This window comes from Ensifer sp. SSB1 (genome assembly GCF_016652895.1).
GTDB lineage: Bacteria > Pseudomonadota > Alphaproteobacteria > Rhizobiales > Rhizobiaceae > Ensifer.
This window is the reverse complement of sequence record NZ_JAEPRP010000007.1, coordinates 1-55,944: the sequence shown is the minus strand read 5'-3', so window position 1 is coordinate 55,944 and position 55,944 is coordinate 1. Positions and strand designations below refer to the sequence as shown.

The window sequence follows — 55,944 nt, the reverse complement described above, 5'->3', positions numbered from 1 at the left end:
TCTTTTCCAGCCCCATCATGACCCGCAGCAGCGTACTCTTGCCGCCGCCGCTCGGGCCGATGACGACAACGCGCTCGCCGGGCTTCATTTCGATGTCGAGGCCTTTCAGCACCTGGATGTGCGGGCCATAGCTCTTGTGCAGTGACTTGACGTTGACGAGCGGAGCGACTGTGGCAGTCATGGCATCCTCGTGATCCGGCGTTTCTAGTGGGAGCCGAGGCATTCGCGCCTCGGCCTTAAACGTCACTTCGTCGATTTCAGGACGTCGTCGACGGCCTTGCGGATCAGCCCGTCGATGTGACCGGTCGCGACCTTTTCCTCGAGGAAGATATTGACGACCTCCACGTCGGCTGCCGAAAGCTGATGCGGCAGACCAAAAGCCACGCCCTGCTTGGCGAGCGCCGGTTTCGGATTGAGGGCAACAGCCCAGTCGGGGTTGGACTGGGTGAAGAGCTGGTTCGTGTCCGAGGCATCGACGAGGATATCGGCGCGCCGCGAGACGACAGCGAGGCGGGTCTCATCGTTGCCGGGCAACCGAAGGATCGTCGCGTTCTTCACTGCCGCAGAGATCGCCTTGTCCTGGGCGGTACCGGACATCACGGCGAGCGTCACGTCCGCCTTGTCGATGTCGGCGACGGACGCCGCCCCAGTCGGGACCTTCGGATTGTCTTTGTTGTAGGCGAGCGAGATCTGGTACTCCATCGCCGGCACCGAGAACTGGACCGCCATGGCGCGGGCGGCCGTGCGGTTGAGCGCGAGCGATACGTCCCATTTGCCGGCCTGAAGACCGGCGACGATGTTGTCCCAGGTCGTATCGACGAATTCCGGCTTGACCTTCAGTGTTTCAGCGAACTCGCGGCAAAGGTCGGCGAAGAAACCGGAGTATTCCCCGCTCGCCGGATCGCGCATGACGTACGGCGGAGCAACGGCTGCGCCGCAGCGCAGCACACCCGCCTTCTGCACGCCCTGCCAATAGCCGCTTTCGGCAGATTGGGCGTGTGCGGCTGTCACTGAAACGCCGGTCATCAGGGCAAGCGCAGGCAATGCCCGCAGCGCGGGCGCAAGCAACGTCGAAAGCATCATTGTTTCCTCTGTCTTGTAGTGCGCGGTGCCGCGCGGTTCCTCTCGTCGGACGTGCCGATTTTCTTATTTTTTGTGTCGTCTCCGTGTCGACATGATAATTAATGTCGTCTCAGTGTCGACAAAGTCAAGCGAAAATTTTACATTGTCTCCGACTGCCCGTTCTGGCCATATGGTCCGGAAACATGGGAAAGGGTGCCAAGTGTCTGAAGAAGTGGAAACCAAGCGAGCCAAGGGGACCGGCTGGAAAAGCGTCTACGAGACGCTCAGAACAGAGATCCTGGCGCTAACGCTTGCCCCCGGTCAGCTGCTTGACGAGAACAGCCTGGCGGAACGGTTCGACATGTCGCGCTCTCCGGTTCGCGAGGCGCTGATCCGGCTCGCCGGCGAGGAGCTGGTCGTGACGCTCTCCAACCGCAGCACCATCGTTGCGCCGATCGAAGTGGCGACCTTCCCGAAATATGTCGACGCCCTCGACATTGCCCAGAGGATGAACACCCGCCTTGCCGCGCAATTGCGGACGGATGCCGATCTGAAGGCAATTTCCAAGCGGCAGAAGGAGTTCGAAGCGGCCGTCAAGGGAGCAAACCATCTGCAGATGTCGGAGGCGAACAAGCAGTTCCATATGGCAATCGCCGCAGCGGGAAAGAACGCCTATCTCGCATCCTTCTACGAACGCCTTCTCAACCAGGGACAAAGAATGCTGCACCTGCATTTCGAGTATCTGGAGCGCACCCATGAAGGCTACTTGCTCACCGACGAACACAATCAGATGCTGGAGGCGATCCGCATGCGCAACGCCGACCTCGCAGATGAGCTTGCTCACGCCCATACGCGGCAGTTTCAGGACAACTTCATGAACTTCATGCGCGAGAACTACACCACAGATGTGTCGCTCGCGCCGCGCAAGGCGGCGGAATAGAGATGCATATCGGCTTCGTCGGGACCGGAACGATTACCGAAGCGATGGTCACGGGGATCGTCGGTGCGGAACTTGCCGTTTCGGAGATCAAGGTGTCGCCCCGAAACCGGGAGATTGCAGAACGGCTCGCCGAGCGTTTCGCGATCGTGAAGATAGCCGCGGACAATCAGGAAGTGGTTGCAACTGCAGACGTGGCGTTCCTGGCGGTCCGTCCGCAGATCGCGGAAGCGGTCATCCGCGAGCTTGAGTTCCGTAAGGGCCAGACGGTCGTGAGCGTCATTGCGGCAACCGATCGCACCAAGCTGATGCGCTGGATCAACGAAGAGGTCGAGCTGACCCAGGCGATCCCGCTGCCTTTCGTTGCCGAACGCCAAGGTGTGACATCGATCTACCCGCCCAGTCCGCGGATCGCGTCCATCTTTGCCGCCCTCGGCACTGCCGTCGAATGCGAAACGCAGGAGGAGTACGACCTGCTTGCCGTTGCCAGTTCGCTGATGGGGACCTATTTCGGCATCCTCGACCGAGCGACCGGCTGGCTGGCCGAGAAAGGGATTTCACGCGAAAAGGGCCGCGCCTATCTGGCGCCGCTCTTCCTGAGCCTGGCACAGACGGCGGTCCGGAAGGACGACAAGCCCCTGGAGGCCCTCAGGCGCGTGTTTTCGACGGCGGGCGGCCTGAACGAACAGGTCTTCAACGACTTTGACCGGGATGGCGGGAGCGCAGCACTGATGAACGCCCTGGACAACGTGTTGCGGCGCGTCAAGGGATAACCCCGGCAACGGCGACATGAGCCACCGAGCTTTGAAGGGAACCTGCTCCCATCCATCGGCCACGACACCTTGGAACTCAGGCCGGCCCCAGCATGATAAAGGTCTCGCTCTTCGCGACACCGTCGGTCGCGCGAACCGTGGAGATGAGCTCGTTCAATTCCGACATGGTCGAGACCTCAATCTCCGCGATCATGTCCCAGACACCGTTGGTGTTGGAAACGGAAGTAACGCCCGGTACCCGCTTCACAGCAGCGATCGCGTGCTTCGGTGACCCGCTCATCTCGATCAGGATAAACGCCCTGATCAAGTCCTTGCTGATTTCGTTCTTCAAGCGGACCGTGAAGCCCTTGATGTCGCCATCCGCAACCAGCCGATCCAGCCTTTTTTGAGCCGTTGCTCGCGCCACCCCCAGAATCTGCGCGAGCTGCGGAACGGACGCTCGGCCGTTGATACGCAGCTCCGCAATCAGGCGCCTGTCGAGATCGTCCATGGCCGCTCCCTATTTCGTTATATCAATTACTATTTCGTCACATATTGGAAAATTCAAGCACTTTGCGTTCTTTTTTGTTCATCGCGATCGTACTACGACTTTCAGCCATCGATAGACAGCCGACCGGAACAATAGCGGGACCACTCAATCACCCGGCTTGACTGTCAGTCGATCAATCCAGGGAATTTGGAAAATCGCCTCGTAGACAACGCGTCGATCCGGCTGACGGATCGCATCGGGAGATGAATATATGAAACTGAACAAAGCCCTTTCCGCAGCCCTCATCGCGGCCGCGTTCCTCCTTCCACTCTCATCCGCCCAGGCCGATGATCTGCAAGAGATCGAAAAGGCAGGAAAGCTCTCCGTCGCCCTCTCCGGCGTGTTCCCTCCGTTCAGTTTCGTGGATGAAAACAACAAGGTCGTCGGCTTCGACGTGGACGTCGCCTCGGAAATCGCCCGTCGCCTGAAGGTCGAGCCGACTATCGTCACGACCGCATGGGACGGCATCATCGCCGGCCTGGTCACCGGCCGCTACGATACGATCATCGGCTCCATGAGCATCACCGACGAACGAAAGAAAGCCGTCGACTTCGTCGGACCATACTACCGCTCGGGCTTGGCGTTCTTCGTGCGCAAGGGAGCCGGCGTGACGCGCGTCGACGAACTCAAAGGAAAAACGGTCGGCGTGACGCTCGGAGAGACCGCCGAAAAATGGGTGCGTGAGCAGAACGCCTACGAAGTCCGCACCTACAAGGGACTGCCTGAAATGCTCCTGGACGTCGCTGCGGGCCGCGTGGATGCGATCGTAGCCGACGACGTTCCAGTCTTCGTGGCGATTGCCAAGAGCAACGCCCCCGTCGAGCAGGTCAAGAACGACGAGCTGCCGCGCTACGACGCCGGCATCGCCATTCGCAAAAGCAACCCGGAGCTCGCAGCTGCAATGCAGAAGGCTCTCGACGGCATGATGGCCGACGGCACCTACGAAACGATCGCCAAGAAGTGGATCGGTCAGGACATCCGCTAGCTCAATCGGCCGGGATGTCAAACAGCATCCCGGCCTTCCCCGACGGTTAGGCGCACGTTCGGCTGCGGCCTTGACATCGCCATTACCTCGAATTTCGCAGCTCCAGGGCCCTGCCACGCGGAGGCGCATGTTTCATGCGGCCTGAACGATGGCGGAGCATTGCCCGCGAGCCAGGTCCGGAGACCCGGAATGGATTTTCAATTGATCGGGCGAATAGCGCCCTTCATCGCAGAAGCATCGTTGGTGGCGATCGGCCTGACCGTCTGTTCGCTGGCGATCGGGCTCTTGGTCGCGGCTGTCGTCGCCACCGGGCGCTTTTCGAAGATCGGACCGATCCGGTGGCTTGCGACCTTCTACGTCAGCGTCATGCGGGGCACGCCCCTGATCGTGCAGCTGTTCATCGTCTTCTTCGGGGGGCCGCAATTCGGGCTGGAGTTTACACCGTTCGTCGCCGGTGTCGTGACGATGGGCTTCAACATTGGCGCCTACATGTCCGAAGGGATCAAGGGAGCCATCCTCGCCGTCGACAAGGGACAGGCCGAAGCAGCGCGATCGCTCGGTTTCGGCCGTTTCGATACGTTGCGGCTGTTCATCTTACCTCAGGCCGCGCCGCTGATGGTGCGTTCCCTGGGCATCAACACAGTCATCCTGTCGAAAAGCACCGCATTGGTGTCGACGATCGGCGTGGTGGAACTGACGTATTCCGCACAGCGGTTCGTGACCTCCACCTATAAGCCGTTCGAGGTCTTTGCTGTCGCCGGCGTGGCCTACCTGGCGATTATCGCCGTCGTCTCCCTTGCCGCCCGCGGGGTCGAGCGTGCCTTCGACGCAAGCGGAAGGGCAGTCGCATGACACTCGATTTTAGCGTCGTACCGCCCTACTGGAGCCTCCTGCTGGTCGGCTTGGCCTGGACCATCATCATCACCGTTCTCGCAGGCACCATCAGTGTCGTGCTTGGCGTGATTGTTGCAATCGCAACGCTCTACGGTCCAAAGCTCGTCAGCCTGCCCGTTCGCGGCGTCACGTTTCTCTTCATGGGAACGCCGCTGCTGCTGCAGCTCTACCTGCTCTACTATGGCCTGTCGCAGGTGGGCCTGATGCTGCCGGCCTTCTGGACCGGTCTCATCGGACTTGGCTTGCACTACGCCGCCTACAATGCCGATATTTTCCAGGCATCGTTGCAAGCCGTGGATGCCGGACAAACGGAGGCCGCCCGATCGCTCGGGTTCAGCCGGGGCTCAACCTTGCGTCACTTCATCGTACCGCAAGCCATCCTGACCGCGCTGCCCCAGGTCGGCAACAACAGCATCATCCTGCTGAAGGATACGGCCGTTCTTTCCGTGCTCGGCATCGCAGAGCTGGTTCTCAACGCTCAACGCGCCATCAGCGAGACCTATCGTCCCTTCGAGTTCTATTTCACGGCGGCTGTTCTCTACTACATCGTCAACCTGGCGATGGAGTTCGTACTGAGCAAGGCCGCCCGCAAAGCGGAAGCCATCCGATGACAGAACACAATCCCATGATCGAGCTGCGGCAGATCCGCAAATCCTACGGCACCCATGAAGTGCTCAAGGGTATCGACTTGCAGGTGGCGCGTGGCAAAATCGTCTCCATCATCGGGCCGAGCGGCTCTGGAAAGAGCACGCTGCTGCGATCGATCAATATGCTGGAGGAGACATCCTCCGGCGAAATTTGGCTCGATGGTCAACAGGTCAACCGGCCTCTCAAGGGCCGCGCATTCGAAAACCACATCAACCATATCCGACAGGAGATGGGCATGGTGTTCCAGCAGTTTAATCTTTTTCCGCATCTGACCGTCCTTCAGAACATCATGATCGGACCAATGCGGCTCAAGGGTCTGACCAAGGACGCCGCACTTGAACGAGCAAATGCACTGCTGGCCAAGGTCGGTCTTGCCGAAAAAGGGCACGCATATCCGGCGCGGCTATCGGGCGGGCAGAAGCAGCGGGTTGCCATCGCCCGCGCGCTGGCGATGCAGCCGAAGGTCATGCTGTTCGACGAGGCCACCTCCGCCCTCGATCCCGAGCTTGTCGAAGAGGTCAACCAAGTCATGAAGCAGCTGGCTGCGGAACACATGACCATGCTGATCGTGACCCACGAAATGCGGTTCGCTGCCGAGGTGTCGGATCACGTGATGTTCATGGATGGTGGCGTGGTGGTCGAGCAAGGAGCGCCGGAGCGCGTGTTCTCCGATCCCGCCGAGGCCCGCACCCGCGCGTTCCTGCGCAAATACCTGTCGAATTGAAGAATGAAAGAAGCAAAAATGACAAGCGCACGAAAAGAGACTGGCGCCCCATCTGACACGCGCATTGATCAGAACCGGGTGACGGATCTGGCATTGCGGCTTACGTCCTGGTCCAGCGAAACCGGTACGCCGGGCGAAGCGTCGTTCGCCGATCGTCTACACGATCTCTTGCGCGAACTTCCCTATTTCCGCGAACATCCCGAAGATTTGCGGCTTCTGGACAGTCATGGCGATCCGCTGACGCGCAACGTCGTCGCGCTTGTGCGCGGTACAGGCAGACGGACACTCGTGATGGCCGGTCATTTCGACACCGTTTCCATCGACAACTACCATGAACTCAAGCCGCTGGCGTGCGACAGCCGTCAATTGAAGGGTGCGCTGATCGAAAGCCTTTCGAAGCGTAGCGACCGCTCCGAACAGGAAGAGCGGGCACTGCAGGATCTTTTAAGCGGAGACTTCCTCCCCGGCCGTGGCCTGCTCGATATGAAGAGCGGGATCGCCGTCGCCATCGCCTGCCTGGAGAATTTCGCAGCGAACCCGGACCGCCAGGGCAATTTGATGATGGTCGCCACGCCGGACGAAGAACGCGAAAGCCGCGGCATGCGGTCCTTTCGGGATGCATTGCCGGGTCTCGTAAAGGATTTCGGCGTCGAGATCGCGGCTGCCATCAACCTCGACGTTACCTCCGACCAGGGTGACGGCCGCGAAGGTCGAGCGGTCTATGCCGGCACGATCGGCAAACTCTTGCCCTTTGCGCTCGTGATCGGCTGCAGCTCTCATGCCAGTTATCCCTTCGAGGGCGTCAGCGCGCAAGCCATGGCCGCAGGGATATTGGCGCGCCTCGAGGGCAACGCATCACTGGCAGATCGTGACCAAATCGATGTCTCGCCGCCACCGATCTGCCTCGAGGCAAAGGACCTCAGGGACGGGTACGAAGTCACCACGCCGGAGCGCTTCTGGATTGCTTTCAATTGGCTGTACCATGCCATGACAGCGGATGAATTGTTTGACCGGTTCAAGCGCGAGGTGCTCATCGGCGCGACCGAGGCGGTGGATCGCTTTGCTAGTCAATCCTGCGAATTCGGCAGACTCGTCGGCCGAAGCGCCGGGGCGACACCTGCAAAGCCGCGCCTCCTGAGCTTTCACGAGTTGAGAGCGCTGGCAGCGCAGACCTGCGGAGCGGATTTCGGCTCTCTTTATGCGGCTCAGGAGCAGGCGCTTTCAGGCGTGGACAATCCGCTGGTGCTTACACGACGACTGACCGAATGGCTGGTCGGGATCGCCCGCCTGTCCGGCCCGGCGATCGTCGTCGGCTTTTCGGGGCTGCACTATCCATCGAGCCGCCTGCGCCTCAGCGAGGCAAACGACCGTTCGCTTCATCAGGCCATCGAGATGGCCCGCACCGGCCTCGACAACGACCCCGAGCGCAGCCTCGTGTGGAAACCCCATTTCCAGGGCATATCGGATATGAGCTTCCTCGGCCTTTCGGCGAGTGGAAGTCAGGTCGTTTCAGACAACACGCCCATCTCGCGATTGATCGACCACCCACCGGAAGATGCGGTGTGTTTCCCGGCCGTCAACCTCGGCCCATGGGGGCGCGAATTCCACCAGAAGTTCGAGCGCGTGCACCAAGCCTACGCGTTTGGGGTCTTGCCGGCCCTCGTATCTGAAATCGCCAGAACATTTCTCGCCGACGACAACAGCGCGGGCTAATCTGCCGAACCCCGCCAGCCCTGACGACCCGAAATATCCAATGACAGGAAGCAAGCCAATGAGCACCCAGTCCAGTCTCAACACAGTACCCTTCGTCAGCGTCGATCACATGATGCGCCTTGTCCTGAAGATCGGTATCGAGACGTTTCTCACGGAACTTGCCGCGGTGATCGAAGAGGATTTTCGCCGCTGGGAACAGTTCGACAAGACGCCCCGTATTGCATCGCATTCCGAAGAGGGTGTGATCGAGCTGATGCCGACAAGTGACGGAACGCTCTATGGCTTCAAGTACGTCAACGGTCATCCCAAGAATACGAAAGAAGGACGCCAGACCGTTACCGCCTTCGGTGTGCTTTCGGACGTCGGAAATGGCTATCCGATGCTGCTTTCGGAAATGACCATTCTGACCGCTCTGCGCACGGCCGCCATGTCGGCTGTGGCTGCAAGACACCTTGCGCGGCCGAACTCGAATACCATGGCCATTATCGGCAACGGCGCGCAAAGCGAATTTCAGGCGCTTGCCTTCAAGGCGATCGTGGGCGTGACGGATTTGCGCCTCTACGACCTCGATCCAACCGCCACCGAGCGGTGCGCAAGAAATCTGGCCGGCAAAGGTTTTTCGATCACGACCTGCGCGTCCTCCCAAGAGGCGGTGGAAGGTTCAGACATCATCACGACCGTCACCGCCGACAAGCAGTACGCGACCATCCTGTCCGACAACATGGTTGGACCGGGGGTTCACATCAATGCCGTCGGCGGCGACTGCCCTGGCAAGACGGAACTGCACAAGGACATCCTGCTGCGCTCGGACATCTTCGTCGAATATCCGCCGCAGACGCGGATCGAGGGTGAGATCCAGCAGCTCGACGCAGATTACCCTGTGAAAGAGCTTTGGGAGGTCATTGCGGGCAAACGCCAGGGTCGGCAGTCCGACAGGACCATCACGCTGTTCGACAGCGTCGGGTTTGCGATCGAGGATTTCTCGGCATTGCGTTATGTCCGCAGCAAGCTGGAGGAAACGGGGCTCTACACCGATCTCGACTTGCTCGCCGATCCCGATGAACCACGGGATCTCTATGGCATGCTCCTGCGATGCGAGGCGAAGCTACACAGCGCATGACGCCTCCACGTCTTCCCGCGATGGCAGCATTCGAAGGCCGTGCCTTGGTTAGGCACAAAGGGTGGGGCGTTTAGGCACCGCGCTAGCCTCTCGGTTCGCAAACACATCGCTGTTTTCCGGCATCGCTCATTCCGGCAGACCTGCCTTGAGATAACCTGCGATAAAGTGCTGGCGGTGAGCGTCGTCGCGGAGCGGTTGCGTTCGCCCCCACTGACGCGCGGAAAAGCTGGGAAACTCGGCGAGAAATTGCTGTCCCACGTCACATGCTTCCGTGAGGCGACCGAATTGCGCGAGTGCTGCAGCGAGGTTGCGTTTTGAACCGGGGCCACCCGCCTGAGGGTGGCTCAGAGTTTCGACGGCATCCTGGTACCGACCTGCCGCATACTGAGCCCAGCCAAGATATGAATAGTGGTCTCCGGGCGGACGCCGGTTCAGTCGAAAGCTGTTCTGCGCGCATTCGATCGCTTCTGTGGCGTAGCCCGCGACATCGGCCGCCAGAATGACCGCGAGCCTCCTTTCGGGTCCTGGAGAAGCCAAAATTGATTGGGCATCGTCCGGCATCCAAGGATCGTACGCCGCGCGAAGATCACCTTCAAGCAAGGACACGGTAGCGGACGTGTGACGCCTGGTTCAGTGCGCCGGCTCCGATGGACGATCGCGCAGGAGAAACACTTTGACCTCCCCGTCGAGATCCCCGAATGGACCGGAACGGGTTGCCGATTTCGTGTCCAAGCCCTCCATGGTCGGCAGTTCCGGCATCATGCCGTCGCCGGTTCGTTGCCGGCTTACGGTCATGAGCGAGAACGGCCTGCTGAATTCCTCTTCGACGATTGAGCCCAGCCACAGGGGCGAGGTTCTTCCATCGCGAACCTGGAGGTCGGCGAACCACAGCCGCAATACCACGCGTGATGGGGGTTTGGCTTCGCCCGGCACTCGGATCAGGGTCAAGGCGGGAAGTTGCCCGAAAGCAAGGTGCGGCACCACGGGCAGATCCGCGGGTGACGCACCGCCCGAAAGCCAGCCTAGCGTCTGCAACGACGCCCAGGGCGGCGGGACACGCCACCCGGCCGCAAGCAACCGTCCTTCGATGGCATGCAGGTCACCGGCCCACTGGATGGTGAATGGCTCCTCGGTCTCACCGGTCAGTTCAATTCGTTGCGATGGAAGCTGCCGCCAACCGCCCGACCACCAATCTTCGCCAGCCATCGCCGGCATCTCGGTTTTCTTGGCGTAAAGGGCCGTGTCGCGCGCATGATGACGATAGACATTGGTACCGCCCGCAAGAGCGAGTGCCAGGCCGGCAACGAGCGCCAGTCCCAGCGCGCCAATGCGCGGAACGTCTCTGCGCAGGTAAAAGATGGCAACCACCGCCAGCCACACCGTGCCGAAAGCGAGCCCTCCGATCACGTCCGAGAACCAGTGCACGCCGAGATAGAGCCGTGAGAAGGCAATCGAAATCGCGAACGTGAGCGCGGCAAGTCCCACCGGGAAGCGCCAGTTCGGCTTGAGTTCTCGGGCAATCAGGAACGCCAGGAACCCATAGAGAACGAGATTGACCGTGCTGTGGCCGCTTGGAAAGGAGAAGGCGCTCCAGCCGGTGTAGGACGCCTCCGACGGGCGGGCGCGGTGCAGCGTAACCTTCACGACCGTGTTCAGGACTGACGCCCCGCCGACCGCCGCCATCCAAAATGTAGCGGCGCGCCAGGCGCGCCTCCACACCAGCCACAGAAACACGAGCGTGGTTACGGCCAGCACGACGCCCGTATCGCCCAGTTCCGTGATCGCGAGCATGATGACGTCGCCCGGCGGGCTGCGCAGTTCCTGCAAGGCGGAATAGATTGCGGTATCGGCCCGAACCAGCGGGTCGCCGTTGACCACGTCTTCCAGCACGCCGAAGAACAACCAGGCCGACGCAACCAGCATCAGCAGCAGTAGCGATATTCCTCGCGTTTCGGGGCGCAACGGATCGAGAAACTCAAGCGCGAAACGCCCCCAGCGGGAGTGGCTCGCCGCCGCACGTTCCAGAAACTTTTGCTGCATGTTCGCGATTAAGGGCACGCCACGACGCACGGCAAGCCGGACGAGCCAGCTTACCAGCCAGACGAGGACGACGAAGAGGATGACCAGGATGGCGAGCGGTTTGGCGGCAGAACCGAAACGGCTGAAGGCCGCACCGACGAAAACAGCCGGCAGAATATGCGATGGCGCCCATACGAGCGCGGACAGAACATTGGCAAAGTAGAACCGCCGCGCCGACATCTGCGACATGCCGGCAAGCACCGGAACGATCGCGCGGACCCCGGGTGTGAAACGCGCGATGAAGACGCTTTTGTCGCCATGTCGTGCGAAGAATGTCTCGCTGCGGGCCACGAGGTCCTGATGCCGATTGAGCGGCCACCGCTCGAGAATCGCCCTGTGATAGTGGTGCCCGATCCAGAAAGAGAGACCGTCGCCGACGATTGCTCCCGTCGCGGCCGCCACGAGGAGCGGCCAAAGCTGCACGATCCCGCTTGGCACCAGGGCACTGATTGCAAGAATCCCGGCCGTTCCCGGAATGAAGGCGCCGAAAAATGGAATCGATTCCGACAGCGCCAGCAACAGCACGGCCGCATAGGCAACGCCCGGATGGGCTGCAATAAACCCTGTGACAGCGGACAGGAACGAGGTGACCATAGCGACCTAAAAGATCCCCGTAATGATCCGGTCGACGCGCGTTCCCTCCCGATAGAACGCGCGGACCAACACGGCGGCGAGGACCCCCGTGAGCACGCCGCCGAGAATGTCACCTACATAGTGGATACCCAGATAGACCCTGGAGAATGCAACCAGCAAAGCTGCGGCAAGGAACCATTGGCCCCGCGTGCGCATGCCGTAGAGCAGGAAGGTCGCTGCGATCGCAAAGACCGCCGTCGTATGATCAGAAGGGAACGACGGGTCGGCACTGCGTTCGATCAGCAGGTGGGTGATACCGGCGTCATAAGGCCGGATACGGTGGACGAACAACAGAATGATCTGATTGATGGCAAGGCCAAGGAGGAAGGAAAAGCCCGCTGCGACGTGCCTGTTATGCGTCCTGGTGGATCCGTACCACCATTGCGCGGCAACGGCGACTACAAGCAACGGCACGCCGATGGCAGATATCCAGATGCACAGGAAATCCGCCGCCGCGGCAGTTCCGGCCAGATCGTTGATCGCGCGGGTCGCCGCAGCGTCAATTCCATACAACTGCATCAACGCCCCTCATTCCTAGTCCGCGCCCGGGACCCTTGATACGGCAAGTGGCTGTCGCCGGTGCAAGCTCAAGTCGACACGGTTTCCTTCAATCTTGTTTCCAAGATGGCAAGGAAAGCCGCCGCTTCTTCGGCACGAACCACCTCATTGGGCAGCAAGCCTTGGTAAAGCGACGGGTTACAATCTCGCCGTTGAAGCCGCGCGATTGCAAGCTCCAACTCGAGGCACCTATTCAGGCTCTCGCCTAGCCGACAGCACGATCGCGCACGCAGGAATTGCAATACTCTCGAAGCCTCCCCACATTGCTTCCTGGGGGCACTCTCCAAAACTCGAACGATCCGCAGCGGGCACTTTGCTCGCGAACACGAACGACAGTCGGACGACAGTCGGACGACAAAAGGATGGGGAATATGGCACCAAGCGGCAAGGACAGTCCGGCAGCGAAGAGCAAGGATCTGTGGCGTCGGCGCGGGTTTCGGTTCGTTGCAATCGCTTTGACGGCCCTGCTTATCCTTGTGGTGCTGCCGTTTGCGGTCATTCTCTATCCGACGCTGAAGCCCTATCCGGAGACCGAGCTTCCAGCTGCGACCTCGCAACTCGAACGAAACAGACAGGATATCGCGCATCTGCGGCGTCTGATCGAGGTCGATCGAAGCTTCACACCCGCGTCCAAGGCAGCATTTACGCATGCCCTCGATTCGTTGGAGCAGCGGGCCGGCGATCTCGATCGGCCCGGTCTGGCGATGGCCGCCGCGAAGGCGGTCGCGCTCGCCGACAATGGTCATACCAACGTCGTCGGGCTCGTCGGCGGCTACAGTTTTGGTGCCGTTCCCATTCGTCTTGGCTGGTTCGCCGACGGCCTGTTTGTGATCGCGGCGGCGAGCGATCAATCGCGCCTTCTCGGTGGAAAGATCCTTGCGGTGAACGGAAGAACGACGGACGCCCTGGTGGAGGCGCTGCGCCCGCATGTTGGTGGCCCCGTCAATCTCGCCCGGGAATTTGTGCCCAACTTCGCGATTTCGCCCGAGCTTCTTCTTGCCGCCGATCTCGCAGATAGCACAGAAGGTAGTACCTACCGTGTTGGCCTCCTGGATGGGCGTGTGGAAGATGTCGCACTTGTCGCGAACCCTGGCGCGCAAGAACCATTGACCGGCAATCTTTGGCCGCGGCGCGATTTGAGCCCGATCTCGCAAGCCGACCGGGGCGCCGGATGGCGACACATGCTCGATGGCGTCACGCTCCCGCCCTATCTCAAGCAGCTCGACGCCAATTCCTGGCACGAGTATCCCTTGCCCGACCTTCTCTATATCCAGATCAATCGCATCAGGGACGACACCCCGGAGGGATTGTCCGGATCGCTCGCCAAGATACTCGATGAAGCCGAGCAAAAGCCCATACGCAACGCCGTTGTCGACCTGCGGTTCAACAGCGGCGGCAATTACGAATTGACGGCTGAATTCTCACGGCGGCTTCCGGAAATCCTTCCGCCGGAAGGGCGGCTCTTCGTACTGACCAGCGCAAACACCTTCTCCGCCGCCATCAGCACTGCGGCGCGACTGAAGTATTTCGGTGGAACGCAAACCATTCTGCTCGGCGAGCCGATGGGCGACCGGCTGCAGTTTTGGGGCGAAGGCGGCCGCACGGTTCTGCCGAATTCACGGATCACCATCCGCTATACCACGGCCTATCATGATTGGGAGCACGGCTGCAGCCTGTCGCAACTCAGGACCTGTTTCCTGCTAAATTACTTCTACGACGTACCGGCAGGCTCCCTGCAACCAGCCATGTTGAGATCAGCGACCTTCGCCGACTATGCCGCCGGCAAGGACCCTGCGATGTCCGCGGTCATGCAGGTTCTCATGGTCGGCAATGCCGATTGAGAAGCACCAAGCCTTGCTATCGGAAAGGGCTGCATGTCTGGAGCTTCTAGAGGCATCGACGGCATAAAACGCGATGAGTACGCTGTCCGCACACCTCCCACATGCCGGCGCGTCCCGCGCGATCAGGTGGATACGGTTTCCTTCAATCTCGCTTCCAGCATGGCAAGGAACGCCCGCAGCTTTTTCGGCACGAACCGGCTCTTCGGATAGAAAGCCTTGATCACGCGACGGGATACGATCTCGCCGTCGAATATCGACACGAGCTCTCCGGTCCGGATTTCCCTGGCAACGCTGTAGAACGGCAGGCGCGCAATACCCGCCCCCTGCACGGCCGCAAGCACGATCGCGCTTTCGAAATTGGAGTGAAACGCTCCGTCCACTTCAACCACCACTTCTTCCACGTCCACTCGCGCACTCCAATGCCTGGGATTGGGCTTCTGAGTCGTATGAATCAGGCAGTTGTGATGGCGAAGATCGTCGGGTTTTACAGGGCGCTGATGCTTTTCCAGGTAGGAAGGGGCAGCGCAGATGACATAGGGGGCCGGCCCAAGCTTTCGTTCAAACAGGCCCGTGTGAAACGAATCGTCGTCATCGAAATCCCGGCTTCCGATCACGACGTCGACACCACGCTCCATCAGGTTGACCGAGCTTGCGGAAACCGTGAGCTCGACCTTCACGGTCGGATAAAGTGCATTGAAGTCGATGATAGCCGGCGCAACCAGGGCCTGACCGACGCCGGGTGTCGAATGGACGCGCAACGTGCCGATCAGCTCGCTACCAAGACCGCTGGCATCGGCTTTCGCTGCCTCGATCTCCGACAGGATGCGCACGCAATGATCGAAGAACACGCTGCCCGCATCTGTCAGGAAGACGTTGTGCGTCGATCGATTGAGCAACGTCAGTTTCAAGGCATTTTCGAGCTGCGTGACGTGCTTGCTCATATAGGACGGCGACTTGCCAAACAGCTTGGCCGCCGTGGTGAAACTGCCATGCTGCACCACGCGCGCGAAAACGACGATATCGTTCAGATCAAGTCCGTCGAAGCTCGATCGGGTTGCATCGGAAGAACTGGCCATCGCCAAGCTATTGGCACATGCCGGCCCTTCCGGCAACTCAGGAGAAAAGGAGTGATTTGATGACAACGGGAATTACGCCCGGCGGGGTCATGAACTCACCCAGATCGACAAAATCAAGGTCTTTCAGCCGAACGCCATCAACAGAAATCAGGTGCGTGTGGATACCGAGTTCGCGATCAAGAATTCGTCCGATCGTCTGCCCGACATCGCCGTCGATCATCAAGACGAGAGGCTCCCCGCGCTTTCCGTCGGGAGCTGCGACGGCCTTGATTGCCTTTGCCATAGCCAGGAGCCGCGAATAGTCCGGTGATCCCGTCCAGGAGAAGGCAAGGGCCACGGTCGCCTTGGTGTCACGGTCCTGTCGATCGGCACTCTGACGGAAAGCCGCGGCGATCTCGTCCGCGTCTATGACTTCGGGAAGCTCCCGCCCGAGGTGAACGACCGGAATATTGTGGCGCGGGAGGACGTCCGCACCGTTCATGTAGAGTGTCTTTCCGCTCACCTGCACGGTGAATTGCGAAGCGCCAATGACGGTTGCGCGGATGCGCTGGCCGGCATCGACGATCGGAACCTCGATGCGCGGCGTCAACTGAGCAATGATCTCACCAGCGAGCAAACGGGCTATGTCGCCGTGATCTTTGTCTTCGTAGCCGAAGATATACTCCGACACGCCGCCGGAAAAAGTAATGTAGGTCGGCTCGACTCGCCGCTCGAGCGGCTCCGTGAGAAGGAACCTCCTCCCCATATCGTCAAGTGGCGCGCCCAGTACTTCATCCACCACCAGCGCTGCCAGACGCTGAGCGATCGCTGCGCGGTTGCCGGGGTCCGCCATGGTGTCGGGGTCCGCACTGAACCCCAACTCCTCGGCAACCGCGCGTGCGGAATCGTCGATCCGCGACCAGATCCCATCCTTGTCGTGCGCCAGGAGCCGGCCGCCGACTGCAAAGGCCGCGACGCTGATGATCTCGCCGTCGTCGATCAGCGCGAGCTTCGTCGTGCCGCCGCCTATGTCGACATGAAGGCCGCAAGCTCCTCGCTTCTTCGATAAGGTAGTGGCGCCCGAACCGTGTGCCGCCAACATCGATTCGAGCTTGTGGCCGGCCGTTGCGCACACAAATCGTCCGGATTCACTTGCAAAGATTTCATCGATCGCGCGCGCGTTCTTCTTCTTGATCGCCTCTCCGGTCAGAATTACCGCGCCCGTATCGATATGACTGCGGCGATAGCCGGCGTCTTCATAGCAATGCAGGAAGAAGTGGCGCAATTCACGCGCATCGATCGTGCCATCCGGCAAGAATGGTGTCAGCAGGATCGGCGAACGCCAGACTACCTTCCGATCGATAACCGTAAAGCTGCTGGAGAGCCCTTCCGTGTCTCGCCGCAGGACAACCCGCGCAAACAGCAGGTGCGAGGTCGAACTGCCGATATCGATGCCGACCGTCAGGAGTTCGACGGTTTCCTGCTTCCAGAGCCAATCGGCGATCTCCTGGCGCTCGGTTTCCGAGATATCTTCGTGTTCATGTTCGAAATCGAGGTCGTGCAATGATCCTTGGCCTCCGTTTATCCCCGTGCGTGTGGCCGCTCAGCTCGCAGGCCCGGCAAGGATCGGCGTCTGGATAACCCCAGTCAAGCTTTCCTCCGGGAGGGCCATAACTGCCTCTTCATCGAACAGATCGCCCATCGCGGAAGGCACGCCCGTCTTCCGCAACTCCTCCAGGAACTTGCGGTGAACGCGCGGATCCTGATCCTCGTACTCGATCTGGCGTCCACCGTCTTTCACCGACGTGGCGCCCCCGCCTTCAGCGCTCTTGCGGCGCAGCGAGATGAAAGGATACCGCCGGCTGCCGAGGCTGCAGGCAACGTAGCGCGCCGGCTGATCGCAGGTATTGAAATGCTGGTGATACATCCAGAACGGCGGGGTGTACATGAAGCCATGCCGCCAGGGGATTTCCTTGAATTCGGAATCGCCCTCGTACCACATCAGCGAATAGCCTTCGCCATCGACGGCGTGAACGTGGGTGCCGGCTGCGTGCCGATGAGCCTTCTTGTAACGGCCGACAGGCATCTGCGAGACGTGCGAATGCATCGTCCCATCCGCAAGAACGAAGTTGACGTTGAGCGATCCCTTGCCGCGGCCCTCGAACTCGTAGAGCTTGAAGCTTGTCAGATCGTGGACGAAGTTCGTTTCCCAGATATTCTGAACCTTGCGCGCAGAATCCAGACCGTAGGAATAGAGCGAACCGTCGCCTTCGAAGTGTTTTTCACCGCCAAGGCGATCTTCGAAGACGAAGTCATTGGCGAAGACGAAGTCGAGGTTGTGATAGAGATTGATCGTCAGCGGTGCATCGTTGGTGCAGGAGAGCCTGACCGTCTCCTGACCGGAACCGTTGTGGAACTGGTATTTGCAGTTGAGCGGGATCGCAAAGAGCGCCTTCGGCCCCCACTCGAAAGTGCGCTTCTGCCCATCCGGCAACCACACCGTTGTTGAGCCGTAACCCGACAGTACATAAAAGAACGCTTCGTAAAGGTGCTTCACCGGGCGGGTCTTCTGGCCCGGCAGGACTTCGATGACGTAGTTGGCCATGAAGTCGCCCATCCCATGCGTATGGGCAAAACACCCACGTGCCTCGTAGCGATCCCATTCGCCGGTTTCGAGAGCAAGCAGATCGTGGCCGAGGTCGAGATGGATCGGGATGCCTTCGCCTCGAGACCAGTCCTTGTATGGGTCGACGAGGAACTTCCGGTTGCCCGGGTCAGGTGTCACCGCTGGCTCGCCGTTGAACGGGGATTTGCTCTGGCTATTCATCTCATCGTCTTTCGTTGATCTTCAAACTCGGCGTGTAGCCGGACTATGGTATCTGGAATTCCGCGACGGTAGCGTGTTTTCGGAAAAGGCATTTTCCCGGGAGGACAAGCCCCGGCGCTAGCCCAGGCCGCCCTCGCCGGCGGAAAGCGGACGCACGGTGCGGCCAAGATAGGTCGCCTCCGGTCCATAGAGCAGAGCCTTTACGTCAGATGCCTTCAACGTCTTGACCAGCTGATCGACCTGCGCCGAAAGCGGGAGCATCAGCCCCGCTTTTTGCGCAAGATCCATGGTCACGTCCATGTCCTTCTCCTGCCAGGTGAAGCGGGTCGTATCCCACCGGGCAAGCGTCCCGTTGGCACCGGGACAGGCCAGCAGGATTTCGCGCATGCGTTGCGCATCGATCCCGTAACGTTTGGCAATCAAAAGAGCTTCGAAGTTCGCCACGCAATGAATCCAGTGCAGCAAATTGTTGCAGGACTTGGCGACTTGCCCGGCACCGAGCGGACCGACATGCACCACGTCCCGACTGTAACTGGACAGCACGGGGCGTACGCTCTCCACATCTGACGCTTCGCCGCCGCATAGCGACAACAGCGTTCCGTCGCGTGCGCCGGAGGCACCGTAGACCACGGGCGCATCGACGAGACGCTGCCCGCGCTCCTCGATACGCGGTTTCAGACCAAGCATGGTCTCCGGACTGATGGTCGCAGCAACGACGATGGTGGCGCCGACCGCCTCCGAAAGCCCATCGCAGACGTCTATCACTTGCTGATCGTTGGCAACGACAAGCAGGAACATCTCCGCGGATCGGGCCGCGTCGGCCAGGCTTTCCTTCGGCTGGAGTCCCAGTTCGCCGGCCTGCCGCAGCCGCTCCGCGTCGACGTCGAAGGCCGAAACGTCAAAGCCCTTTCGGAGCATGTGGCCGCCCATGGCAAGCCCCATTTCGCCCGACCCGATGACTGCTACTCTCATTTCCACCTCGAAAACGTCATGGCCCGCCTGGACGCAATCCTCCCTGCGGCCGACGTGGCCTCCAACAGGCCGAAAAGCGGGCAACCAAGAGGCTGCCCGCTCTTTTTGGTCAGGATCAGTCCTTCTTCAGCGTATCTTGGAGAATGCTGACGATCTCCGGAGACTGGTCGAGGGCAGCCTTGACCACGTTTGCGACGTCGTCACCGACCTTCGGGTCGATCGGCAGGCCCAGTTGCTTGGCCTTTTCGAGGAACTCCGGATCGGCGACCGCCTTGGCATAGGCGTCACGCAGGGCCTTCAGGCGGTCCTCAGGAATGCCGGCCGGGCCGGCCGTCAGACGCGAGATGTTGCTCTGCGATGCCACAAGCGCGATCACCTTCTGCGCATCAGCGTTGTCGACCAGAGAGGACAGTTGCGGCACGTCCGTTTCCGATCCGCCGATCTGGGCGATGATCTTCGCATTGCCTTCATCGACGAACTGCTGGAAGGACGAACGCGAGGCGATAATGCCCTGTACTTCGCCTCGGCGCATGGCGAGCTGGTCGTCGCTGCCGTTGTAGCCCGAGATGATCTCGACCGGCAGACCGAGCGCCTTGACGAGCATGGTCGTTTCGACCGTCGAAGCGCTTCCGACACCGGCAGAGGCAAACTTTACCGGCTCCTTGCTGTTCTTGAGCTGCTCGTAGCTTTCAATGCCCGAAGCCTTGGTGACGACGATGACACGCGGATCCGAAGCGACCTTGCCGATCCAGGACATCTTGCCGAGGTCGAACTTGATGCCCGGATCGCCCGCCAGCTGGCCATAGATGAGGCCTGTATTGAACGTGCCGAAGGTGAGGCCGTCCGCTTCGGAGGCATAGACGTAGTTGGTGCCGATCAGATGGCCGGCGCCGGGCATGTTCTGAACCACGAAGGTCGAGCCCGGCAGGTTCTTCTGCATGAACTGGGCGACGAGGCGCGCGTTGGTGTCGTAGCCACCACCCGGAGCCGTGGCGACGATATAGTTCACCGTCTTGCCGTTGAAAAACTCGGCGCCCTCCTGCGCCAGTGCCGGAGTTGCCATGACGGCGGCCATGGTCGCAACAGCGACGACGGCCTTATGGATGCGGTTCATATTCATTGGGTTCCCTCCTTGTTGTAGTTATGTTTAAGAGCGAGCCTCAACCCTCGCTCAAAGCTTCCTTCAGTGCCTCGATGACATCGGGTTTCTGATCGAGTGCCTTTTCGACCAGAGCGCCGACATCGTTTCCGACAAGCGGATCGACGGGCAGGCCCAGCGTGCGCGCCTTTTCGATGAATTCCGGGTCAGACGTGGCGGCGACATAAGCATCTCGCAGCGCCTTCAGACGATCGTCCGGCATGTCCGCCGGGCCCGCCGTCAGCCGCGAAATCCCGCTTTGCGATTCAATCAGGGCCACGACTTGCCGCGCCGTGTCACCGTCAATCATCGACGACAGCTGCGGAACATCCGTATCGCTGCCTCCGATCTGCGCGACGAAGCGACCCTTTCCTTCGTCCACGAATTGCTGGAACTCCGAGCGAGAGCCGATCACGCCCTGGACTTCACCGCGCATCATTGCGAGCTGGTCTTCGTTGCCATTGTAACCCGACACGACCTGGATCGGCAGCTTCAGCGCCTTCACGAACAATGTAGCCTCGATCATCGAGGCACTGCCCTTGCCCGCGGTGGCAAACTTGATCGGCTGATCGAGTGAGCGAAGCTGCTCGAAGCTTTCGATGCCGGACTCCTTCGTGACGATGATCACCCGAGGATCGGAGGCAACCTTGCCGATCCAGGACATTTTCGTCAGATCGAACTTGATGTTCGGATCACCGCTGAGCTGGCCGTAGATCAGGCCGGTATTGAAGGTACCGAACGTCAGGCCGTCTGGTTCTGATGCGTAGATGTAGTTGGTGCCGATCAGATGCCCGGCGCCCGGCATGTTCTGAACGACGAAGGTCGAGCCCGGCAAATGCTTCTGCATGTACTGGGCAACCAGCCTGCCATTGGTGTCGTAGACGCCGCCGGGCGATGTCGCGACGATATAGGTGATCGTCTTGCCGTCGAAGAAACCGGCACCGTCCTCCGCGCCAGCCACGTTCATCCCCGCAACAAGAAACCCCGTGGAAATGGCCACTGCCGAAACCCGTCGATTGATGTGCATTTCGTCCTCCCGAATTCACAGCCGTTCGCCAAACCAGTAGCAGGCTTGCCGCGCAGGCGGCGCCTTTCACCGTTGGCCGAACCAACCTGTGCCGTCACAATTCCCGTTTTTGCTTTTCCGGGCGCCCGCCCAGCGGGCGCCCTTTTCGCTGCGGCATTCAGGCCATGCCGATACCGATCGACCTCAGGAGCCAGGGCGTGAAGAAGCCGCTGAACAGCTGGATGTGCAGCAGCGCGCCGAACATCAGGTAGAGAAAGGCCGTCGCGCCGACAGCAAGTGAGATGGTCATCTTCCACGACGCCTCGGCCTGCAATCGCAGGAACGTCAGCAGAAGGATCGGCACGCTCACATAGAAGCCGAGGACCACGATGCCCACCACGAAGGTTACGAAGTAGGTCAACATGGTGAGTTCCTGCCGCACGGTGTGCGGACCGAACTCGGGCAGCTCCGGCTCGGGGCCCGGGACATGGGCAACACCTGCGCGCGGGGCACCGTGGAAGGCACTCTTCGGCGAATGGAAAAGGTCGATCGCCAGCTGGATGAGACAGAGCCCAATTGCCGGAATACCCACGATCAGCGGCATGAAGCGGGCCTTTGCCGGGAACTCCATCGACAGTCCCACCATTACGCAGAAGAAGGCGAGCATGCCGACGGTGAGCCAGGTGCTGAATGTAAAGCGTCTCATGTGTTGACCTCCACGCCCGGATGCGAGCTGCTTGGCCGGAAGTTGCGATAGAAGGCGTAGGCCATCAGGGCGACGATCATGCTGATCAATACGAGCGACATCGGGCGCAGGAAGAAGGAGTATCCCCACAACTGCAGAGCCTGATGGAGCGAGGCCTCCGCCTGTCCGCCGAGAACCAGACCGATCACGAAGGGTGAACGTGGCCAGCCGGCACGCTGGAAGCCGTAGCCGACCGCGCTGAAGAGAACGAGGAGCACCAGGTTCTGCCACTGCACGTCGCTGACGAAACAGCCGATCGTGACGAAGATCAGGATGAACGGAGCGAGCATGCGCCCGTTCACGAAGGTCAGCACGGCAATCCAGCGGCAGGCGAACAGCAGGATGCCAACGGCGATCAGGTTGCCGACCACCAGCGCCCAGATCAGCGTCCAAACCAGGTCGAGGTGCTTGGTGACCATCATCGCGCCCGGCTGGATGCCGAGAATAAGGAAGGCGCCGAGCAGAACCGCCATGCCGGAACTTCCCGGAATGCCGAAGAAGAGGGTGGGAAGAAGCGAGCCGCCTTCCTTGCCATTGCTGGCGGTTTCAGGGGCGATAACGCCTTCGATCGCGCCCTTGCCGAACCGCTCCGGCGTTTTCGAGCTTTGGACGGCGTGACCGTATCAAAGCCAGGCCGCGGTCGAGCCGCCAAGCCCCGGGATCATGCCGATAATAGCGCCGATAATCGACGTGCGGATGACGAGCCACCAATGGCGGGGCACTTCCATGACGCCCGAAAACAGCTGACGGTATGAGAACGCCTTGTCCATCGGCACTGCCGAGATCGCACCGCCCTTGGTGGCGAGCGCCAGCATTTCCGGCACGGCAAACATGGCGAGAACGGCGGTGACCAGGCTGACACCGTCCCAGAGGAACAGCATGTCACCGGCGTAACGAGCGGTGCCGGTGATCGGATCCATGCCGACGGTCGACAGCATCAGACCGTAGAACCCGACAATCAGGCCCTTCACGATCTTGCTGCCACTGGCCAGGAAGGCGATGAAGCTGATGCCGAGCAGGGCGATCAGGAAGAATTCCGCGGGGCTGAACATCAAGATGACCGGTTCGAGCACCGGGATCATCACGGCAAAAACAACTGCGCCGATGATGCCGCCAACGCCGGACGCGGTGATACTGGCACCGAGCGCCCGCGCCGCCTGCCCTTGCTTGGCAAGCGGATACCCGTCGAGCGTCGTCGCAGCGTCGTCGCCGTCGCCCGGAATGCCGAACATGATACTGGAGATCTGGCCGCTGGTTCCGTTGACGGCATGCATCGTCAAGAGGAAAACCGCACCGGCCACCATGTCCATGCCATAGACGAATGGAATAGCCATGGCGATGGAAAGCTTCCCACCGATGCCGGGCGTCACGCCGACGAGCAGGCCGAAGACGACCGCAATCAGCATGAGACCCATGATGTGGGGCGTGCTCACAAGATTGTAGAGCGCCCCGAACATAGTCTCGATCATTTCTGGTTCCACCTCCCGTAGGACGGGATGACATCGCCAAGGCGATGAGTCCCGTCGGGCAATCGCTTGCGATCTCCTCCCGCAAGCTGGGTGATTGCCGTCATTTTGCGTCGGCTGCTTGCCGTTCGCTTTTGTCAATTAGTGCCACCGGCCCAATCTTTGTCCAAAGCAAAAAATTATGCTTAGTCCAGCAGTTTTTGCGCGGGCAGCGTTTGGCAGCCCTTGAGACGGCGATCGGTCAGCGTCACGATTTGTCCAATTTTCTCTATGTATTTCATGAGCTTATAGGTTGGCTTGCGGCGGATGCGTCGGCAAGCCGCGCATGGTTGGAGCTGCGTTTCCAACCCAGGCTCGTTTTCTTATCGACCGCAACCCCGGCAAGCCGGCGCGCCGCGCTAAGTTTTTCTTACTTCGAGGCTAAGCCGAAATGGCGTGGACTTCGCGGCGGCTCGCCTCTTAGCATCTGCTCCAGCGCCGACAGCAGTTTGCCGCGCTTTCCCGGGCCGTGATCACGCCCATCATAAGGTATCAGGCCGACCCGCATCGTTCCCGGAGGAGAGATGGACAAGCCCGTAGGAGAATGCGCGCCAGTCGCGGTTCAACCTGTCCCGGTTCTAGACCTGCTCTCGTCCTTCCTCCGGCTCGGCGCTTCGTCGTTTGGCGGCGGAATGACGGGCTGGACACATCGTGAAATCGTCGAGCGCCGGCGCTGGCTGACGGACCAGGAGTTCCTGCAGACACTGACGATCGCGCAGATCATGCCAGGCGCCAATCCGGTCAACCTCGCCGTCTACATCGGCTTGAAGCTTTCCGGGTTGCGGGGAGCGGCCGCGGCGCTGTGCGGCATGATCATGCCCGCCTTCCTTGCGATCCTGGCCTTAAGCTTTACCTATCAACAGCTGCGCAGCTATCCGGAGGCACAGGCAGTTCTGCGCGGGCTTGCCTGCGTCGGCATCGCCTCGAGCCTGACCATGGGCATAAAGACGGCGCGCCGGCTGAAGCCCCACGTTTTGCCGATCGGCATCGCGATTGCGGTGTTCCTGACAGTCGGCGTCTTGCGCTGGCCTCTCGTCCTGATCGTCGCAGGCGCTATCCCCATCAGTGTCGCCGCCACTTTCTGGCTTGAACGGCGGAGGTCGCATCATGGATGACGGCAAGCTCCTCAATCTCATCATGATGTGCATCCCGCTGTCCCTCGTTTCCTTTGGCGGCGGCCAAACCATCATCGCGAGCCTCCAGCATCAGACCGTCGACGCACAGCACATGCTGAGCGCTGCCCGCTTCACCGATCTTTACGCAATATCGCGAGCGGCACCCGGGCCGGGGACGATGATCGTCTCGCTCATAGGCTGGGAAGTGAGCGGCATTCTGGGCGCGGTGCTCGCGACACTTGCGATCTTTCTGCCGTCATCGATCCTCATTTGCGCCGTCGGAAGCTACTGGCAGCGACACCGAGGCCGTCCCTGGGCAATCGCGGCGGAAAAAGGTCTGGCTCCGGTGGCGGTCGGATTGATCTTTGCGGGTGTCTTCGCCGTAGGCCGCTCCGCGCAGTTCTCGGCGGTCGAATTGGCAACCACTCTTGCGGCCGGCATCGTCCTCCTGCGGACAAAGCTCGGCCCCTACCCGCTGCTGGCAGCGGCCGGTGCCCTCTACTTCATCTTGAGCCTCGCCGGACAGGTCTGAGGCGCACGCATCGTTCGCTGAACACCCCCAGGCTTCTCCTTACAACGGATAATTTTGGCGCGGCGCGATTGACCGCACTCCGATTCACAGTATGATACTTAAAAAAGAACGCTGTTCCATATAAAGGAACACTCTTCTATTTCGGGAGGAAAGGAAGATGGCGCACCCGCTGGTGCTGAAAACGGCGCTTGGAAAGCACGATCACGTCAAGCCACTGAAGGACGGACGCGTCCGCTCGAACCGAGTGGAGTTGGTGTTCGAAGACTTCGAGCCCTTGCCCAAGGCTTTCCGCACGATGGTTCGCGGTGGTGACCTCGACGTTTCGGAAATGGCGATCGTCACGCACCTGCTGGCGCATCACTATGGAAAACCGATCACCGGTCTCGCGATCCCGCTTTGGAGCCGTCTGCCCCACACCAATCTCGTCTGTCCCGCCGCATCGTCAATTGCAGGTCCGCGGAATCTGGCGGGAACCCGGGTCGGCGTGCGGGCATATGCTCAGACCTCCGGCGTTTGGGTCCGCGGTTTCCTCCAGCATGAATATGGCGTCGATCTCGACGGCATCACCTGGGTCACCATGGAAGACGCCCATCTCGGCGAATACCAGGATCCTGCGAACACCGAGCGCAACCGCAGCGAAATGGCGCTTCGCCCCTTGATGCTCTCGGGCGCGCTCGCAGCCATCATGGGTGAGCGCGACGTCGATCCCGCAGGCATTCGCACCGTGATCCCGGACGCGGAGGCGACCGCAGAAGCCTGGATTGCGCGCACCGGTATCGTGCCCATCAATCACACTGTTGCCGTCAAGACGGCGCTCATCGAGGAGCATCCCTGGCTCCCCGGCGAACTGACGGAAATGTTCGAGGAGGCACGCCGCCTGGCTGTCGCCGATGGCGCTGCACCGCCGCCCGCCTACGGGCTTGAGGCAAACAGGGATTCGCTGCAGCTCGCCTTTGCCTATTCCGCCGAGCAAGGCATCACGCCGCGCACCTATGACGCCCGCGAGCTCTACCCCGCGATCTGACGTTCGGCTCCGCGCCCCATGAAATGGCATTCAAGGATATCGCCATGATCATCGACATTCACGGACACTACACGACCGAGCCGCAAGCTCTGCACCTGTTCCGCGACCGGCAGCTCGCTGGCCTCGCGGATCCGATGCGCCGTCCGCTCACCACCGATCTCGGCATCACCGACGAGATGCTACTGAAGTCCGTTGAGCCGCAATTGGCATTCCAGAGGGAACGCGGCAGCGACCTGACGATTTTCTCTCCGCGCGCCGCCGGCATGGCCCATCATGTCGGCACGGAAGCCGTCAGCATGCAGTGGTCGCAAATGTCCAATGATTTGATCCACCGTATCTGCACGCTCCTGCCGGACAACTTTGCAGCGGTCGGACAGTTGCCCCAGCATCCCGGCGCGCCGCCGAAGAACTGTATCCCTGAACTCGAGCGTATCGTCACCGAACTCGGGTTCGTCGGCGTCAACCTCAACCCCGACCCATCCGGTGGCTATTGGACCGACCCACCGCTCACCGACCGCCAATGGTATCCGCTCTACGAAAAGCTCTGTGAACTCGACGTTCCGGCCATGATCCATGTGACGTCGTCCTGCAATCCTTGTTTCCATCACACGGGGGCGCATTACATCAACGGCGACACGACGGCCTTCATGCAGTTGATACAGGGCGACCTGTTCAAGGACTTCCCGACGCTGAGGTTCGTGATCCCGCATGGCGGCGGGGCGGTACCGTTCCATTGGGGGCGCTACCGCGGTCTGGCGCAGGAAATGAAGAAGCCGCTCCTTACGGATCACCTGCTCAACAACGTCTTCTTCGACACATGCGTCTACCACTATCCGGGCATCGAGCTGATGGCCAAGGTCATCCCGATCGACAACATTCTGTTCGCGTCCGAAATGCTCGGCGCGGTCAAGGGCATCGATCCGCAGACAGGCCACCACTACGACGACACCAAGCGCTACATCGACCAGCTGACGACGCTCGACGAAGAAAGCCGCTACAAGGTCTTTGAAGGCAACGCACGGCGCGTCTATCCGCGCCTCGATGCGCAGCTCACCAAACGCGGGCGCCCAGGCTGGGCCGGACGTTAGCCATGGTCGCCGCGTCTTTTTCGTCAGCAGCAGGACATGTCGCCGTCGGACAGGATCGCATCCTTCATCCAGTACGGCGGCAGGTCGTCTTCGGTGACGTCTGCAACACGTTTGAAAGCCTTGAACTGATGGCGTCGGTCGGGCGCGGTCCAGAAGGCGACGATGGTCTCCAGTGGCGGGCATCCGGGAAGGCCACACGCAACCTCGGACACCACGACCACGACGTCCTCGTCCAGCGAAAAGCGTTCACGCGTCCAGGCCTTCACCCGGCGGGTGGCAGCGAGCGCTTCGGAACGGTCTGCAGACGATTTGAGCATGGTTTCGATCCTGGCCTGCCGACATTAAAGGCGGATGGCATCCCAATACTTAGAGGGCCGGCATCCGGCCTGTCAAAAACCAATTCGGAAAAACCAACCGGGCGAAAACGGCATGCCGGGCATGCCCGCCGTCGGACAGCACTCGAAAGGATGAAGAGATGACGCAACAGGTACTCGCAGCGGTCCGCACCGGCCCGGGGAAGATGGAAATGCGCGAATTCCCCATGCCCGACATCCCGGAAGACGCTGCCCTACTGAAGATGGAAGTCGCCGGCATTTGCGGCACCGACGTCAAGCTGTTCAAAAGCCCGCCGAACAATGCGCCCACCATCATGGGTCACGAGAACATCGGCTACATCGCCAAGGCTGGTCGTGAATTCACCCGCCGCAAGGGCTTCAAGGAAGGCGACCTCGTCTTCGTCGAGCACTACGTCATGTGCGGCAAATGCCAATGGTGCCACCAGGGCCAGTATCGCCATTGCGAAAATACCGACTGGCGCAACAATCCCGAAGGCATTCGCTATGGCTATACCTCGGCCGAACGCGCGCCGCACCTGTGGGGCGGTTTCGCCCAATATGTCTATCTGCCGTGGAACGCAGTGGTTCACCGCGTACCCAAGGGCGTGACGCCCGAACTCGCCGGTCTTGTCACTCCAATGGCCAACGGCGTCGAATGGTCGCTCTTCGACGCGGGCGTCGGCTATAATTCCACCGTGCTCATCCAGGGGCCGGGCCAGCAGGGCCTGTCGCAGACCGTGGTCTGCAAGCAGGCAGGCGCCTCGCTCATCATCGTGACGGGAACGACGAAGGACGCCGCCCGGCTGGAGGTCGCCAAGGCGCTTGGAGCCGATTATGTCATCGACGTTCAGCAGGAAGACCCTCTCGCCCGTATCATGGAGATCACCGGCGGAAAGGGTGTCGATATCTCCCTCGACTGCACGGCCGGCGCCGGCACGATCCCGATCCTCCTCGGCGTGGAGGCATTGAAGCGGAAGGCCGGCACTATCCTCGTCCAGGGCGAGATGAAGGAGTTCCCGAACTTCCCCCTTGAAAAGGTGACCACCAAGGCGATCACCATCAAGAGCGCCCGCGGCCACAGCTACCTCGCCTGTGAGCTTGCTCTTGAGCAGATTGCCTCCAACCGGTTCCCTCTGGAAAAGATCACCACCCATACCTTCGGGCTCAAGGATGCAGACCTCGCCATCCGCTCCGTCGGCGGCCACGGCGTGCCCGACGTCATCCACGCATCGCTGATGCCGTGGATGTGACCGGGCCTGCGGGAGGAATGGAAATGACGCTTGGTTTCCGAATTGTCGAACGTCGCCGGCGCGTGAGCGCCGAAACGATCGAGTTGTTTCGCGATGTCCCCGTCGCAAATGTCAGCGACGTCATGTCTCGCATGTCTGCAGCGGGACCGGATCTTCGCCCGCTCCACGCCGGCGGCGTGCTTGCGGGTGCCGCCTTCACGGTCAAGACAAGGCCGGGTGACAATCTGATGATCCACAAGGCCCTGCTGATGGCTGGTCCCGGTGACGTGATCGTCGTCGATGCCGGCGGAGACCTCACCAACGCGCTTGTGGGCGAGCTGATGCTCTCCCACGCGCGCGCCATTGGCACCCACGGTGTGGTCATCAACGGCGCCGTCAGGGACTACGGCTGGATCAGGACCAACAGCTTCCCGGTCTTTGCCGCCGGCATCACGCATCGCGGTCCCTACAAGGACGGCCCCGGAGAGATCAACGTACCGATCTCCATCGGAGGGATGATCATCGAACCCGGCGATCTGATCCTCGGCGACGAGGATGGCCTGGTCTGCGTTCCCCACGATGACACCGGCCGGATTCATGCCCTTGCGAAGTCCAAGAACGAAGCAGAGGCAAAGACACTCGCCAATACGCTCGCTGGTAAACTCGACCCGAAGCTTTGGGTCGACGACTGCCTGCGCCAGCTCGGTTGCGAAGGCGTTTAGCATCGAGCCGGCCTGCAGGTCCGTTTCGAACAGGAAACCTGGCGCGGCATCCGCCGGCCGGGGATGCGCGCGGCTGGACGATGACGCCGTGCATAACGAATGTGAGGTTTGATCATGGCAACGACGACGATCGATGGAATTGCAACTCGCTACGAGGTGCTCGGTTCGGGACCGCCGCTGTTGATGTATTCGCCGGGTGGATTTGACGCGACGCTGGAGAAATGGCGGACGCAGGGCATCTATGCCGAGATCCAGTTTCTGGATCAACTACCGAATCATTTTACCTGCATCACCTTCGACCGGCGCGAGACCGGGCAATCCGGAGGACGCGTTGAGCGGGTGACATGGTCGGATTACGTGCGGCAGGGCAAGGGGCTGCTGCACCATCTGGGCTTCGACAAGGCCTTCCTGATGGGGGGCTGCATGGGCTGCAGTGTCGCCGCCGCCTTCGCCGTCGAGCATCCGGAAACGGTTCTCGGCAACGTGCTGTTCTGGCCGGTGGGCGGCGCACGTTACCGCATGGCAGGCCACCAGCGCTTTGCCGAACACCTGACTTTCGTTCACCAAAACGGCCTTGAGGCCGTCGTGACGCTCGCCGGCGAAAGCAACAAGCCCTTCGGCGCGGACCCGCGTAGCGGACCGTGGGTTTCGGTGCTGCGGCACGACAAGGAGTTCGCCGCTCGCTATGTTCGCCAGAACGTCGATCACTACAAGGTGCTCGTCGCAGGCATGGTGCGCACACTGCTCGACCGCGACACCGCGCCCGGCGCCGAGCCGGAAGACCTGTTGCGGCTCGATATACCCACGCTCATCATCCCCGGCGCGGACGCGTCCCATGCCACGTCCGCTGCTCGCTACTTCCAGGAGTGCATTCCCGGCTCCGAATATTGGGATGTCCCGGTTTCGGGCCAAACCTCGACAGCCACGAACGCACGGGTGATCGAGTTTCTGCGCAAGGTCGCCGGCACCGCCTGATCGTCCACGGGGGACGCATCCCCGTCAGGCGGATGCGTCTTCCAGCCCGAAGAAATCCGGCAGGAACTTTTCCCCCTCGCTTGAGAGGAAGTTTTCGAAGGCGGCAATCAGCGGCGTCATTGCTCGGTCCGTCCGGGTGACGGCAAACCATTGCCGCCGAATGGGCAGGCCGATTACATCGAGGATCGCAAGCTTTCCGGCCTGAACCTCCGCCGCCACACTATGGGCGGCGAGAAAGGCCACGCCATTGTCGGAAAGTATCGCCCGCTTGATGTCTTCGATCGACTCCATCTCGGTGTTCGGGCCATCCGCACGCCCGGGGATTTCGCTCATGAAACGGTCGAAGAAGATGCGTGTCCCGGAATCCGGACTGCGAAGATAGAAATGCTCTCGCGCAATTTCCGCTTTTGAGATTGCATGCTTTCCGACCAGCGGGTGGTGGCGCGCGCTCACGGCGACGAGAGAATGCTCGCCGAAGATCGCCGCACGAACCGAAAACTCCCTGGGCGGCCGGCCGAGCAGCGCGACGTCGATCGTACGGTTGCGAAGACGCTCGACCGTTTCGGCCCGCCGCTCGATGAACAGTTCAAGGTTGACGTCCGGATAGGTGGCCGCAAAGGCGCTGATCATCGGCTCGGCAAAATACTTGACCGTCGAGACGGCGCCGACGGCGATGTGGCCGCGCTTTACTCCCTTGAAAGCGTCGAGTTCTTCACCGAGTTGAGCAAGCCGCTCCTCAATGTCGCGCGCAGCGGAAAGAACAGCATGGCCCGCCTCGGTCGGAAACATGCCGTGCGCCATCCGATCGAACAGAGGAATTCCGGCTTCGGCCTCGATCTGCTTGAGCTGCAGCGTCACGGCAGGCGCCGTCAGACCAAGCACTTTCGCAGCGCCGACGATCTTACCGTGTTTCTCGATCGCACGCACAGACTTCAGCTGGCGAAAAGTGATGTTTTTCATAGGCGGACAATAGAAAAACTTAATGCGGAGGTAAAGAGATTAAAATTTACTTTCCCTTGGAGATGGCCGATCTTCAATGTCAGCAGAGTAACCCCTTACGACAAATCGCGCCGCTGTCGAGCGCCTGGGATCTGCAGAATCATTCGAAACATCAAGGGAATCGAGAAATGAAAGCAGCAATCAGGAGCGGTCTGCTGGCCTTGGCCACCGCATCTCTTCCAGCCGTCGCCTATGCTCACACCGGGATCGGCCCGGCAGGCGGGCTTGGCCATGGCTTCATGCACCCGGTGGGCGGCCTTGATCACGTTCTCGCAATGGTTGCCGTCGGCATGTTTGCCGCCATCCTTGGCGGGCGAGCACTCTGGCTGGTGCCGGCAAGCTTCGTCGCGATGATGGCAGTCGGTGGCCTTCTCGGCATGGAAGGCGTCGCCGTTCCCTTTGTCGAAACCGGAATCGCAGCATCCGTGGTCGTGCTCGGTCTTGTCGTTGCCTTGCGGTGGAACGCACCCACTGTCGCAGCAATGGGCATTGTCGGCCTCTTCGCGATTTTCCACGGCTACGCACATGGCGCAGAAATGCCGCTTGATGCTTCCGGCCAGCAGTACGCGATCGGCTTCATGGCGGCGACGGCCCTCCTGCATATCGCCGGCATCGGCATTGGCAGCATCATCGCTCGCTTGAGCGGCCGCGCCACAACCGCCATGCGCTTCGGCGGCGGCGCGATGGCACTGGCGGGCGTCGGCCTTCTGGCGGGCTACATCTGATCGCGTCCTGATCGCCCCGCAGGGCGCGGCGTGTTGCAAACCAAGCTTCGCCGCAAGCACAAAAAAAAGCCGCCTCGGTTGAGGCGGCTTTTTTATTCGTCTGTTCACGCATCTTCCGCAGCAGGATGGCGGAAGGATCCAGGAAGAGACATTCAATCAGGCGCGCTTGACGGCCCGGCGGAATGCGGCCTCGTCGAGACCGAGCGTGTGAAGTGCGCTGGCGGAAGGAGTGCGACGTTCGCGCGTGGCAGCAGCGCATTCCTGCGCAGCGTTGAACAGGCTCATGCCATTCTTGAAACCACCAAACATGCTGCTGACCCAGTTCGTGTTTGCGTAGCGCGCGACCATCGTCGTCATATCTCATCTCTCCGTTGTATATGCAGAGCATATAATGCTGCAGCGCAACAAAGAAAAGAGCAACGCACACAGCCCTGCCATGCGGCTACCGCATGGCAGGGCGAGGGCAATTATTGCCGAGGCCAAGATATTGTTTTCAAATCGATCCTGGCGATCGTGGCCGGCCTGGGCCGGTCGTCAGATGACGAAGCTTTCCATGGTCTCCGGCGCGAAGATATCCTCCGCGCAAAGCTGCCGTTTCGACAGTCCTTGCTCGTAGGAATAGCGAAGGAAGGTATCGAGCGTTTGCCGGTTCTGTTTGAATCCATAGCTCCAATAGTCGTCCCCCATCAGCCGCCTCGCCTCCTCGACGTGGGCGCTGAGCCAGGGCAGCATGACCTTCAGGGCTGCCGTCTCCTGCAGGTCGCGGTAGACTCGGCGCTGGGCTTCCCCAAAGGCCTTGTAGAGCGATTGCGCGATCCAGCGATGGGCTTCATAGAGTTCGCGGCGTATGACGATCGTATGCATGATCGGGAATATGTTCGTCTTGCGGAAGTAGGCCCGCTCGACCTCGACGAAGTTCTCGAACAGACGCCGCACCTGCCCCGATGGTCCGCCATAGGAAGAGGGCTTGCGCGCGGTGTAGAGCGCATCGATGTCACCATCCCTCAACATCGTCGAGAGGGTCTGATCCGGCCCGAGCCGCTTCAAGCGGATATGCTCCGGCAGGTCGAGCGGAAGCTTTTCCGGTCGGTTCGGTTGTTCCTCACCACCGGCGAAATAGGTCACGTCGTCGACCTTGACGCCATATTCGTCCGATAGGATGCCTCTGATCCATACGGGCGCGGTCATCTGGTATTCCGGCGTTCCGACCCGTTTTCCAACAAGATCTCGCGGTTCACCGATGCCGGCATTCGCGTTCACATAAATCGAGGAATGCCGGAAGAAGCGCGACGGGAACACCGGAATGGCCACGAATGGTCGTGGCTCTGAAAAACACGACATCACATAGGACGACAGGGACATCTCCGCGATGTCGAACTCCCGATGACGCAGCATGCGGAAGAAGGTTTCTTCGACCGGCATGTTCAAAAAGACAAGATCTATACCGTCGGGAGCGATCGTCTTGTCCATGAGGGGGCGCATCCGGTCGTAATCCCAACAACCGAACGACAAACGTAGCAGCGAACTCAGAATCTTCTCCCTGGCATCCCGAGGACGGAGCTGCCAACCGACGGCAGTCCCCCACATGGGTTGGACTACCAGCGGTCCGTCGCAGCTTCCTCTCCCGTCCTCCCGTTTCGATGGTGCCGATCATCGAACGCACGGAAGCGGATGTCCAAGATAAAACCTATAGGCTTGCTCAAACGAAATCCGCTTGCTCGACCGGCAAGAGCCTGTCGATCGTATGCGCATAGGGGCCAACCTCCACCGTCAGCCGATCGACCATACGGTCAATGAATGCGAGGAACGGCCGCTCGTCGGCAAAGCCACGGTGGCTCGGATGCGCAAGGAAAAGCGTGCGCTTCACGGCCGGCCGCGCGATGCGGCGGGCCGTGATCAGGCCTTTCTTCACCTCTTCGGCCACAATCCCGTAGGGCATGATGCTCTGCGCCACCCCATGCAACACCAGAGCCTTGATCGCCTCGTTGGACTGCACCTGATAGGTGATCTTCACGTCGACGGAGAGCCTTGACGCCGTTTCCTGCACGCGCTTCCAGATGATGTCCCGGTTGGAGACAAGGGCAAGGTCACCGGCGACGGCCTGGCGGAAGGAGATATCGCCCTCCTCATCCTTGCCGCTTGGCGCGGCGACATGAAGGAGCTCCTCTTCAAGCAACGCGACCCGGCGAACGCCGGGATTGTCCTCGATGTCATAGGCAAGCACATAGTCGAGCTCGCCTCGTTCCAACGCATCCGTCAGCACGAAGCTCAGCTCTTCGACCACCTCAAGCGCGATATTGGGCAGCTGTGCGTTGGCGGCAACAAGCAGTTCGGTGCCGATCAGCTTCAGGATGCTCGGCGTCGCTCCGAAGCGGATACGGACCTTCTCGCCCCCAAGCGCAATCAGATCGCGCCGCGTTTCCTCGATACGCTGCAGTATCTCGATTGCCCGCTCGTAAAGCAGCATTCCGGCGGGCGTCGCGCTCACGCCGCGGGAATGCCGGTCTAGGAGCTGGATTTGCAGGTTGTCCTCCAGATTTCGGATCTGGATACCGAGGGCGGTCTGCGCGAGGTTCAGTTGTTCAGCCGCGCGCGTGATGTTCCCGACTTCGACGACCTTCACGAAATAGGCAAGTTGGCGCAGCTTCATTGCATGTCCCAGCATGTGATTGTGCCGTCTCAGTAGAACTGATCAAAATGAACCTGGGCCGACGGTACGCCGAGGTCAATTAGCATTTTCTGGATCGCCTGCCCCATCAACGGGGGACCGGCAAAATAGATCTCGCAATCGCGAAGCCTGTCGCCAAACAGCCGTTCTGCGGCTTCGTGGACAAAGCCGCGATGGCCGGGCCAGGCACCATCGTCGCCGTTCGACACGACCGGATGATAGCGGATGTGGGTACCGAAACGCGGCAGCTCCGACAGCATGTCTTCACCGCAGATGTCGCGTGCGGTACGCCCGCCATAGACGAAATCGATGGAACGCCCGGAAAAACGCGCCGAAGCGGCGGCCGCACGCGCGACCGAGATCATCGGCGAGAGACCCGACCCGCCGGCAAGACAGATGATGTCCCGCTCTGCCTCCTCGCGAAAATAGGCCATTCCGTAGGGACCATCGACGCCGATCCGCGCACCAATTTGAAGGGCATCGAAAAGCTTGGCCGTCGCCAAGCCATTCGGCACGCGCCTCACCTGGAAGTGCCATTCGCCGGCGTCGTTATCGATGTTTGCCATGGAGTAGGCCCGATTGCCCTGCACGCCCGGAAGGTCGAGGAGAGCATACTGGCCGGCCAGAAAATGGACGGGCCGATCGAGTTTGAAGCGGAATTCACGTATATCGTGGGTGATATCGCGAACGGCCGAAAGTGTGGCGAACTGGCGAATCGGCGGGAAATGGCTCGCATATTGCGGCATGAACCTGAGTTTGACGACGCAGTCGCCCAGGGGGCGGGCCTGGCAACCGAGCCGGCGTCCTCTTTCCCGATCACGCTCGCTCAGCCCCGGTGCGTCGGCGCGCATCTCGACGATGTCGCCTTCCAGGAGGTCGAAACGGCAATTGCCGCAGGAACCGACGTTGCATTCGTAGGGAAAGCCCAGCCCGGCCCTGAGGGCCGATCGCATGATCGTATCATCGTCTGCGCACTGCCACTTTGTCTCGCTTCCCTGGACTGCAATCGTCGGCATCGTCAACTCCCTAGGTCATGCTGGTAGGCCGCCGTGTAACCAAGGCGGGATGAAATGGACGCGACCGCGGCAAGAAGCGGCTGCGAAAATCCTTCAAGGGCCTCGATCGAGAGGCGCTGCAGAGGGCCTGCGATGCCGACCGCGCCGATGACGGCACCGGTGGAATCGCGAACGGGTGCCGCGATCCCACGGATACCCGGCTCGTTTTCTTCGTCTTCGAGCGCAAAGCCACGCTCGCGCACCTCAGCGAAAATCGCGCGCAATCGCTCCGGATCCGTGACCGATTTCGGGGTGCGACGCTTGAGCTGACCGGTCAGTACCTGGTCCACAACGGCGGGGCTCGCGAAGGCGTAGATCGCTCTGCCGACCGCGCTGCAATGGGCGGGCTTGCGCGCACCGAGATCCGATTTCATCGCCAGCGCCTGCGGGCTTTCGAGATCGTAGATATGCATGACTTCGCCATCCGAGGGGATGCCGAGAATGATCGTCTCGCCCGTCAGTTTTCTGAGATCGAACAGATACGGGCGCGCCTCGTTCGGCAGATCCATGCGCCGACGCACGAGCGTGCCGAGCGCGAAAAGACCAACGCCCAGGCGATAACGCTCCGTCTGCGGGTTTTGCTCGAGAAGCCCCTCGGAAACCAGGGTCTGAGCAAGCCGGTGTACGGTGCTCTTCGCCACTTTGAGCTTCTTCGCGAGCGCGCTCACACCGATTTCCGCTTCGTTCTCGGTAAAGGCCTTCAAGAGGTGGATGGCGGTCGCCACCGACGAAAGGCGGTTTCGGGTGGCGGGGCCCTTGTCTTGCTGCGCAGTCTGGTTCTTGGGTGCGTTCATGATCAGGTCATCCGATTGTAGGCTCGTGGCTCGTCCATAACACGATTACGCTGGTATCCGGCAACGCCGCCCGACCGATCTCAAACCCTCAAGGCACTCAGCATCTCGCCGACATATTCGTCGCCATTGGAAATCACGAGCATGGCCGCGAATGGACGCATGTTGGAGAGTGTGCGCGACAGCACTTCGTAGGCCACGTCGGGCGCGCTCAGCACCAGGCCAGTGGCCAGCTTGTTGCGCACGAAACAGGCATTCCCGATGACTTCGGCCGCCTCCGCGGCATTGCCGGCCGTCGTCACCATCACCACCACGTCCGCATCCGCGAGCTCGTCGACAAGGCTGGAGCGTTTGCCGTCCAGGTCCTCGAGCTCCGCGTCGACGGACAGCATGTGCAGCGTATCGCTCGCCGGCTTGGGTGCCACGTAGCTGAGGAAGCGCGCACCGTTCCAGGCGAGGCCGGCAAGGTTGCGGAGTGTCTTGAGACTTGCCGAATCCAGCGCGATGATCCGCGACTTGCGGGGCCGCGAATTGGGATAGCTGATACGGAAGCAGGCTTCCTCCGCCGTGCTGAAGCGCGCACTCTCGCTCATTCCGAGCTGCATAGATGTTCTCCTCCGTTCCGAAGACCCATGTCCCTGAGTTGCGGCCGCCGACTCCCACGAATAAGTGCCGGCGGCGCCTTTCGATCAGACGCTTGTCGGTGCCTTGCCCTCGATGACGACGAGCGCCTCTTCGGCGACATCGACATAGGATTTTTCGACCGGCAGGACGATTGCCGCGGAGCGGACACGGTGATGGGCCGGATCCACGCCGGGAGGCGTGACGGCCTTGTCACGCAGCGCCCGCGCCGCCTTCATCAGGCGATGGCGGGCCATGATGATGCCGTTGTCGGTCGACACGAGGTTTTCTTTCGAGCGATCGACGATCGGCCCCATGCTTTCCTGCAACGAGGCATCCTGCATGGCGATGCCTTCTACGCCGGAATAGGTGGTGCCCTTACGCTGGGCCTCGCGGTCCATCAGGTAGTCGTTGTCCTTGTTGGCGAGAGGGCGATAGGTGCCCGGAACATAGGCCACGTGAATGCCCTTGCCGTCGATCATTGCCTGCCGCTCTTCCTGCGTCAGAGCGCGCTCCGGACGATAGTCGAAGCTCCAGGCCCAACAGTTCTCGTCGTCGATCGGTATCCAGAAGTGTCCATGAACCGGGTGGTTTCCGCGCGGCGGCACCATGGTGAACGACGGCATGACCCACGGCGTGACCCGCCAGTAATAGTGCCCCTCCTCCGCATTGCGCCGCGCGCCGATATAGAGGCCGCCGGCGCTATCGGTCACTTCGAAGAAGGGACGGGAATCGGACATGTTGTACTTGTTGCCGCGCGCGCCTTTGAAAAGCGGGTCGCTGTTGAGGCTGCCGCTGTGCAGCCACGAGACGTGGCTGGAGTCGATGCCGCCTTCCATGGCCTGCAGCCAGTTGCACTCCTGCCACCGCTTCGACGTGAAGGTCTGCTCCGAAGGAACAAGCGAGAATTCCCATTCGGGATGGGGCGGCTGCTTGTCGGCCGGCCCCATATAGGTCCACAGGATGTCTCCGATCTTGACCAGCGGATAGTTCTTCAGCTTGATCTTGCCGCAGTAGCCGCTTTCCTTCGGCTCCGAAGGAACTTCCGTGCACTGTCCGGTGTGGTCGTATTTCCACCCATGGTATGGGCAGCGCAGGCCGCCCTGCTCGTTGCGACCGAACCAGAGCGAGACGCCGCGATGCGCGCAGAACTCGTCGATAAGGCCATAGCGCCCTTCGCTGTCGCGAAATGCCAGCAGACGCTCACCAAGCAGCTTGACCCGAACCGGCGCGCAATCGTTGTCCGGCAATTCCTCGGCAAGCAACGCCGGGATCCAGTAGCAGCGGAACATATCGCCCATCGGCGTGCCCGGACCCGTCTGGGTCAGTAGATCGTTCTGTTCCTTCTTGAGCATTTCTCTCCTCCAGATCGAAGCTGCCCGTGCAGCATCGTTTCCCTGTCGCCCCGGATCCGCAGCTGTTGCCCGAGGGCTGGCTGCTGGAAATTCGGGTTGACGTTCTTGAATGATCGTCTATCCTGTGACCGTTCCTTCATACGGAACGCCGTTTCTTTTTAAGGAACGTACTCGCCCAACGGGGCGTCGTCAAGCGCCGCCTGAATCTCAGAGGAGGAACTGCAAAATGGCCGAGGCATGCACCACAATCCGGTTGTGTTCGACGAGCGAGGTGGATTGGGACAGCGCCATTCGCGTTGAGGAGGGTGACCTCGTCCTCGCCGTATTCAACGTCAACGGCGTGTTCTACGTGACCGACGACCTGTGCACGCACGGCCCTGGCTCGCTGTCGGAAGGCTATCTCGACGGCCACACGATCGAATGCGACTTCCACAACGGCGCGTTCGACCTGCGCACCGGCGAAGTCGTCGCGCCGCCGTGCATGGTCCCGGTAAAAACCTACAAGGTGGTCATCGAGGACGATCACGTGCTGATCGAGGTCTAGCTCGGCGATCACCGCGACCGCTTGTCATTTTGCAAAAATCCCATATTTTAGGATTTATCAAAAATGGAGGATGAAATGACAGAGCCGAAGCTAGTGGAACACGGGACGGGCGTGCAGGATGGGCACTCTGAGGAAACGCTCAGGCTGGACGTATCCATGAGCACCCGACTGCTCAACAGCATGAAAATCCTCGAGTATAGCGGCCACGTATCGGCCCGGCTTCCGGGAAGAGAAACGTTTCTTGTTCAGCCCCAGAACAAAAGTCGTGCCGAGGTCGGTCCACCGGACCTCCTGATCTGCGATCTTGACGGCAAGGTGGTGGTCGGCCCGTCCGGTGTCAGGCCGCCATCCGAAGTTTTCCTGCACTGTGAGATTTATCGGCACCGCTCCGACGTCAATGCGATCGCCCATTTCCACCACGACGTCACCAACGTCTTCACTCTCGTCGAAGACGTGCCGTTGCGCGCTTTCAAAAACCACGCCATTCGCTGGAAGAGTGGCATTCCGGTCCATCCCGACCCGGCGCACGTCGACGACGCCGAGCGCGGCAGAGCGATCGTGAAGACTTTGGGCGACCATCATGCCATGCAGATCCGCGCACACGGCCAGATCGTAACGGCCGAAACCGTGCGTGGGGTCTTCATCGATTCCGTCCATCTCGTGGAGAATGCCGAGGCTGCCTATCGCGCCTGCGCGCTTGGCAAGCCGAAGCCACTGACGGAAGCGGAGATCGAATCCTTCTCGCACAGCTTCCGCCGCGGCCACCACATCCGCAAACTCTGGAACTACTACACGCTCGGCGCCATCCGCGAAGGGGTCTTCCCCGAGACCTGGGCGGCAGAAGCCTGAACGGCCCCAGGCCACAGGCCTGCCGGGGTCGCTGTCGAAACCGCTTGATGGCCGCTTCATGCTGACAGACAATGGCCGCTGCTTCGGCCCGCCCGCCTTCCCGGCGCCGGCGGCCGGCGCGGCGGCGGTTCTCGCCGCTTGCAAACCCGAGCTGAGAGACATGCCGTTGCGACATCGCCCCGCTTTTCGTCCATTTGTGAGGCCTCCATTCGCCATTTCGGGGAGCCACCTCGCTTGAATAGCCATGAAAAGATGCTCGGGCTCCTCGACCTGTTCGACGGTGAGGAGAACGCCGTAACCGTGACCATAGACGAAATGCATGAAAGGCTCGGCTACACCCGATCCACTCTGTACCGCTATCTGAAGACCCTGACGGATGCGGGGCTGCTAACGTCGCTTCCATCAGTCGGCTACATGCTCGGCCCGCGCATCGTCGAGCTGGACTACAAGATCCGCACGGGCGACGTGTTGATCCGTGCGGCGCGACCGGTCATGGAGGAGTTGGCGGCCCAGTTTCGCGGCATTGCACTCCTCTGCCGCCGTTACCGCCTCGAGGTGATGTGCGTGCACCAGGAAAGCGGCACCGATCTGATCCACTCCAGCTATGAACGGGGCCGTCGGCGTTCGCTGCTGCATGGGGCAGCTTCGCTCGCGATCCTCGCCTATCTGCCCGATCATCAACTGCGAAAATTTCACGGGCAGGCCACGGGCGAGTTCGCCGAAGCGGGTTTTGGCACGACGCTGAAGGATGCAAAGGCGATCCTGCGCGAACAGCGCCAACGCGGCTGGGTGAGCACGCGAGGCGACGTCACACCGGGTGTGACAGGCGTCGCTGCCCCGGTCTTCGATGCCCAGTCCGAGATCATCGGAAGCCTCAGCCTGACGCTGCCTGATGGTCAAATCCAGGCGCGGTCCCTCGAGGACATCGCCGAACGCGTTACCTTTTGTGCCGGTGTGATCTCCAAGACCATCGCCTACGGCTGATCCTGTCGCTTCCCCTCAGAAACAAGCCCTTTCCGAAATCGCGCTACCGCACCGATGGGCATCTGTTTAGCGTCCTTCTCCAACCGGAGAGGGTTGATCGCTGCCGTGCGGCGCAATGCATCGAATCCCCTCCTGAAACCGGATTTGAGAGGAGACGACGATGCATCAGGACCCACTTGGCGGCGGAACCGGCACGCACTGGCATGAGCCAGCCGGAACGAAGAAGGCCGGCTTTGGCGAGTTCAAGAAGCAGCCCACCCCGTATGATCAGTTCATGGAAAGCGAAGGCATTCCCGTCTTCCGTGATCTCGGCGTGTCCAATGTGAAGAATCTGCCGCTGACGGCCTGGAAGCGCACCGGCGGTCGCGGCACGTATATCCAGCTCTACGGCACGGAAACGAAGTGGGGCTGCCATCTCGTCGAAGTCCCGGCAGCGGGCGCACTGAACGCCGAAAAGCATATGTACGAGGAGATCTATCTGGTCGTCGAAGGACGCGGCTCGACGGAGGTCTGGATCGAAGGCGAAGGCAAGAAGCATGTCTTCGAATGGCAGGAGGGCTCGATGTTCTCCATCCCGATGAACGCCATGCACCGCATCGTCAACGCCACCAACAGCCCCGCGCTGTTGCTTGGAGGCACGACTGCCCCGAATGTGCTGAACCAGATCCAGAACGTCGAGGCAGTCTTCAACAACCCCTTCGTCTTCCGCGATCGCTTCTCAGGCGCGGACGACTTCTACAAATACCGAGAGGAGATCGAGCCGGATCCGGTGCGCGGCCTTGCCATGCGCCGCACCAATTTTCTGCCCGACGCAGTCAATTGCGACCTGCCCCTCGATAATCGCCGTTCCGTCGGCTACCGCCGCGTCGAACCCTTCATGACCAACAACGCCTTCTACTACTGGATCGGCCAACACGAAAATGGTCGCTACTCGAAGGCCCATGCACATACTTCGGCAGCGATCCTCATTTGCCTCAAGGGCGAAGGCTACACCTATACCTGGCCGGAAGAATGCGGCGTCAATCCGTGGAAAGACGGCCACGGCCATCGCGTGCGCCGGCTGGACTACGGCCCCTATGGCATGGTCACCGCCGCCCCCGGCGGCGCCCGCTGGTATCACCAGCATTTCAGCGTGTCGAAGGAGCCCTTCCGCCTCACGGCTTGGTTTGGCCCGCACAACCCTGGCCGCGACCCGGGCGCACCCGGCGAGAAGCACACCGACTATACGGCGATCGACGTCAACGAGGGCGGCACCGCCATCCCCTACTGGATGGAGGATCCCCATATCCGTGCGGAATACGAGGCGCTGTTGAAGAAGAACGACGTGGAGGTGCGCATGAAGCCGGAATGGTATGAAAAGCCGGCCGACACCTCGAAGAAGCTGTCGACCGTGGTCTGACCCATGGCCGACGACGAGGAAGAACAGGGCGGTCGCATATTCTTTTCGAACATCGGCCGCAGCATGGAGCTGGAGGACGAAATCGTGCTGACAAGCGTCGGCATCGATATCGGCTCCTCCACCTCGCATCTCGCCTTCTCGCGCATCGTGCTCGAGCGGCTCGACACCCGCTATATGGTGGTCGAACGCACGTTGTTGCACCAGTCGGACGTCCTGCTGACGCCCTATCGAGGCAACAACGAGATCGACGCCGACGCGCTCGGCGCCTTCATTGCGCAGCAGTATGACGCCGCCGGTCTGACACCTGACGCCATCGATACCGGTGCCCTTATCCTGACCGGTGTCGCGGTGCGCAGAAGCAATGCGCGCGCAATCGGCGACATCTTCTCCGCCCAGACCGGCAAATTCGTGGTCGTCAGCGCAGGCGACGGCCTGGAAACCACGCTCGCCGCCTTCGGCTCGGGCGCCGTCGCGCGCTCGGCAAAGGCAAATACCCGCGTACTCAACGTCGATATCGGCGGCGGCACGTCGAAGCTCGCATTTTGCGAAGGCGGTTCGATCCGGCACATCACCGCGATCGACATCGGCGCGCGCGTCATCGCCTTCGACGACGACCGCCGCGTGACCCGCATCGAGGAAGCAGGCCAATACTTTGCAGCCCAGGCCGGCGTTTCTGTCGTCCTTGGAGCTGTTCTCGCGGAGACGGACGCAGGCAATATTGCCAACACCATGGTCGAGTGCCTGTTCGAGACGATGCAGGGTGGATCAATGCGGCCGCAGACAACGACCCTGCTCCGTCTCCCGGCCCTACCGGCCGGGCCACTTCCGGATGTCGTGACCATATCCGGTGGCGTCTCGGAATTCCTCTATGCTGGGGAAGAGCAGCGTTTCGGCGATCTCGGCCCGTTGCTCGCGGCGGCTCTGAGAAAGAAGCTTGCGGGTTGGCCACCGACATTGGAGATCCCGCAGCAGGGTATCCGCGCGACCGTGGTCGGCGCGTCGCAATACACCGTGCAGGTTAGCGGCAGCACGATTTACGTCGAACCATTGGGGTCGTTACCAATCCGCAATGTCCCCGTGATCAAGCCATCGCTCTCCTTTGGCGAAGAAATCGATACCGGCTCCATCGCCGAGGCCGTGAGCGACGCGCTCGCAAGGCTCGACCTTGTCGAAGGCGAAAGCCCGGTTGGGCTTTGCTACGAGTGGGAAGGCTCCGCAAGCTACGGGCGGCTCGACGGCTTCTGCCGAGGGGTGCTGATGGGCCTTGCGCCGATCCTTGCCAAGGGCCACCCGCTCATTCTTGTCGGCGAAGGCGATATCGGCGGGCTGGTCGGCATGCACTGCCGCCAAGAGGCGAATGTCGCACGGGTGATCTCGATCGACGGCATCAAGCTCGACGAATTCGATTTCATCGATATTGGCGCAATGCTGGAGACTTCCGGCGCCGTGCCGGTGGTGATCAAGTCGCTGGTCTTTCCGAGCCTGGGCCTCGGCCATGAAGCCTTCGAGAAGCAATAGCGCCGATTTGTCACGATCGCGCGTCCGGGCCGCGGTCCCTCCTGGGGCCTGCGGCCCCCTTTCCTCAATGACCGGTCACCATGGCCGCCAGCCCATCCGCATCTTCCGGCGCCTGCCGGCCACGCCAGACGACGTGCATATCCGGCCGGACCAGGATCAGGTCATAGCCATAGATGTCGCGGGCTCTTGGCTCCGCAATGTCAACGGCCGCGAAAGGTACGCCGCGGGCAGCGAACGCCTGCGCCAGCCCCCCGCTGTCGGCGCCGGCTCCACCCAGCCGCAGCAAGGTATAGCCATTCCCAATCAGGTCCTGCACGGCCGCGCCGTTATCGAGCCAGATGTGTGGAAGGCGTGCTCCTGGCCACGTCGTCGGGTGGTATTCGCGAAAGAGATGCTCCGGCCCGCCCGGCTCGTCGGTGATGACAGGCGACCCGACATAGCGATATCCGAGCTCGGCCCCGATCATCTCGTTGGTCTTGCGCTGCTCGACATCCGCGACGCTCCTGAGGTTGTCACGCGTCGCCTGGCCCTGCGGTGTCGCGTCGCGAATGTCCGGTCGATACTGGGCGCGCCATTTGCGGCGGCCGAGCGACGCATAGCGAGACGCTCCGACATTGCGATCGCCTATCTGCCTGCGCTCTATCTCATAGGATCGGAGAAGATTGGGGCCGCCCCATCCTTCCAGCACGGCCGCAAGCTTCCAGCCAAGGTCGACAGCGTCGCCGACGCCCGTGTTCATGCCGAGCCCGCCGGTGGGGATCACCAGGTGGGCCGCGTCACCGGCAAGGAAAACCCGGCCAACACCGTAATGATCGGCCAGAAGCAGGTTCTGCTTCCATTGCCCGACGTAAAGCATGGTGTAGTCGACTGGCGCACCGACCGCCTTTTCGAACTGCTCCGCCATATCTTCGTCGCGCTCGACGACGGCATGCAACGTCCAATGCCTGGTGGAATCCTGCATGATCAGGAACGTCGCCTGCCCGTCCGCCACATGGAAGTGCCGCCCCCTGCCTGGACCATCGCCGATCGGGATCCGGTCATACAATGTCTGGCTGGAATAGAGCGCCTGCCGCAGATGCAGGAGATTTCCCTCGCCACGCAGTTTGATCCCAAGCTGCTTGCGCACCGGGCTCCCACCGCCATCGCAACCGACCAGGAACTTTGCCCGGATCTCGCCCAGACCTCCCTTGCCGTCGACGATCTTCGCCGTTACCCCGTGCGCGTCCTGCTCCAGCGACAGGAACTCGCAGCCATAGCGGACCGAAACTGTCGGGAGCGCTTCAGCGACAGACTTCAGCAGCGGCTCCAGCGTGTATTGCGATATCAACTGGTAGGCCTCGAGCGGCAGCGCAGCATCCTTGGATCGCGCGATCTCCTCCTGCGCCAGCGACACCGAGGCATAGGGCAGTCGGAGCAATGGAGGCTCGCTCATCGAGAGCACAACATAGACGTCCATCGGCACCGATGCGTCGAGACCCGCCGCCCGGATCTTCTTGGCCAACCCCATACGCCGGAAGATCTCCATGGTGCGAGCGTTGCAGCGCTCCATCTTCGGCAGGAATTCGGGACTCTCCTTCTTCTCAAGCAGGATGCAGCGCACCCCTCTTTGTCCCAAATCGATTGCGAGCGTCAGCCCCACTGGACCGGCTCCGACAATAACGACATCCGCTTCATACATTATGGGATTCCATCAAATATGAGTGAACGCTGCGGTTGGCTTTTCGGCAACCGTTCTCGGCATTTCGATCGCGCATTCCGCCTTATCTCTCGTCCGTTCAGTATTGCAGGGCGATTTCTTTCGTCAATGTCAATCTTAATAAAATCTCATAATTTGAGATTTAACAAAAAACCCTGGACAAGAAATTGCGACTGAAGCATGGTGTCGACGCCGTCCGATTACGGGCCGCAGAGGAGGAGAGCATGACAAAAAAGCTGGAGCTGACGCTCGCGTGCGGCGACTACGAGATCGTTCGCGCCCTCAAGGAAGGTACGGTCAGGCCCGACGGCATCGAACTCACCATCCTGACGGAGATGGACTCCACCACGCGACATTGGCGCTTCCTGCGAAATCGTGAATTCGATGTGGCCGAGGTCTCGCTTTCCTCATACATCGCGGCCAAGGGCCGTGGCCTGCCCTTCGAAGCGATTCCGGTCTTCCTGCACCGCCGCTTCCGGCATGGCTTCATTTACACCAACACAGGAAGCGGCATCCGCGAACCGAAAGACCTGATCGGTCGCAAGGTTGGCGTGAAGAACTATCTCGTGACGGCGACCCTGTGGCAGCGCGGTCTGCTGGAGAGCGAGTACGGCGTACCGCATACCTCCATGGACTGGTACGCCGAGCTCGACGAAGATGTCGACTTCACGCCCCCCGCCGGCCTCAGACTGCATCGGCTGCCGGATGACAAGTCTGTCGAGCAGATGCTGGTCGACGGCGAAATCGACGCCCTGCTCCACCCCGATCTGATCGATCCGATCGTGGAGAAGGATCCGCGCGTCGGACGTTTGTTTCCTGACTACAAGCGCGAGGAAGTCGAGTACTTCAGACGCACCGGCATCTTTCCCATCATGCACGTGCTCGGCATCCGTCCCGAAATCGTCGCGCGTCATCCCTGGGTACCGATCAACCTTTACCAGGCCTTCAACGAGGCCAAGCGCATCGCCATGGAGCGCATGGAAAATCCGCGCATCGTGCCGCTGGCCTGGTATCGCGAGGCCTGGGAGGAGCAGCAGGCGATCCTGGGCGACGACCCTTGGGCCTACGGCCTCAACGATCAAAACATAAGGACGATAGAGACGGCCGTCGGCTACGCCCTGCAACAGGGTCTGATCGACAGGAAGGTCGAACTCTCCGAGCTCTTTGTCGACCTCTCGCAGGGTCGAAAGCGCGGTGACAAGCACCGTGTGTGACCGCTGTCCCACCCCCACCGAACTCAACGAATTCAGGCCGGCCTGGCAGGCGACGGACTGCCAACAGCCGCCGAAACCAACGGAGGCCGGCGTGCACGACGAGCTGAAGCAGCGCATGATCGAAGCCGGGCGCATTCTGGAACAGGCAGGACAAGGGGACTGGACCCGCGGTCACATCTCCCTGCGCGTCCCCGACGCCCCGGACCGCTTCTACATGAAGGCGTCCAAGATCGGCCTTGAGGAAATCGCCCTCGACAACATCATTACCGTCGGCCTCGATGGCGAAAAGATCGAGGGCGACCATGGCCGACACAACGAGGTCTACATCCATTCCGAAGTGTTGCGCGCGCGCCCCGACATTAACGCCGTCGTTCATACCCATGCGCCGCATGCCGTCAGCTTTTCCGCACTTGGCAAGCCGCTCCAGGCCATAGGCCATCCCGGTGCGATCTTCGCGGAAGGACTTCCCGTCTTTTCCGAAACGACCGAACTCATCACGACGGCAGATCGTGGCCGCGCGGTGGCGACGACACTGGGGACCCACGGCGCGATGTTGCTGCAGAACCACGGCCTCGTCACCGCTGCACCGACCATTGAGCAAGCCGTCTATCTCGCCTTGTCGCTGGAGAACGCCTGCATGATGCAGCTCTGGGTGGAAGCAGCCGGAGGTGCAAAGGCGCTTGGCAGGCCGGAGGACGTCCAAGCCAAGCGCAAGCACATGTTTCGCGACGAGATGTTCAAGGCGACGTTTGCCTATCTCGTGCGCCGCCTGAAACGCAGTTGACCGGCTTCATCGGTCGTCCGGAGGAACTCATGCATTACATCGACGCATTCAACCATTTCTTTCCCAAAGCCCTATGGGACCGGATCCAGCAGCTGGAAGGCGCGGGCAAGGATATCGGTCGGCGCATGCAGGGCGTTCCCTGCATCCATGATCTTGAAACGCGGTTCCGGGTGATTGACCAGTTTCGGGATTACACACAGATCCTTTCTCTTGGCATGCCGCCGCTGGAGGCGATGGGCGGCCCGGAACTGGCGACAGAACTGGCCCGTATCGGCAATGACGGCCTGGCTGCCCTGGTGAACGCGCACCCTGATCGCTTCGCCGGTTTCGTTGCCGCCCTGCCGATGAATGCACCCGAGGCGGCTTTCAAAGAGGCTGAACGCGCCTTTACCGAGCTTGGCGCCAACGGCCTGCAGATCCATACGAACGTCAACGGCGCGCCGCTGGACGAAGAACGTTTCTTCCCGATATTCGAGACGGCGGCGCGGCATGGAAAGCCTGTGCTTTTGCACCCCTCACGCACCGCGTCCATGCCCGACTATGCGACCGAGGACAAATCGAAGTACGAGATCTGGTGGACGTTCGGGTGGCCCTACGAAACGAGCGCGGCCATGGCGCGCCTGGTGTTTTCCGGGTTCATGGATCGCCTGCCCGATCTCAAGGTCCTCGCCCACCACATGGGTGCGATGGTGCCCTATTTCGAAGGCCGCGTAGGCCCGGGCTGGGATCAGCTCGGCAAGCGGACATCGGATGAAGACCTCTCCTTGGTGCTTCAACGGCTGAAGAAGAGGCCGCTCGACTATTTCAAGGATTTCTATGCCGACACCGCCGTGTTCGGCTCCCGCGCTGCGACGCTCTGCGGCCTGGAGTTCTATGGCAGCGACCGCATCCTCTTCGCATCGGATTCCCCATTCGATCCGGAGAAGGGTCCCGGCTACATCCGCGACACGATCAAGATCCTGGAGGGGCTCGATCTCCCGGCCGAGGACATGGAAAAGATCTGTTTCCGCAACGCCGAGAACCTATTTGGGCTGAAAGCGTAGACGCCAAGTCACGGTTCTCCGCAAAACGGATCACGCTTCAACGACCAGGAAACCTTCATGAACGAGCACAGGCACGAGACCCATCCGGAGATCGTGAAGCGGCTGAAACGCGCCGAAGGCCACCTGAGAAGCGTGATCGCCATGATCGAGGACGGTCGCCCATGCCTCGATATCACGCAACAACTCCATGCCGTTGAGAAGGCCATCACCAACGCCAAGCGCACCCTGATCCAGGATCATCTCGACCATTGCCTGGAAGACACGATCGGCGGCATCGACCGGCACCAGCGGCTGGCGCTCGATGGACTCAAGGCTATCGCCAAGTACCTTTAAGGGGCCGTTGCATCGGGGAACACGGCGCTGTCGAATTTGTCCGGCGGCCGAATTTCGTATCCTCCCGTTTGCCACGATCGGAGTTGTCGCCGGTATGACTGGCGTGTCCAAGTCCTTGAAAACCCAAGAGCGTGACCTGCAGCTGATGGATAGCAGGGCGGCAGACTGCCACCGGCAATCTCCCGACGATGGGTTGCGCAAAGTTTGAGTTGACCGTTTTCGATCGCGCGGCGACACTTGCAACCTGTAGCGAGGCAGGAGGAAAAATGATGGCCGAGCCAGACAACTGGCGTCACATGGCAAGTGCGCCGAAAAACGGCAGTCGGATCCTCGTCACGATCCGACCGTCCGAACAGGGAGCGGCGGAAGTCGACCTCGCATTTTGGTCGAATGGCGATCAGTTCGGTGCAGAAGGCTGGCGTGCTTCTGATTCCTCCCCCGGGCGCATCATCGAATACGCCGAGCCGGAACTGAAGTGCTGGATGCCGATGCCATCGGCCAATCTCACTCGCACGTCGATGCCCACCCCGTGGGAAGGCGACGATGAAGAAGAGCTCGACGGGTCCGGGATTTAACAGCTCACGCCTCCACCGGAGCGATCTGGTCCATCAATTTCCGGGACGAAAGGTGCTGCGGTACCGGGTCACAGCCCATCACCCGTGGTCGCTTCGAGCATCAGCGACCCCTCAGCCTCCAGCCGGACGCGGCCTCTGCCGACGCGAACAAGGCGAATGGGCGCGTGCTTTTCTTCGAGCCGGCGACGGAGCAGCAGGAGCCGGGTTTCCAGATTGTCCTTGATCTCCGGCATGCGGGCGCCGGCCGCAAGCCGCATTTCCCTGTTCGTGAATTCGCTTCGCCCGTCGCTCAGATGCCAGTCGAGCATCAGCCGCAGCAATGTGCCGGCGACGCCCTTCACGATGTAGGTGCCGTCGACGAACACGCTGTCATCAAAGCGGTGATGAGCAACCCGGATTGCTCGCCCGTTGACCGCCGGCTGAGGTGCGGGTACGGCCTGCCGCGGCTCAGCTGCGGCTGCCTCCCTCTCGCTGGCTCTGAGCGCACTGGCAGCCTGTTTCGCCAGGATTTCGAGAGCCGCCTCGTCTTCCTGACGGAAGGCCAGCCGTTCCGTGCTTTCAACATAGAGCACGCCCGCTACGGTGCCGCGGCTGGTCATGGGGACGGCGATCTGGCTCATGGCCCGCGGCAATTGCGGGAAGCCGACCGTGCGTGTGGCGTCTTCGGCGCCCTCCGTTTCCAGGCCCATGGCCTCGCCGAAGCGACGTACGCGGCTCATGTCGCTGACCTTGACCGTCTGGCCGCTCGTTGCCGCAGCACCGATCAATCCTTCTCCGCCGGCGACTTCCGATCCGAGCCCCGAGCGCTCATAGCCGATGCTGCCGGTGGTGATCAGGCAACCGCGATGGTGGTCGTGGATGAGCACGAGCGCGTTGCCGTATCCGAGAACACGCTGGACCTCGCCGAGCAGGCTGTCGATGATTTCGTCGGCTTCCGCCTGCCGCTCGATGGCGTTGATCGCCTCCGAAAGGGCGGGAAGGCTGACGGGCGCGCGACCTGCCATGGTCGAACCGGTCTCCACCGGTGAGCGAACCTTTTCAATCGCGTGAACGCGAAAGACGTCGGCACTCCTGAGCCGCATGACATCCGACATGCCGACCTGCGCGCTGCTCGCTTTGAGCTGGCGGGCGATCTTGTCGAACAGTGCGCCGGCATCGACGGATCGCACGAAGCCGATGTCGAGCAGGAACTGGTCTCCGGTGAAGCCGTCGACAAGGATCAACGTGACCTTGGGATTGGCACGCACGTTTGCCGCCGTCTTGGCGAAGAACTGGTTGGAGAGCGCGACATGCTCCTCATCGACCTGCACTACATGGGAGAGATAGGAGATGTTCGGCATCCCATCGGCCGAAGCCGTGGCGATGATGGACGGGATGACACCCTCGAAACAGGCGCAAAGATCGGAAAGCCGCAGGTTCATTGCGACCTCGCCCCGGCCAGCATGCCGGCGAGCGGACCCGGTGTCTGGACATAGATTTCGCTGATCGCCAGCCGGGCGACCCTCGTTTCGCGCGCTGTCAACCATGGCGCGATGAGGTCCCGGGGCACACCGAGGGACTCGAGTTCGTCCGTCGCTGCCGTCATGAAACGATCGGCGCGATCGAGGTCGGCCGTTTCCGTTTTCCGCATCGAAGCCAACCCCTTCAACTGGAAGCTCACGTAATCCGAGGGGCTGACGAAGGTGGCGGCGATGCGCCCGGTCTGCCGGATGCAGGGCTCGAGGCGCGGCCACTGCCAGTCGGAAAAGAGGACGTCGATCGTCTCGCGGTCTTCGAGGAGCTGGAAGCCCACGCCGCGTCCCGCAGAGGGGCGGCCCGTCTCGTCGGCGACAGCAATGATGCACATCAGCGGCCGATTGAAAAAGTCGAGGAGCTTGTCGTCGAGCTTCACTGTCGTTCCCCGTAGCGTGTCCTTGGCCTTCTTAGCAAACTTTTAGGATATTAGGGACGCCTTGCATATTCATTTAGGAACGCCGGTTTTTGCGGTGCGCTATAGAGGGGCCGTACCGGCTGGACGGCCTGGAAATCCACCAATCAGCGCTCTTGGACGGCCCCTGTGTCGCCCGGGCGAAACATATCGACTTCGCCCCGAACGCCGCGGTGGAGACGGGATGTCTGCGGCCTTCGGCATGAGCGAAAGCATCGAGGATGCATCCGAACCTGGAGAGAGAAATGAAGAAGTTCACCTATGCGGCGGTCACTCCGCCGGGACATGGGACGCCGGCGATGGCGTTCGGCAAACACATCGTCCGCATGACGGCAGCCAATACAGGCGGTTCGCTCGGCATGTTCGAGGCCCATATTCCAGCCGGCGAAGGCCCGCCGCTTCATGTGCACGAGCGGGAGGACGAGTTGATCCGCGTCCTTGCCGGGCGCTTCGGCTTCTGGTGCGCCGGCGACTATGTGGAACTCACCGACGGCGGCTGCATCGCGTTGCCGCGTGGCGTGCCACACCGCTTCCGCAATATCGGGAAAGCAGAAGGCCACCTGATGGTCGTGGTCACGCCAGGCGGGTTTGAAGACTTCTTTTCCATCGTCGAACTCTGCAGGCCCGAAACACGGGAGCAGATCGCCTCTGTCGCCAAGGGCTTCGGCCTGACCTTTCTGCCTGACGACAACCGTCAGGTCGCCTGAACCAACCTGAAACACGCACCGCAAGCTCAGTAGCGGTCCATTGAAAGGAGACCGAAGGATGACACACGTGCCTTCGAATGAAGACGGAATGACACTGACCGCAGCACAACTCGAGGCCTATCTCGTCCGGATCGGGATGAAGCATCCGGATTGCCTCGATATTCGCAGCCTGTCGCAACTGCATCGCGCCCATCTCATGAATTTCACCTGGGAGGCACTGGATGCCTTCATGGGATGGCCCTCCGCCATCAGCCCGACCGCGGCTTTCGCCAAGATGGTCGAGGGCCGGCGCGGCGGCTGGTGCTACGAGATGAATGGCCTCTTCGGTGCGGCACTAGCCGCCCTCGGCTTCCGCGTGACCCGCCTTTGCGGCGGCGTCGAGCGGGAAAAGCTCGGCGACATCGCCATCGGCAATCATCTCACCCTGCGCGTCGATCTCGACCGTCCCTATCTTGCTGAGGTCGGCGTGGCGGACGCCATCGTCGAGCCGGTGCCGCTTGCCCTCGGGCCGTTCAGCCAGCGCGGCTTCGATTTTTCGATCATGCCGGCGGATGGTGGTTGGCTGCGCTTCAACAACCACGCACACGGCATCGCCAAGAGCTTCGATTTCCGGCCCGACCACAGCGACGAGGCGGCCATGGCCGCAACGCAAGGCTGGCTGATGCAGGATCCGGGCTCGCCGTTCACCAATGCACTTGCGGTCCTGCGGCACACGGCGGACGGCTATGTCGCCCTGCAGAATGACCGCCTGCGCCGCGTGTCGGCGGAAGGCCTCAGCGAACAGCGCATCACCAGCGCAGACCAACTCGCCGACATATTCAACAGCGTGTTCGACCTCGACGTCCCCCGGCCTGGACGCGTCTGGGAGCGTGTCCAGGCGATCGGTCGTGACAGGGCCGCTTGAGCCGGCGCCATCATTCCGCAATCAAGGAAACATCCATGCTTCGCATTATTGCTTTCTCGTTCGCTCTTGCCACCGGCACCGTCGCTCTTGCCGCCGCCAGCGACCCGGCGCCCGCCGGCGCCTACAAGACCGACCCTTCGCATTCGAGTTTCAACTGGTCGTTCAGCCATTCCGGCCTTTCCCACTACACTGCACGCTTCACCAGGGTCGACGCGCGGCTCGACTGGAAGCCGGACCGGCCGGATACCTCCACCCTCTCCGTCACGATCGATCCGCTATCGGTCCGCACCGACTATCCCTGGCCGGAAAAAGTGGACTTCGATGCCGAAATCGGCGGTGAGGACACGTTCCTCGCCGCCCGGCCGATAACCTTCGTCTCCAGGGCGGTCCGTATCACGGGCAAAAAGACCGGCACCGTCGAAGGTCTTCTCACCTTCCGCGGCGAGACGCACCCGGCAACACTCGACGTCACCTTCAACGGCTCGATGGCCGAGCATCCGATGATGGGCGTCCCGAAGATCGGCTTCTCGGCAACCGGCAGTATCCGCCGCAGTGAATGGGGGCTGGATTTCGCGATCCCCGAACTCGGCGACGAGGTCACCTTCGCCATCGAAACCCAGATGGTTCCGGCCGATTATTCGTTCCAGTGAAAAATGTGCGGCAGGTCCGCATTGACCGCGATACGCCGCAGTCATGTCCGCCTTACGAAAGAAGTACTCGGCATGCTGCACCGCCATGTATCTGAAACGACGCATGGCGGTGCAGATTTCCGTTATCGCTGCGCGACCGGGCGCACCAGCGGTGTCACGCGGCGGATGGTCACGCGGCGGTTCTCCTCCTCGGGCTCCTGCGTGCTGATCTTCAGGAAGCGCTCGCCATAGCCCTGCGTCACCAGGTTTTCCGCCGGAATGCCGTAGACTTCCGTCAGGAGGACCGCGACGGACTCGGCACGCTCGTCGGAGAGGACCAGGTTCGAGCGGTCGGAACCGACAGCGTCAGTGTGCCCCTCGATGAAGAAGGTTTCACCGGGATCCTTGCCGAGTACCTTCTGCATGGCGTCGGCCACCGTCCGCAATGTCTTTGCCTGCGACATCGACACTTCGGCACTGCCGGTCTCGAAATGGATCGTGTCGAGATCGATGCGCCGGACCTTGTCACGGAGACGGGCCGAATTGCGCACTTCATCAATGGTGTAGACACGCTCCACGCGCTCGACCGGCGGTTCAGACAGGAACTCGTAGTAATCCCGATCGGGTTCCTGCGAGTAGTCGACGATGTAGTCATCGACCGGGATCGTCAGGCGCATCGGCGGCAGGTCATAGCCAACGTCGACAATCGCCGGGCGCCGTTCGTCCTGATAGTCCGGTGCGTACATCAGCACATATTCGTTGCCGTCGCCATCGACGCGTGAGCGCTGCAACACGTCACCATACCGGTCATAGACGGTAACAATCCGGTAGCCGCCCGGGCGCACGATCGTCTCACGAACGCGGCCGCGCGGAAGCTCGTCGTAGTACGCTTCCTGCGCGTCGTGGCGCAGGCGCGGACGATCGTCGCCACGCACGAAGATCTGGTCGCCGACGCCAAGGACGACGCGATCGTCGTGCCTCTCGACCACGTGCACCTCGGTCACATCATTGTTCGTGGTGTTGTTGACCGTCGTGTTGTTGATCACCGTGTTGTTGATGACGGTGTTGTTGACGATGTTCGTGGTGTCGGGAACCGCAAAGGCTGGCGCCGCGTCGACACGTCGGCCTTCCTCCTTGATCCCGGCCTCGATCCTCTGCGGAACCGCCTGCCGCACGTCGGCCGAGATTTCGGCCTGAGCGGCGGCGTCATCCGTCGGCGGCGCTACGTTCTTTTCCTGGACGCGTAATTCTTCGCGCTGCTTGCGCCGAGCCTCGCGCCCCTGGTCGCCACCGGACTTGTCGGCGTCCTTGTCACTGTCGAGCACAGCCGCGCCGTTATCGACCGGAAGCACAACGGTTTCGTCGGTCGCCGCCGGATCCTGGGCGATCTTGCGCTTTTCTTCCTTCGTTCGCTTGTCGACGACAACCGGAGCAGGCTTGGCCTGAGGTTCCTCACCCTGGCGCTGCTCGGCCGTTGCGGGCTGTTCGGAGCCTGGAACCGGCTGCTGCTCACCCTCGCCGGTCTGTGGCGTTGGCTGCTCGGCGGACGGTGCGGCATTTTTCTCCAGGGCTTTCTGCTCTTCCTGCTGCCCCTCGGCTTGCTGCTTGCGCTTCTTGGGTACCGGTATCTGCTGCTCCTCGGCGTTCTGCGGCATGCCCTCCTCTGTGGCGGGCTGCTGACCCTCCGCCTGCTGTTTACGCTTCTTCGGCGTGGGCACCTGCTGTTCCTCGGTCTGCTGTGGAGTGCCTTCCTCCAGAGTGGGCTGCTGTCCTTCAGCCTGCTGCTTACGCTTCTTGGATGCGGGCGCCTGCTGTTCCTCAACCTGCTGCGGGGTCTCTCCCTCTACGGCGGACTGTTGT

The 55,944-nt window shown here is 61.2% G+C and carries 57 protein-coding genes and 2 pseudogenes (1 of these 59 only partly in view); 30 read left to right on the top strand and 29 right to left on the bottom strand.

Features of this window, described 5'->3' with window-relative positions; translation table 11 throughout:
• Together I8N66_RS03095 and I8N66_RS03090 are read right to left on the bottom strand one after the other, a co-directional pair.
• On the bottom strand, positions 1-181 hold the 5' portion of the coding sequence (locus I8N66_RS03095) for an amino acid ABC transporter ATP-binding protein (protein WP_291149531.1). It extends 596 nt beyond the left edge of the window; 181 of the gene's 777 nt are visible here — the first part of the coding sequence; the start codon lies at positions 179-181; its stop codon lies off the left edge, out of view.
• Between the two features lie 62 nt (positions 182-243).
• Positions 244-1,080, bottom strand: coding sequence for a transporter substrate-binding domain-containing protein (locus I8N66_RS03090; protein ID WP_291149529.1), 837 nt, complete (start codon positions 1,078-1,080; stop codon positions 244-246).
• 202 nt (positions 1,081-1,282) lie between these two features.
• On the opposite strand from I8N66_RS03090, the gene I8N66_RS03085 reads away from it, so the two are divergent.
• Both I8N66_RS03085 and I8N66_RS03080 read left to right on the top strand, forming a co-directional pair.
• Positions 1,283-2,002, top strand: a complete 720-nt coding sequence (locus tag I8N66_RS03085; protein ID WP_291149526.1) for a GntR family transcriptional regulator — start codon at positions 1,283-1,285, stop codon at positions 2,000-2,002.
• A 2-nt stretch (positions 2,003-2,004) separates the two neighbouring features.
• Entirely contained in the window at positions 2,005-2,772 is a 768-nt protein-coding gene (locus I8N66_RS03080; RefSeq protein WP_291149524.1) for a pyrroline-5-carboxylate reductase, read from the top strand.
• Positions 2,773-2,848: 76 nt separating this feature from the next.
• On the opposite strand, the gene I8N66_RS03075 is transcribed toward I8N66_RS03080, so the two are convergent.
• A complete protein-coding gene (locus I8N66_RS03075; protein ID WP_291149521.1) occupies positions 2,849-3,262 on the bottom strand; it encodes an Lrp/AsnC family transcriptional regulator in 414 nt (137 codons plus the stop codon).
• A gap of 250 nt (positions 3,263-3,512) precedes the next feature.
• Here I8N66_RS03075 and I8N66_RS03070 point away from each other — a divergent pair, with 250 nt between their 5' ends.
• From I8N66_RS03070 to I8N66_RS03045, 6 genes are all read left to right on the top strand, one after another.
• The gene (locus I8N66_RS03070) at positions 3,513-4,286 is read left to right on the top strand and encodes a transporter substrate-binding domain-containing protein (protein ID WP_291149518.1); all 774 of its coding nucleotides are present in this window, start codon (positions 3,513-3,515) and stop codon (positions 4,284-4,286) included.
• 189 nt (positions 4,287-4,475) lie between these two features.
• The gene (locus tag I8N66_RS03065; protein WP_291149515.1) at positions 4,476-5,138 is read left to right on the top strand and encodes an amino acid ABC transporter permease; all 663 of its coding nucleotides are present in this window, start codon (positions 4,476-4,478) and stop codon (positions 5,136-5,138) included.
• Positions 5,135-5,791 (top strand): amino acid ABC transporter permease, encoded by a 657-nt coding sequence (locus tag I8N66_RS03060; protein ID WP_291149512.1) that lies wholly within the window; start codon positions 5,135-5,137, stop codon positions 5,789-5,791. Before I8N66_RS03065 ends, I8N66_RS03060 begins: the two co-directional genes overlap by 4 nt.
• A complete protein-coding gene (locus tag I8N66_RS03055) occupies positions 5,788-6,552 on the top strand; it encodes an amino acid ABC transporter ATP-binding protein (protein WP_291149509.1) in 765 nt (254 codons plus the stop codon). Before I8N66_RS03060 ends, I8N66_RS03055 begins: the two co-directional genes overlap by 4 nt.
• An 18-nt stretch (positions 6,553-6,570) precedes the next feature.
• Entirely contained in the window at positions 6,571-8,265 is a 1,695-nt protein-coding gene (locus tag I8N66_RS03050; protein WP_291149506.1) for a M20/M25/M40 family metallo-hydrolase, read from the top strand.
• Positions 8,266-8,323: 58 nt separating this feature from the next.
• Entirely contained in the window at positions 8,324-9,385 is a 1,062-nt protein-coding gene (locus I8N66_RS03045) for an ornithine cyclodeaminase (protein ID WP_291149503.1), read from the top strand.
• A 126-nt stretch (positions 9,386-9,511) separates the two neighbouring features.
• Here the strand turns inward: I8N66_RS03045 and I8N66_RS03040 are convergent, their stop codons facing one another.
• The 3 genes from I8N66_RS03040 to I8N66_RS03030 form a co-directional block, all read right to left on the bottom strand.
• Positions 9,512-9,946 (bottom strand): hypothetical protein, encoded by a 435-nt coding sequence (locus I8N66_RS03040; protein WP_291149500.1) that lies wholly within the window; start codon positions 9,944-9,946, stop codon positions 9,512-9,514.
• A 69-nt stretch (positions 9,947-10,015) separates the two neighbouring features.
• Positions 10,016-12,058, bottom strand: a complete 2,043-nt coding sequence (locus tag I8N66_RS03035) for a bifunctional DedA family/phosphatase PAP2 family protein (RefSeq protein WP_291149497.1) — start codon at positions 12,056-12,058, stop codon at positions 10,016-10,018.
• Positions 12,059-12,064: 6 nt separating this feature from the next.
• On the bottom strand, positions 12,065-12,610 hold the full coding sequence (locus tag I8N66_RS03030) for a phosphatase PAP2 family protein (RefSeq protein WP_291149609.1): 546 nt from the start codon (positions 12,608-12,610) through the stop codon (positions 12,065-12,067).
• A gap of 416 nt (positions 12,611-13,026) precedes the next feature.
• Here I8N66_RS03030 and I8N66_RS03025 point away from each other — a divergent pair, with 416 nt between their 5' ends.
• Entirely contained in the window at positions 13,027-14,496 is a 1,470-nt protein-coding gene (locus I8N66_RS03025) for a hypothetical protein (protein ID WP_291149494.1), read from the top strand.
• A gap of 122 nt (positions 14,497-14,618) precedes the next feature.
• On the opposite strand, the gene I8N66_RS03020 is transcribed toward I8N66_RS03025, so the two are convergent.
• From I8N66_RS03020 to I8N66_RS02975, 10 genes and pseudogenes are all read right to left on the bottom strand, one after another.
• On the bottom strand, positions 14,619-15,326 hold the full coding sequence (locus I8N66_RS03020; RefSeq protein WP_291149492.1) for a substrate binding domain-containing protein: 708 nt from the start codon (positions 15,324-15,326) through the stop codon (positions 14,619-14,621).
• A gap of 81 nt (positions 15,327-15,407) precedes the next feature.
• Positions 15,408-15,572, bottom strand: a pseudogene (locus I8N66_RS37500) (LysR family transcriptional regulator); the annotation flags it as partial.
• Between the two features lie 37 nt (positions 15,573-15,609).
• Complete coding sequence (locus I8N66_RS03010) at positions 15,610-17,115, bottom strand: ethanolamine ammonia-lyase reactivating factor EutA (RefSeq protein ID WP_291149486.1); 1,506 nt, start codon at positions 17,113-17,115, stop codon at positions 15,610-15,612.
• Positions 17,116-17,154: 39 nt separating this feature from the next.
• Positions 17,155-18,378 (bottom strand): hypothetical protein, encoded by a 1,224-nt coding sequence (locus I8N66_RS03005; protein WP_291149483.1) that lies wholly within the window; start codon positions 18,376-18,378, stop codon positions 17,155-17,157.
• A 117-nt stretch (positions 18,379-18,495) separates the two neighbouring features.
• Complete coding sequence (locus I8N66_RS03000) at positions 18,496-19,350, bottom strand: NAD(P)-dependent oxidoreductase (protein ID WP_291149480.1); 855 nt, start codon at positions 19,348-19,350, stop codon at positions 18,496-18,498.
• Between the two features lie 115 nt (positions 19,351-19,465).
• Positions 19,466-20,470: a tripartite tricarboxylate transporter substrate-binding protein gene (locus I8N66_RS02995; RefSeq protein ID WP_113537024.1), complete on the bottom strand. Its 1,005-nt coding sequence runs from the start codon at positions 20,468-20,470 to the stop codon at positions 19,466-19,468.
• Positions 20,471-20,510: 40 nt separating this feature from the next.
• The gene (locus tag I8N66_RS02990) at positions 20,511-21,515 is read right to left on the bottom strand and encodes a tripartite tricarboxylate transporter substrate-binding protein (RefSeq protein ID WP_291149474.1); all 1,005 of its coding nucleotides are present in this window, start codon (positions 21,513-21,515) and stop codon (positions 20,511-20,513) included.
• A gap of 157 nt (positions 21,516-21,672) precedes the next feature.
• A complete protein-coding gene (locus I8N66_RS02985; protein ID WP_291149471.1) occupies positions 21,673-22,200 on the bottom strand; it encodes a tripartite tricarboxylate transporter TctB family protein in 528 nt (175 codons plus the stop codon).
• Positions 22,197-23,645: pseudogene (locus tag I8N66_RS02980) on the bottom strand (tripartite tricarboxylate transporter permease). Before I8N66_RS02980 ends, I8N66_RS02985 begins: the two are co-directional and overlap by 4 nt.
• Before the next feature lie 245 nt (positions 23,646-23,890).
• The gene (locus tag I8N66_RS02975) at positions 23,891-24,052 is read right to left on the bottom strand and encodes a hypothetical protein (protein ID WP_291149469.1); all 162 of its coding nucleotides are present in this window, start codon (positions 24,050-24,052) and stop codon (positions 23,891-23,893) included.
• Between the two features lie 216 nt (positions 24,053-24,268).
• Between I8N66_RS02975 and I8N66_RS02970 the strand changes: the two genes are divergently transcribed.
• The 4 genes from I8N66_RS02970 to I8N66_RS02955 all read left to right on the top strand — a co-directional run bounded on the left by I8N66_RS02970 (position 24,269) and on the right by I8N66_RS02955 (position 27,503).
• Positions 24,269-24,859: a chromate transporter gene (locus I8N66_RS02970; protein ID WP_291149466.1), complete on the top strand. Its 591-nt coding sequence runs from the start codon at positions 24,269-24,271 to the stop codon at positions 24,857-24,859.
• On the top strand, positions 24,852-25,391 hold the full coding sequence (locus I8N66_RS02965; protein WP_223729551.1) for a chromate transporter: 540 nt from the start codon (positions 24,852-24,854) through the stop codon (positions 25,389-25,391). The genes I8N66_RS02970 and I8N66_RS02965 overlap by 8 nt, the downstream gene beginning before the upstream one ends.
• A 157-nt stretch (positions 25,392-25,548) precedes the next feature.
• Positions 25,549-26,415, top strand: coding sequence for a phosphate ABC transporter substrate-binding protein (locus I8N66_RS02960; protein WP_291149458.1), 867 nt, complete (start codon positions 25,549-25,551; stop codon positions 26,413-26,415).
• Between the two features lie 44 nt (positions 26,416-26,459).
• Positions 26,460-27,503, top strand: coding sequence for an amidohydrolase family protein (locus I8N66_RS02955; RefSeq protein WP_291149455.1), 1,044 nt, complete (start codon positions 26,460-26,462; stop codon positions 27,501-27,503).
• 23 nt (positions 27,504-27,526) lie between these two features.
• Here the strand turns inward: I8N66_RS02955 and I8N66_RS02950 are convergent, their stop codons facing one another.
• Positions 27,527-27,820, bottom strand: a complete 294-nt coding sequence (locus I8N66_RS02950; RefSeq protein ID WP_291149453.1) for a hypothetical protein — start codon at positions 27,818-27,820, stop codon at positions 27,527-27,529.
• Positions 27,821-27,978: 158 nt separating this feature from the next.
• On the opposite strand from I8N66_RS02950, the gene I8N66_RS02945 reads away from it, so the two are divergent.
• The 3 genes from I8N66_RS02945 to I8N66_RS02935 all read left to right on the top strand — a co-directional run bounded on the left by I8N66_RS02945 (position 27,979) and on the right by I8N66_RS02935 (position 30,764).
• Positions 27,979-29,088 (top strand): alcohol dehydrogenase catalytic domain-containing protein, encoded by a 1,110-nt coding sequence (locus tag I8N66_RS02945; protein WP_291149451.1) that lies wholly within the window; start codon positions 27,979-27,981, stop codon positions 29,086-29,088.
• 23 nt (positions 29,089-29,111) lie between these two features.
• The gene (locus I8N66_RS02940; protein WP_291149448.1) at positions 29,112-29,789 is read left to right on the top strand and encodes an RraA family protein; all 678 of its coding nucleotides are present in this window, start codon (positions 29,112-29,114) and stop codon (positions 29,787-29,789) included.
• A gap of 114 nt (positions 29,790-29,903) precedes the next feature.
• The gene (locus I8N66_RS02935; protein WP_291149445.1) at positions 29,904-30,764 is read left to right on the top strand and encodes an alpha/beta hydrolase; all 861 of its coding nucleotides are present in this window, start codon (positions 29,904-29,906) and stop codon (positions 30,762-30,764) included.
• Between the two features lie 24 nt (positions 30,765-30,788).
• On the opposite strand, the gene I8N66_RS02930 is transcribed toward I8N66_RS02935, so the two are convergent.
• Positions 30,789-31,724, bottom strand: a complete 936-nt coding sequence (locus I8N66_RS02930) for a LysR family transcriptional regulator (RefSeq protein ID WP_291149442.1) — start codon at positions 31,722-31,724, stop codon at positions 30,789-30,791.
• A gap of 167 nt (positions 31,725-31,891) precedes the next feature.
• Here I8N66_RS02930 and I8N66_RS02925 point away from each other — a divergent pair, with 167 nt between their 5' ends.
• On the top strand, positions 31,892-32,488 hold the full coding sequence (locus I8N66_RS02925; protein ID WP_291149441.1) for a HupE/UreJ family protein: 597 nt from the start codon (positions 31,892-31,894) through the stop codon (positions 32,486-32,488).
• 156 nt (positions 32,489-32,644) lie between these two features.
• On the opposite strand, the gene I8N66_RS02920 is transcribed toward I8N66_RS02925, so the two are convergent.
• The 7 genes from I8N66_RS02920 to I8N66_RS02890 form a co-directional block, all read right to left on the bottom strand.
• On the bottom strand, positions 32,645-32,845 hold the full coding sequence (locus tag I8N66_RS02920) for a hypothetical protein (protein WP_291149439.1): 201 nt from the start codon (positions 32,843-32,845) through the stop codon (positions 32,645-32,647).
• Between the two features lie 177 nt (positions 32,846-33,022).
• Complete coding sequence (locus I8N66_RS02915) at positions 33,023-33,958, bottom strand: ABC transporter substrate-binding protein (protein ID WP_291149436.1); 936 nt, start codon at positions 33,956-33,958, stop codon at positions 33,023-33,025.
• A 229-nt stretch (positions 33,959-34,187) separates the two neighbouring features.
• Entirely contained in the window at positions 34,188-35,138 is a 951-nt protein-coding gene (locus tag I8N66_RS02910) for a LysR family transcriptional regulator (protein WP_162768701.1), read from the bottom strand.
• 29 nt (positions 35,139-35,167) lie between these two features.
• Positions 35,168-36,172 (bottom strand): FAD-binding oxidoreductase, encoded by a 1,005-nt coding sequence (locus I8N66_RS02905; RefSeq protein ID WP_291149431.1) that lies wholly within the window; start codon positions 36,170-36,172, stop codon positions 35,168-35,170.
• A 2-nt stretch (positions 36,173-36,174) separates the two neighbouring features.
• On the bottom strand, positions 36,175-37,005 hold the full coding sequence (locus tag I8N66_RS02900) for an IclR family transcriptional regulator (RefSeq protein ID WP_291149428.1): 831 nt from the start codon (positions 37,003-37,005) through the stop codon (positions 36,175-36,177).
• An 80-nt stretch (positions 37,006-37,085) separates the two neighbouring features.
• Entirely contained in the window at positions 37,086-37,607 is a 522-nt protein-coding gene (locus I8N66_RS02895; RefSeq protein WP_113537008.1) for a hypothetical protein, read from the bottom strand.
• Between the two features lie 84 nt (positions 37,608-37,691).
• Entirely contained in the window at positions 37,692-38,978 is a 1,287-nt protein-coding gene (locus I8N66_RS02890) for a Rieske 2Fe-2S domain-containing protein (protein WP_113537007.1), read from the bottom strand.
• A 226-nt stretch (positions 38,979-39,204) separates the two neighbouring features.
• Here I8N66_RS02890 and I8N66_RS02885 point away from each other — a divergent pair, with 226 nt between their 5' ends.
• From I8N66_RS02885 to I8N66_RS02865, 5 genes are all read left to right on the top strand, one after another.
• Complete coding sequence (locus I8N66_RS02885) at positions 39,205-39,522, top strand: non-heme iron oxygenase ferredoxin subunit (RefSeq protein WP_113537006.1); 318 nt, start codon at positions 39,205-39,207, stop codon at positions 39,520-39,522.
• Positions 39,523-39,597: 75 nt separating this feature from the next.
• Entirely contained in the window at positions 39,598-40,371 is a 774-nt protein-coding gene (locus I8N66_RS02880) for a class II aldolase/adducin family protein (RefSeq protein WP_291149424.1), read from the top strand.
• Positions 40,372-40,605: 234 nt separating this feature from the next.
• Positions 40,606-41,355, top strand: a complete 750-nt coding sequence (locus tag I8N66_RS02875) for an IclR family transcriptional regulator (RefSeq protein ID WP_291149422.1) — start codon at positions 40,606-40,608, stop codon at positions 41,353-41,355.
• A gap of 160 nt (positions 41,356-41,515) precedes the next feature.
• Positions 41,516-42,754 (top strand): cupin domain-containing protein, encoded by a 1,239-nt coding sequence (locus tag I8N66_RS02870; RefSeq protein ID WP_291149420.1) that lies wholly within the window; start codon positions 41,516-41,518, stop codon positions 42,752-42,754.
• 3 nt (positions 42,755-42,757) lie between these two features.
• Positions 42,758-44,272, top strand: a complete 1,515-nt coding sequence (locus tag I8N66_RS02865) for an ethanolamine ammonia-lyase reactivating factor EutA (protein WP_291149418.1) — start codon at positions 42,758-42,760, stop codon at positions 44,270-44,272.
• 64 nt (positions 44,273-44,336) lie between these two features.
• Here the strand turns inward: I8N66_RS02865 and I8N66_RS02860 are convergent, their stop codons facing one another.
• Positions 44,337-45,950 carry an FAD-dependent monooxygenase gene (locus I8N66_RS02860; protein WP_291149415.1) on the bottom strand — a complete coding sequence of 538 codons (1,614 nt, stop codon included), beginning with the start codon at positions 45,948-45,950 and terminating at the stop codon, positions 44,337-44,339.
• Positions 45,951-46,192: 242 nt separating this feature from the next.
• On the opposite strand from I8N66_RS02860, the gene I8N66_RS02855 reads away from it, so the two are divergent.
• The 5 genes from I8N66_RS02855 (at position 46,193) to I8N66_RS02835 (ending at position 49,917) form a co-directional block, all read left to right on the top strand.
• The gene (locus I8N66_RS02855) at positions 46,193-47,182 is read left to right on the top strand and encodes an ABC transporter substrate-binding protein (RefSeq protein ID WP_291149412.1); all 990 of its coding nucleotides are present in this window, start codon (positions 46,193-46,195) and stop codon (positions 47,180-47,182) included.
• A gap of 91 nt (positions 47,183-47,273) precedes the next feature.
• Positions 47,274-47,966: a class II aldolase/adducin family protein gene (locus I8N66_RS02850; protein WP_291149410.1), complete on the top strand. Its 693-nt coding sequence runs from the start codon at positions 47,274-47,276 to the stop codon at positions 47,964-47,966.
• Between the two features lie 29 nt (positions 47,967-47,995).
• Positions 47,996-49,009, top strand: coding sequence for an amidohydrolase family protein (locus I8N66_RS02845; RefSeq protein WP_291149408.1), 1,014 nt, complete (start codon positions 47,996-47,998; stop codon positions 49,007-49,009).
• A 57-nt stretch (positions 49,010-49,066) separates the two neighbouring features.
• Entirely contained in the window at positions 49,067-49,342 is a 276-nt protein-coding gene (locus tag I8N66_RS02840; RefSeq protein WP_291149405.1) for a metal-sensing transcriptional repressor, read from the top strand.
• Between the two features lie 269 nt (positions 49,343-49,611).
• Entirely contained in the window at positions 49,612-49,917 is a 306-nt protein-coding gene (locus tag I8N66_RS02835; protein WP_113536997.1) for a hypothetical protein, read from the top strand.
• Between the two features lie 68 nt (positions 49,918-49,985).
• Here I8N66_RS02835 and I8N66_RS02830 read toward each other — a convergent pair whose 3' ends face one another.
• Positions 49,986-51,338: a GAF domain-containing protein gene (locus tag I8N66_RS02830; RefSeq protein WP_291149401.1), complete on the bottom strand. Its 1,353-nt coding sequence runs from the start codon at positions 51,336-51,338 to the stop codon at positions 49,986-49,988.
• Positions 51,335-51,808, bottom strand: a complete 474-nt coding sequence (locus I8N66_RS02825) for a pyridoxamine 5'-phosphate oxidase family protein (RefSeq protein ID WP_113536995.1) — start codon at positions 51,806-51,808, stop codon at positions 51,335-51,337. Before I8N66_RS02825 ends, I8N66_RS02830 begins: the two co-directional genes overlap by 4 nt.
• A 281-nt stretch (positions 51,809-52,089) precedes the next feature.
• Here I8N66_RS02825 and I8N66_RS02820 point away from each other — a divergent pair, with 281 nt between their 5' ends.
• From I8N66_RS02820 to I8N66_RS02810, 3 genes are read left to right on the top strand one after another with little or no spacing between them, the layout of a single operon-like run.
• Positions 52,090-52,551 carry a cupin domain-containing protein gene (locus I8N66_RS02820; RefSeq protein WP_291149396.1) on the top strand — a complete coding sequence of 154 codons (462 nt, stop codon included), beginning with the start codon at positions 52,090-52,092 and terminating at the stop codon, positions 52,549-52,551.
• A 58-nt stretch (positions 52,552-52,609) separates the two neighbouring features.
• Positions 52,610-53,455, top strand: a complete 846-nt coding sequence (locus I8N66_RS02815) for an arylamine N-acetyltransferase (protein WP_291149393.1) — start codon at positions 52,610-52,612, stop codon at positions 53,453-53,455.
• A gap of 35 nt (positions 53,456-53,490) precedes the next feature.
• Positions 53,491-54,105, top strand: a complete 615-nt coding sequence (locus tag I8N66_RS02810; protein WP_113536992.1) for a YceI family protein — start codon at positions 53,491-53,493, stop codon at positions 54,103-54,105.
• A gap of 122 nt (positions 54,106-54,227) precedes the next feature.
• On the opposite strand, the gene I8N66_RS02805 is transcribed toward I8N66_RS02810, so the two are convergent.
• The coding region (locus tag I8N66_RS02805; protein WP_291149388.1) for an OmpA family protein at positions 54,228-55,944 on the bottom strand (1,717 nt) is incomplete at its 5' end.

What these genes read in the sequence shown, in the direction of transcription:
- I8N66_RS03050 (WP_291149506.1), top strand. Translation starts at nt 6,571, where the DNA reads ATGACAAGCGCACGAAAAGAGACTGGCGCCCCATCTGACACGCGCATT.
- I8N66_RS02970 (WP_291149466.1), top strand. Translation starts at nt 24,269, where the DNA reads ATGGACAAGCCCGTAGGAGAATGCGCGCCAGTCGCGGTTCAACCTGTC.
- I8N66_RS03035 (WP_291149497.1), bottom strand. Translation starts at nt 12,058, where the DNA reads ATGGTCACCTCGTTCCTGTCCGCTGTCACAGGGTTTATTGCAGCCCAT.
- I8N66_RS02855 (WP_291149412.1), top strand. Translation starts at nt 46,193, where the DNA reads ATGACAAAAAAGCTGGAGCTGACGCTCGCGTGCGGCGACTACGAGATC.
- I8N66_RS02840 (WP_291149405.1), top strand. Translation starts at nt 49,067, where the DNA reads ATGAACGAGCACAGGCACGAGACCCATCCGGAGATCGTGAAGCGGCTG.
- I8N66_RS02965 (WP_223729551.1), top strand. Translation starts at nt 24,852, where the DNA reads ATGGATGACGGCAAGCTCCTCAATCTCATCATGATGTGCATCCCGCTG.
- I8N66_RS02905 (WP_291149431.1), bottom strand. Translation starts at nt 36,172, where the DNA reads ATGCCGACGATTGCAGTCCAGGGAAGCGAGACAAAGTGGCAGTGCGCA.
- I8N66_RS02990 (WP_291149474.1), bottom strand. Translation starts at nt 21,515, where the DNA reads ATGCACATCAATCGACGGGTTTCGGCAGTGGCCATTTCCACGGGGTTT.
- I8N66_RS02890 (WP_113537007.1), bottom strand. Translation starts at nt 38,978, where the DNA reads ATGCTCAAGAAGGAACAGAACGATCTACTGACCCAGACGGGTCCGGGC.
- I8N66_RS02935 (WP_291149445.1), top strand. Translation starts at nt 29,904, where the DNA reads ATGGCAACGACGACGATCGATGGAATTGCAACTCGCTACGAGGTGCTC.
- I8N66_RS02870 (WP_291149420.1), top strand. Translation starts at nt 41,516, where the DNA reads ATGCATCAGGACCCACTTGGCGGCGGAACCGGCACGCACTGGCATGAG.
- I8N66_RS03025 (WP_291149494.1), top strand. Translation starts at nt 13,027, where the DNA reads ATGGCACCAAGCGGCAAGGACAGTCCGGCAGCGAAGAGCAAGGATCTG.
- I8N66_RS02960 (WP_291149458.1), top strand. Translation starts at nt 25,549, where the DNA reads ATGGCGCACCCGCTGGTGCTGAAAACGGCGCTTGGAAAGCACGATCAC.
- I8N66_RS02835 (WP_113536997.1), top strand. Translation starts at nt 49,612, where the DNA reads ATGGCCGAGCCAGACAACTGGCGTCACATGGCAAGTGCGCCGAAAAAC.
- I8N66_RS02880 (WP_291149424.1), top strand. Translation starts at nt 39,598, where the DNA reads ATGACAGAGCCGAAGCTAGTGGAACACGGGACGGGCGTGCAGGATGGG.
- I8N66_RS02995 (WP_113537024.1), bottom strand. Translation starts at nt 20,470, where the DNA reads ATGAATATGAACCGCATCCATAAGGCCGTCGTCGCTGTTGCGACCATG.
- I8N66_RS02985 (WP_291149471.1), bottom strand. Translation starts at nt 22,200, where the DNA reads ATGAGACGCTTTACATTCAGCACCTGGCTCACCGTCGGCATGCTCGCC.
- I8N66_RS02845 (WP_291149408.1), top strand. Translation starts at nt 47,996, where the DNA reads ATGCATTACATCGACGCATTCAACCATTTCTTTCCCAAAGCCCTATGG.
- I8N66_RS03045 (WP_291149503.1), top strand. Translation starts at nt 8,324, where the DNA reads ATGAGCACCCAGTCCAGTCTCAACACAGTACCCTTCGTCAGCGTCGAT.
- I8N66_RS02955 (WP_291149455.1), top strand. Translation starts at nt 26,460, where the DNA reads ATGATCATCGACATTCACGGACACTACACGACCGAGCCGCAAGCTCTG.
- I8N66_RS02820 (WP_291149396.1), top strand. Translation starts at nt 52,090, where the DNA reads ATGAAGAAGTTCACCTATGCGGCGGTCACTCCGCCGGGACATGGGACG.
- I8N66_RS02920 (WP_291149439.1), bottom strand. Translation starts at nt 32,845, where the DNA reads ATGACGACGATGGTCGCGCGCTACGCAAACACGAACTGGGTCAGCAGC.
- I8N66_RS03055 (WP_291149509.1), top strand. Translation starts at nt 5,788, where the DNA reads ATGACAGAACACAATCCCATGATCGAGCTGCGGCAGATCCGCAAATCC.
- I8N66_RS02910 (WP_162768701.1), bottom strand. Translation starts at nt 35,138, where the DNA reads ATGAAGCTGCGCCAACTTGCCTATTTCGTGAAGGTCGTCGAAGTCGGG.
- I8N66_RS02830 (WP_291149401.1), bottom strand. Translation starts at nt 51,338, where the DNA reads ATGAACCTGCGGCTTTCCGATCTTTGCGCCTGTTTCGAGGGTGTCATC.
- I8N66_RS03065 (WP_291149515.1), top strand. Translation starts at nt 4,476, where the DNA reads ATGGATTTTCAATTGATCGGGCGAATAGCGCCCTTCATCGCAGAAGCA.
- I8N66_RS03080 (WP_291149524.1), top strand. Translation starts at nt 2,005, where the DNA reads ATGCATATCGGCTTCGTCGGGACCGGAACGATTACCGAAGCGATGGTC.
- I8N66_RS03090 (WP_291149529.1), bottom strand. Translation starts at nt 1,080, where the DNA reads ATGCTTTCGACGTTGCTTGCGCCCGCGCTGCGGGCATTGCCTGCGCTT.
- I8N66_RS02810 (WP_113536992.1), top strand. Translation starts at nt 53,491, where the DNA reads ATGCTTCGCATTATTGCTTTCTCGTTCGCTCTTGCCACCGGCACCGTC.
- I8N66_RS02895 (WP_113537008.1), bottom strand. Translation starts at nt 37,607, where the DNA reads ATGCAGCTCGGAATGAGCGAGAGTGCGCGCTTCAGCACGGCGGAGGAA.
- I8N66_RS02930 (WP_291149442.1), bottom strand. Translation starts at nt 31,724, where the DNA reads ATGAAAAACATCACTTTTCGCCAGCTGAAGTCTGTGCGTGCGATCGAG.
- I8N66_RS03070 (WP_291149518.1), top strand. Translation starts at nt 3,513, where the DNA reads ATGAAACTGAACAAAGCCCTTTCCGCAGCCCTCATCGCGGCCGCGTTC.
- I8N66_RS03005 (WP_291149483.1), bottom strand. Translation starts at nt 18,378, where the DNA reads ATGAATAGCCAGAGCAAATCCCCGTTCAACGGCGAGCCAGCGGTGACA.
- I8N66_RS02900 (WP_291149428.1), bottom strand. Translation starts at nt 37,005, where the DNA reads ATGAACGCACCCAAGAACCAGACTGCGCAGCAAGACAAGGGCCCCGCC.
- I8N66_RS03040 (WP_291149500.1), bottom strand. Translation starts at nt 9,946, where the DNA reads ATGCCGGACGATGCCCAATCAATTTTGGCTTCTCCAGGACCCGAAAGG.
- I8N66_RS02915 (WP_291149436.1), bottom strand. Translation starts at nt 33,958, where the DNA reads ATGGACAAGACGATCGCTCCCGACGGTATAGATCTTGTCTTTTTGAAC.
- I8N66_RS02885 (WP_113537006.1), top strand. Translation starts at nt 39,205, where the DNA reads ATGGCCGAGGCATGCACCACAATCCGGTTGTGTTCGACGAGCGAGGTG.
- I8N66_RS02860 (WP_291149415.1), bottom strand. Translation starts at nt 45,950, where the DNA reads ATGTATGAAGCGGATGTCGTTATTGTCGGAGCCGGTCCAGTGGGGCTG.
- I8N66_RS03060 (WP_291149512.1), top strand. Translation starts at nt 5,135, where the DNA reads ATGACACTCGATTTTAGCGTCGTACCGCCCTACTGGAGCCTCCTGCTG.
- I8N66_RS02945 (WP_291149451.1), top strand. Translation starts at nt 27,979, where the DNA reads ATGACGCAACAGGTACTCGCAGCGGTCCGCACCGGCCCGGGGAAGATG.
- I8N66_RS02950 (WP_291149453.1), bottom strand. Translation starts at nt 27,820, where the DNA reads ATGCTCAAATCGTCTGCAGACCGTTCCGAAGCGCTCGCTGCCACCCGC.
- I8N66_RS02940 (WP_291149448.1), top strand. Translation starts at nt 29,112, where the DNA reads ATGACGCTTGGTTTCCGAATTGTCGAACGTCGCCGGCGCGTGAGCGCC.
- I8N66_RS02925 (WP_291149441.1), top strand. Translation starts at nt 31,892, where the DNA reads ATGAAAGCAGCAATCAGGAGCGGTCTGCTGGCCTTGGCCACCGCATCT.
- I8N66_RS02865 (WP_291149418.1), top strand. Translation starts at nt 42,758, where the DNA reads ATGGCCGACGACGAGGAAGAACAGGGCGGTCGCATATTCTTTTCGAAC.
- I8N66_RS03075 (WP_291149521.1), bottom strand. Translation starts at nt 3,262, where the DNA reads ATGGACGATCTCGACAGGCGCCTGATTGCGGAGCTGCGTATCAACGGC.
- I8N66_RS03000 (WP_291149480.1), bottom strand. Translation starts at nt 19,350, where the DNA reads ATGAGAGTAGCAGTCATCGGGTCGGGCGAAATGGGGCTTGCCATGGGC.
- I8N66_RS02815 (WP_291149393.1), top strand. Translation starts at nt 52,610, where the DNA reads ATGACACACGTGCCTTCGAATGAAGACGGAATGACACTGACCGCAGCA.